This window comes from Azospirillum sp. A23, from assembly GCF_042938965.1.
In the GTDB taxonomy this organism is placed as follows: domain Bacteria; phylum Pseudomonadota; class Alphaproteobacteria; order Azospirillales; family Azospirillaceae; genus Azospirillum; species Azospirillum melinis.
On record NZ_CP170666.1, the window covers coordinates 1,185,536 to 1,241,758 of the forward strand.

The 56,223-nt window shown below is 64.5% G+C and carries 51 protein-coding genes and 2 pseudogenes (1 of these 53 running past the window's edge); 27 read left to right on the top strand and 26 right to left on the bottom strand.

Features of this window, described 5'->3' with window-relative positions; genetic code table 11:
* Nucleotides 1–31: 31 nt before the first annotated feature.
* Genes ABNQ40_RS14295 through ABNQ40_RS14310 form a run of 4 tightly spaced genes read left to right on the top strand, consistent with a single transcriptional unit; the run spans nt 32 to nt 3,761 of the window.
* Nucleotides 32–1,198, top strand: a complete 1,167-nt coding sequence (locus tag ABNQ40_RS14295) for a PLP-dependent aspartate aminotransferase family protein (RefSeq protein ID WP_109046824.1) — start codon at nt 32–34, stop codon at nt 1,196–1,198.
* Entirely contained in the window at nt 1,195–1,911 is a 717-nt protein-coding gene (locus ABNQ40_RS14300) for a TIGR04282 family arsenosugar biosynthesis glycosyltransferase (RefSeq protein WP_109046823.1), read from the top strand. The genes ABNQ40_RS14295 and ABNQ40_RS14300 overlap by 4 nt, the downstream gene beginning before the upstream one ends.
* Entirely contained in the window at nt 1,908–2,687 is a 780-nt protein-coding gene (locus tag ABNQ40_RS14305) for a glycosyltransferase family 2 protein (RefSeq protein WP_199235171.1), read from the top strand. The genes ABNQ40_RS14300 and ABNQ40_RS14305 overlap by 4 nt, the downstream gene beginning before the upstream one ends.
* A 6-nt stretch (nt 2,688–2,693) precedes the next feature.
* Nucleotides 2,694–3,761, top strand: a complete 1,068-nt coding sequence (locus ABNQ40_RS14310) for an NAD(P)-dependent oxidoreductase (RefSeq protein WP_109046822.1) — start codon at nt 2,694–2,696, stop codon at nt 3,759–3,761.
* Nucleotides 3,762–3,877: 116 nt separating this feature from the next.
* Here the strand turns inward: ABNQ40_RS14310 and ABNQ40_RS14315 are convergent, their stop codons facing one another.
* The 7 genes from ABNQ40_RS14315 to ABNQ40_RS14345 form a co-directional block, all read right to left on the bottom strand.
* Entirely contained in the window at nt 3,878–4,765 is an 888-nt protein-coding gene (locus ABNQ40_RS14315; RefSeq protein WP_109046821.1) for an MBL fold metallo-hydrolase, read from the bottom strand.
* Between the two features lie 265 nt (nt 4,766–5,030).
* The gene (locus ABNQ40_RS14320) at nt 5,031–6,419 is read right to left on the bottom strand and encodes an amidase (protein ID WP_247879413.1); all 1,389 of its coding nucleotides are present in this window, start codon (nt 6,417–6,419) and stop codon (nt 5,031–5,033) included.
* A 146-nt stretch (nt 6,420–6,565) separates the two neighbouring features.
* Nucleotides 6,566–7,900 carry an MFS transporter gene (locus tag ABNQ40_RS14325; protein WP_109046819.1) on the bottom strand — a complete coding sequence of 445 codons (1,335 nt, stop codon included), beginning with the start codon at nt 7,898–7,900 and terminating at the stop codon, nt 6,566–6,568.
* A 190-nt stretch (nt 7,901–8,090) separates the two neighbouring features.
* Complete coding sequence (locus ABNQ40_RS14330; RefSeq protein WP_109046818.1) at nt 8,091–9,122, bottom strand: ABC transporter permease; 1,032 nt, start codon at nt 9,120–9,122, stop codon at nt 8,091–8,093.
* Nucleotides 9,119–10,594: a sugar ABC transporter ATP-binding protein gene (locus tag ABNQ40_RS14335; protein WP_158285490.1), complete on the bottom strand. Its 1,476-nt coding sequence runs from the start codon at nt 10,592–10,594 to the stop codon at nt 9,119–9,121. Before ABNQ40_RS14335 ends, ABNQ40_RS14330 begins: the two co-directional genes overlap by 4 nt.
* A 98-nt stretch (nt 10,595–10,692) precedes the next feature.
* On the bottom strand, nt 10,693–11,793 hold the full coding sequence (gene torT / locus ABNQ40_RS14340) for a TMAO reductase system periplasmic protein TorT (RefSeq protein WP_158285489.1): 1,101 nt from the start codon (nt 11,791–11,793) through the stop codon (nt 10,693–10,695).
* Nucleotides 11,794–11,983: 190 nt separating this feature from the next.
* The gene (locus ABNQ40_RS14345; RefSeq protein WP_109046815.1) at nt 11,984–12,898 is read right to left on the bottom strand and encodes an alpha/beta fold hydrolase; all 915 of its coding nucleotides are present in this window, start codon (nt 12,896–12,898) and stop codon (nt 11,984–11,986) included.
* Between the two features lie 410 nt (nt 12,899–13,308).
* Between ABNQ40_RS14345 and ABNQ40_RS14350 the strand changes: the two genes are divergently transcribed.
* Together ABNQ40_RS14350 and ABNQ40_RS14355 are read left to right on the top strand one after the other, a co-directional pair.
* Nucleotides 13,309–14,703: an amidase family protein gene (locus ABNQ40_RS14350; protein WP_199235170.1), complete on the top strand. Its 1,395-nt coding sequence runs from the start codon at nt 13,309–13,311 to the stop codon at nt 14,701–14,703.
* Nucleotides 14,704–14,930: 227 nt separating this feature from the next.
* Entirely contained in the window at nt 14,931–15,926 is a 996-nt protein-coding gene (locus tag ABNQ40_RS14355; protein WP_109046814.1) for a helix-turn-helix domain-containing protein, read from the top strand.
* Nucleotides 15,927–16,159: 233 nt separating this feature from the next.
* Here the strand turns inward: ABNQ40_RS14355 and ABNQ40_RS14360 are convergent, their stop codons facing one another.
* Nucleotides 16,160–17,356 (bottom strand): tetratricopeptide repeat-containing glycosyltransferase family protein, encoded by a 1,197-nt coding sequence (locus ABNQ40_RS14360; RefSeq protein ID WP_109048589.1) that lies wholly within the window; start codon nt 17,354–17,356, stop codon nt 16,160–16,162.
* A 17-nt stretch (nt 17,357–17,373) separates the two neighbouring features.
* Nucleotides 17,374–19,179 carry a tetratricopeptide repeat-containing sulfotransferase family protein gene (locus ABNQ40_RS14365; RefSeq protein ID WP_109048590.1) on the bottom strand — a complete coding sequence of 602 codons (1,806 nt, stop codon included), beginning with the start codon at nt 19,177–19,179 and terminating at the stop codon, nt 17,374–17,376.
* Nucleotides 19,180–19,802: 623 nt separating this feature from the next.
* On the opposite strand from ABNQ40_RS14365, the gene ABNQ40_RS14370 reads away from it, so the two are divergent.
* Complete coding sequence (locus ABNQ40_RS14370) at nt 19,803–23,678, top strand: autotransporter domain-containing protein (RefSeq protein ID WP_391346981.1); 3,876 nt, start codon at nt 19,803–19,805, stop codon at nt 23,676–23,678.
* A gap of 97 nt (nt 23,679–23,775) precedes the next feature.
* Here the strand turns inward: ABNQ40_RS14370 and ABNQ40_RS14375 are convergent.
* A pseudogene (locus tag ABNQ40_RS14375) lies at nt 23,776–24,215 on the bottom strand (hypothetical protein).
* Nucleotides 24,216–24,574: 359 nt separating this feature from the next.
* Between ABNQ40_RS14375 and ABNQ40_RS14380 the strand changes: the two are divergent.
* Complete coding sequence (locus ABNQ40_RS14380; RefSeq protein ID WP_391346982.1) at nt 24,575–26,890, top strand: PAS domain-containing protein; 2,316 nt, start codon at nt 24,575–24,577, stop codon at nt 26,888–26,890.
* Between the two features lie 103 nt (nt 26,891–26,993).
* Here ABNQ40_RS14380 and ABNQ40_RS14385 read toward each other — a convergent pair whose 3' ends face one another.
* From ABNQ40_RS14385 to ABNQ40_RS14395, 3 genes are all read right to left on the bottom strand, one after another.
* On the bottom strand, nt 26,994–27,293 hold the full coding sequence (locus ABNQ40_RS14385) for a hypothetical protein (protein WP_391346983.1): 300 nt from the start codon (nt 27,291–27,293) through the stop codon (nt 26,994–26,996).
* 210 nt (nt 27,294–27,503) lie between these two features.
* Complete coding sequence (locus tag ABNQ40_RS14390) at nt 27,504–27,695, bottom strand: hypothetical protein (protein WP_109047135.1); 192 nt, start codon at nt 27,693–27,695, stop codon at nt 27,504–27,506.
* Between the two features lie 82 nt (nt 27,696–27,777).
* The gene (locus ABNQ40_RS14395) at nt 27,778–28,704 is read right to left on the bottom strand and encodes a hypothetical protein (RefSeq protein WP_391346986.1); all 927 of its coding nucleotides are present in this window, start codon (nt 28,702–28,704) and stop codon (nt 27,778–27,780) included.
* A gap of 343 nt (nt 28,705–29,047) precedes the next feature.
* Between ABNQ40_RS14395 and ABNQ40_RS14400 the strand changes: the two genes are divergently transcribed.
* Entirely contained in the window at nt 29,048–29,470 is a 423-nt protein-coding gene (locus ABNQ40_RS14400) for a hypothetical protein (protein ID WP_109047137.1), read from the top strand.
* Nucleotides 29,471–29,491: 21 nt separating this feature from the next.
* Here the strand turns inward: ABNQ40_RS14400 and nhaA are convergent, their stop codons facing one another.
* The 4 genes from nhaA to ABNQ40_RS14420 form a co-directional block, all read right to left on the bottom strand.
* On the bottom strand, nt 29,492–30,841 hold the full coding sequence (gene nhaA / locus ABNQ40_RS14405; protein WP_391346988.1) for a Na+/H+ antiporter NhaA: 1,350 nt from the start codon (nt 30,839–30,841) through the stop codon (nt 29,492–29,494).
* A gap of 118 nt (nt 30,842–30,959) precedes the next feature.
* Entirely contained in the window at nt 30,960–31,715 is a 756-nt protein-coding gene (locus tag ABNQ40_RS14410; protein ID WP_109047139.1) for a YsnF/AvaK domain-containing protein, read from the bottom strand.
* 60 nt (nt 31,716–31,775) lie between these two features.
* Nucleotides 31,776–32,168, bottom strand: a complete 393-nt coding sequence (locus ABNQ40_RS14415) for a DUF2382 domain-containing protein (RefSeq protein ID WP_109047140.1) — start codon at nt 32,166–32,168, stop codon at nt 31,776–31,778.
* A 79-nt stretch (nt 32,169–32,247) separates the two neighbouring features.
* Nucleotides 32,248–32,769 carry a hypothetical protein gene (locus tag ABNQ40_RS14420; RefSeq protein ID WP_109047141.1) on the bottom strand — a complete coding sequence of 174 codons (522 nt, stop codon included), beginning with the start codon at nt 32,767–32,769 and terminating at the stop codon, nt 32,248–32,250.
* A gap of 353 nt (nt 32,770–33,122) precedes the next feature.
* On the opposite strand from ABNQ40_RS14420, the gene ABNQ40_RS14425 reads away from it, so the two are divergent.
* From ABNQ40_RS14425 to ABNQ40_RS14445, 5 genes are all read left to right on the top strand, one after another.
* Nucleotides 33,123–34,316: a sensor histidine kinase gene (locus ABNQ40_RS14425; RefSeq protein WP_247879454.1), complete on the top strand. Its 1,194-nt coding sequence runs from the start codon at nt 33,123–33,125 to the stop codon at nt 34,314–34,316.
* A 43-nt stretch (nt 34,317–34,359) separates the two neighbouring features.
* Nucleotides 34,360–34,566 carry an exopolysaccharide biosynthesis protein gene (locus ABNQ40_RS14430; RefSeq protein WP_247879455.1) on the top strand — a complete coding sequence of 69 codons (207 nt, stop codon included), beginning with the start codon at nt 34,360–34,362 and terminating at the stop codon, nt 34,564–34,566.
* 29 nt (nt 34,567–34,595) lie between these two features.
* Nucleotides 34,596–35,192: an IS6 family transposase gene (locus ABNQ40_RS14435; protein ID WP_109047142.1), complete on the top strand. Its 597-nt coding sequence runs from the start codon at nt 34,596–34,598 to the stop codon at nt 35,190–35,192.
* 195 nt (nt 35,193–35,387) lie between these two features.
* On the top strand, nt 35,388–36,449 hold the full coding sequence (locus ABNQ40_RS14440) for an SDR family oxidoreductase (RefSeq protein WP_109047143.1): 1,062 nt from the start codon (nt 35,388–35,390) through the stop codon (nt 36,447–36,449).
* Nucleotides 36,450–36,505: 56 nt separating this feature from the next.
* Nucleotides 36,506–36,775, top strand: a complete 270-nt coding sequence (locus ABNQ40_RS14445) for a hypothetical protein (RefSeq protein ID WP_109047144.1) — start codon at nt 36,506–36,508, stop codon at nt 36,773–36,775.
* Between the two features lie 143 nt (nt 36,776–36,918).
* On the opposite strand, the gene ABNQ40_RS14450 is transcribed toward ABNQ40_RS14445, so the two are convergent.
* Together ABNQ40_RS14450 and ABNQ40_RS14455 are read right to left on the bottom strand one after the other, a co-directional pair.
* On the bottom strand, nt 36,919–37,203 hold the full coding sequence (locus ABNQ40_RS14450; protein ID WP_109047145.1) for a 4-oxalocrotonate tautomerase family protein: 285 nt from the start codon (nt 37,201–37,203) through the stop codon (nt 36,919–36,921).
* A gap of 41 nt (nt 37,204–37,244) precedes the next feature.
* Nucleotides 37,245–37,955 (bottom strand): SDR family NAD(P)-dependent oxidoreductase, encoded by a 711-nt coding sequence (locus ABNQ40_RS14455; protein ID WP_109047146.1) that lies wholly within the window; start codon nt 37,953–37,955, stop codon nt 37,245–37,247.
* Nucleotides 37,956–38,195: 240 nt separating this feature from the next.
* On the opposite strand from ABNQ40_RS14455, the gene gcvA reads away from it, so the two are divergent.
* The 9 genes from gcvA to ABNQ40_RS14500 all read left to right on the top strand — a co-directional run bounded on the left by gcvA (nt 38,196) and on the right by ABNQ40_RS14500 (nt 45,147).
* Entirely contained in the window at nt 38,196–39,122 is a 927-nt protein-coding gene (gene gcvA, locus ABNQ40_RS14460) for a transcriptional regulator GcvA (RefSeq protein WP_109047159.1), read from the top strand.
* A 436-nt stretch (nt 39,123–39,558) separates the two neighbouring features.
* A complete protein-coding gene (locus ABNQ40_RS14465; protein ID WP_109047147.1) occupies nt 39,559–40,059 on the top strand; it encodes a gamma-glutamylcyclotransferase family protein in 501 nt (166 codons plus the stop codon).
* Between the two features lie 116 nt (nt 40,060–40,175).
* A complete protein-coding gene (locus ABNQ40_RS14470; RefSeq protein WP_391346994.1) occupies nt 40,176–41,081 on the top strand; it encodes an ABC transporter substrate-binding protein in 906 nt (301 codons plus the stop codon).
* 20 nt (nt 41,082–41,101) lie between these two features.
* The gene (locus ABNQ40_RS14475) at nt 41,102–41,935 is read left to right on the top strand and encodes an amino acid ABC transporter permease (RefSeq protein ID WP_391346996.1); all 834 of its coding nucleotides are present in this window, start codon (nt 41,102–41,104) and stop codon (nt 41,933–41,935) included.
* A gap of 15 nt (nt 41,936–41,950) precedes the next feature.
* The gene (locus tag ABNQ40_RS14480) at nt 41,951–42,730 is read left to right on the top strand and encodes an amino acid ABC transporter ATP-binding protein (protein WP_109047150.1); all 780 of its coding nucleotides are present in this window, start codon (nt 41,951–41,953) and stop codon (nt 42,728–42,730) included.
* Nucleotides 42,731–42,741: 11 nt separating this feature from the next.
* Nucleotides 42,742–43,440 (top strand): GntR family transcriptional regulator, encoded by a 699-nt coding sequence (locus ABNQ40_RS14485; protein WP_146255374.1) that lies wholly within the window; start codon nt 42,742–42,744, stop codon nt 43,438–43,440.
* Nucleotides 43,437–43,739 (top strand): hypothetical protein, encoded by a 303-nt coding sequence (locus ABNQ40_RS14490; RefSeq protein WP_109047152.1) that lies wholly within the window; start codon nt 43,437–43,439, stop codon nt 43,737–43,739. Before ABNQ40_RS14485 ends, ABNQ40_RS14490 begins: the two co-directional genes overlap by 4 nt.
* Nucleotides 43,740–43,775: 36 nt before the next feature.
* Nucleotides 43,776–44,657 carry a DMT family transporter gene (locus ABNQ40_RS14495; RefSeq protein ID WP_109047153.1) on the top strand — a complete coding sequence of 294 codons (882 nt, stop codon included), beginning with the start codon at nt 43,776–43,778 and terminating at the stop codon, nt 44,655–44,657.
* 46 nt (nt 44,658–44,703) lie between these two features.
* The gene (locus ABNQ40_RS14500; RefSeq protein ID WP_109047154.1) at nt 44,704–45,147 is read left to right on the top strand and encodes a VOC family protein; all 444 of its coding nucleotides are present in this window, start codon (nt 44,704–44,706) and stop codon (nt 45,145–45,147) included.
* 6 nt (nt 45,148–45,153) lie between these two features.
* Here the strand turns inward: ABNQ40_RS14500 and ABNQ40_RS14505 are convergent, their stop codons facing one another.
* Entirely contained in the window at nt 45,154–45,801 is a 648-nt protein-coding gene (locus ABNQ40_RS14505) for a GntR family transcriptional regulator (RefSeq protein ID WP_158285508.1), read from the bottom strand.
* A gap of 273 nt (nt 45,802–46,074) precedes the next feature.
* On the opposite strand from ABNQ40_RS14505, the gene proC reads away from it, so the two are divergent.
* The 3 genes and pseudogenes from proC (at nt 46,075) to ABNQ40_RS14520 (ending at nt 49,235) form a co-directional block, all read left to right on the top strand.
* A complete protein-coding gene (gene proC, locus ABNQ40_RS14510; protein ID WP_109047156.1) occupies nt 46,075–46,914 on the top strand; it encodes a pyrroline-5-carboxylate reductase in 840 nt (279 codons plus the stop codon).
* Nucleotides 46,915–47,000: 86 nt separating this feature from the next.
* A pseudogene (locus ABNQ40_RS14515) lies at nt 47,001–47,966 on the top strand (IS5 family transposase); the annotation flags it as partial.
* 396 nt (nt 47,967–48,362) lie between these two features.
* A complete protein-coding gene (locus ABNQ40_RS14520) occupies nt 48,363–49,235 on the top strand; it encodes a DUF3841 domain-containing protein (protein ID WP_109047157.1) in 873 nt (290 codons plus the stop codon).
* A 190-nt stretch (nt 49,236–49,425) separates the two neighbouring features.
* Here ABNQ40_RS14520 and ABNQ40_RS14525 read toward each other — a convergent pair whose 3' ends face one another.
* The 6 genes from ABNQ40_RS14525 to ABNQ40_RS14550 form a co-directional block, all read right to left on the bottom strand.
* Complete coding sequence (locus ABNQ40_RS14525) at nt 49,426–50,400, bottom strand: branched-chain amino acid ABC transporter permease (protein ID WP_391347000.1); 975 nt, start codon at nt 50,398–50,400, stop codon at nt 49,426–49,428.
* 3 nt (nt 50,401–50,403) lie between these two features.
* Entirely contained in the window at nt 50,404–51,291 is an 888-nt protein-coding gene (locus ABNQ40_RS14530; RefSeq protein ID WP_391347002.1) for a branched-chain amino acid ABC transporter permease, read from the bottom strand.
* A 15-nt stretch (nt 51,292–51,306) separates the two neighbouring features.
* A complete protein-coding gene (locus ABNQ40_RS14535) occupies nt 51,307–52,029 on the bottom strand; it encodes an ABC transporter ATP-binding protein (protein ID WP_391347004.1) in 723 nt (240 codons plus the stop codon).
* A complete protein-coding gene (locus tag ABNQ40_RS14540) occupies nt 52,014–52,787 on the bottom strand; it encodes an ABC transporter ATP-binding protein (RefSeq protein WP_391347007.1) in 774 nt (257 codons plus the stop codon). The genes ABNQ40_RS14535 and ABNQ40_RS14540 overlap by 16 nt, the downstream gene beginning before the upstream one ends.
* Nucleotides 52,788–52,884: 97 nt before the next feature.
* Complete coding sequence (locus ABNQ40_RS14545) at nt 52,885–54,111, bottom strand: ABC transporter substrate-binding protein (RefSeq protein ID WP_109047160.1); 1,227 nt, start codon at nt 54,109–54,111, stop codon at nt 52,885–52,887.
* Nucleotides 54,112–54,151: 40 nt separating this feature from the next.
* Nucleotides 54,152–54,892: an enoyl-CoA hydratase/isomerase family protein gene (locus tag ABNQ40_RS14550; RefSeq protein WP_391347011.1), complete on the bottom strand. Its 741-nt coding sequence runs from the start codon at nt 54,890–54,892 to the stop codon at nt 54,152–54,154.
* Between the two features lie 193 nt (nt 54,893–55,085).
* On the opposite strand from ABNQ40_RS14550, the gene ABNQ40_RS14555 reads away from it, so the two are divergent.
* A protein-coding gene (locus tag ABNQ40_RS14555) for an AMP-binding protein (protein WP_109047162.1) crosses the window boundary here: on the top strand, nt 55,086–56,223 show its 5' portion. The gene runs 497 nt beyond the window's last position; 1,138 of the gene's 1,635 nt are visible here — the first part of the coding sequence; the start codon lies at nt 55,086–55,088; the stop codon falls past the right edge of the window.

Consider the following 56,223-nt stretch of genomic DNA (forward strand, 5'->3'; position numbering starts at 1 on the left):
GAGGCCCTCAATCTTGACGCCACGCACACCGATGCCACGCACGCTGACGGCGCGGGCCCTGGGCGCCGGCCGTTCTCTGGCCGCCTCGCTGACGCCGCCCATCGACGTGAGCGCCACCTACATGCGTGACGCGGACAACGGCTACAGCTCCGGCCATGTCTACGGGCGCAAGGACAACGCGTCGGTCCAGCAGGCGGAGCGTCAGATCGCCGACCTGGAACATGCCCGCGAGGCGCTGCTCTTCGGCTCGGGCATGGCGGCCGCCACCACCCTGTTCCTGGCGGCATCGCCCACCCACATCGTCGCTCCGCGGCACATGTATTGGGGGCTGCATGTCTGGCTCGCCGAGGCCCATCGCTACGGGCATGAGGTGACCTTCGCCGACATGGCCGACCTCGACGCCGTCGGCCGCGCCATCCGGCCGGGCCGCACCGGCATTGTCTGGATCGAAACGCCGAGCAACCCGCTCTGGACCGTCACCGACATCGCCGCCGTCGCTGAACTTGCGCACCGCGCGGGTGCGTTGGTCTGCGTCGATTCCACGGCGGTGACGCCGGTGTTGACCCGGCCGCTCGACTGCGGCGCCGACATCGTGATGCATTCCGCGACCAAATACCTCAACGGTCACTCCGATGTGGTCGCCGGCGCCCTCGCGGCCTCGGCCCCATCGGGTTTGTGGGACCGGATCGCGGCCATCCGCGACCAGCACGGCACGACGCCCGGTCCGTTCGACGCCTGGCTCTTGATGCGTGGCCTGCGGACGCTGGACCTGCGGGTGCGCGAGCAGAGCCGCAGCGCCGCAACCCTGGCCGGCCGGCTGGCCAGCCATCCGGCGCTGTCCGCCGTGCTCTATCCCGGCCTTGCCGACCATCCCGGCCACGCCATCGCCGCCCGCCAGATGTCCGGCGGCTTCGGCGGCATGCTGTCCATCCGCGTCAGGGGCGGGGCGGCAGCGGCGGTGAAGGTGGCGGCCAATGTCCATCTCTGGCGGCGGGCGACCTCCTTCGGCGGCATCGAAAGCCTCATCGAGCACCGGTCCTCGATCGAGGGCCAGGGGTCGCCCTGCCCCGACGATCTGCTGCGCCTGTCGGTCGGGCTCGAAGACCCGGACGACCTGTTCGGCGACCTGGAGCAGGCGCTCGCCCCCGGTCCACCGATCAGCAGCCCTCCCTCATTCCGGCGGAGACCCGACCCATGACGACCATAGCGGTGGGCATCATCTGCAAGACGCCCAGCCCCGGCAAGTCCAAGACCCGGCTGTCGCCGCCTTTGCCGCCGGAAGAGTGTGCCGAAATCTCCGGCTGCTTCATCGCCGATCTGGCCGCGACCATCGCCGGACTGTCGGAGGGGGGCGACGCGCCCGGCTATGCGGTCTATACCCCGGTCGGCTCCGAACAGGAGCTGCGGCAGTTGCTTCCCGACGGATTCGGGCTGGTCCCCCAGGGCGAGGGGGATCTCGGCCGGCGACTGGACCAGGGCATCACCGACCTTCTGGCGCAGGGCCATGCCGGCGCCATCCTCGTCAACTCCGACAGCCCGACGCTGCCGCGCCACATCCTCCGCGCCGCGGTCCAGGCGCTCAAGTCCGGCGACAACGCCGTCATCAGCCCGGCGCTCGACGGCGGCTACACACTCATCGGCCTGTCGCGGCCCCATCCCGGATTGTTCGCGGACATCCCCTGGAGCACCGACACGGTCTACAGTCTGACGCTTGAGCGGGCGCGCACGCTCGGCGTTCCTGTGATACCGCTCGATCCCTGGTACGACGTGGACGATGCCCGGTCCTACGCCATGCTGGAGGATGAACTCGACGGCCGGCCACCGCCTTTCTCCCCCCCGGGCCGGCCGGTGCAGGAGGCGCCACGCACCCGCGCGTTCGTGCGACGCCGCCAGACGGCGATGGCGTCATGAGCGGCGCGCAGCCGCTTGAAACAGTGGCCGTCGTCATCCCCTGCCTCGACGAGGAGGACTCCATCGCCGACGTGGTGCGGGAGGTGATGGCCGAGGGCGTCGGCGAGGTCATCGTCGTCGACAACGGGTCCACCGACCGGACCGCCGAGCGGGCCGCCGCGGCAGGCGCCCGTGTCGTGGCCCAGCCGGCGCGCGGCTACGGCCGCGCCTGCGCCGCCGGGCTGGCCGCCGTCCGGCCCGGAACGGAGATCGTCTGCTTCCTCGACGGCGACGGCAGCGACGTGCCCGGCTTCATCCCGCAGGTCGTCCGGCCGGTCGCCGACGGCGAGGCGGACTTCGTCATGGGCTCGCGCCTGTGCGGACGACGCGAGCGCGGCTCGATGACGCCGCAGCAGATCGTGGCGGGGCGGATCGCCGGGGCACTGCTGCGGATGACCTACCGGGTCCGTTTCACCGACATGTCGCCCTTGCGCGCGATGCGGGTCGACCGCCTGCGCGCGCTGGGCATGACCGAGGAAACCTACGGCTGGAACCTGGAGATGCAGATGCGGGCGGCGGCCGGCCTGCGTTGCCGGGAAATCCCGGTCGCTCACCGGTGCCGGCGCGGCGGCCGGTCGAAGGTGTCCGGCGACCTCGCCGCCAGCCTGTCCGCCGCTTGGAAGATCGCGACCACCTTCCTCCGCCTTGCGTGGCGGCAGCCCGCCGACGCCAAGCCTGCCGACGCCAAGCCCGCCGACGCCGAAGGCCGGTCGGCGCAGACCATGGTTCGGAGGTAAAAGAGCATGCGCGTTCTCCTCACCGGCGGGGCCGGTTTCATCGGCGGGCATGTGCTGGCCGAGCTTCTGCGCCGGGACCACGAGGTGCGCGTCCTGGACTCGCTGCGTCCCGACGTGCATCCCACCCCGTCGGCCTGGACGGCGCCGGCCGGCGTCGAGGCATTGATCGGCGACTTGCGGGACACCGCGATTCTCGACCAGGCCGTCGCCGGTGTCGACGCCGTCGTTCATCTCGCCGCCAAGGTCGGGCTGGGCGTGGCCATCGGCGACATGCCCGACTACGCCTCCTCCAACGAGGTCGGCACGGCCGAGCTTCTGGTGGCGATGGCCCGCGCCGGCGTATCCCGTCTGACGCTCGCCAGTTCGATGGTGGTCTATGGCGAGGGCTTCGGCCAGTGTGCCGAGCATGGACGGGTCCCGCCGGCGCCGCGGCTGGAAAGCGCGCTGGCGCAGCAGCGGTTCGAACCGCCCTGCCCGCTCTGCGGCCAGCCGCTCGAAAGCCTTTTCGTGGCCGAGGACACGCCGTTCGACCCGCGCAACGCCTATGCCACCAGCAAGGCGGCGCAGGAATTCTACGCCGCCAACTGGGCGCGGTCGACCGGCGGTACGGTCGCGATGATGCGCTATCACAACGTCTACGGGCCGGGCATGCCGCGCGACACCCCCTATGCCGGCGTTGCCTCGATCTTCACCTCCGCGCTGCGGCGCGGCGAGGCGCCACGTGTCTTCGAGGATGGCCGGCAGAGGCGGGACTTCGTGCATGTCCGCGATGTGGCCTCCGCCACCGTCGTCGCCTGCGAAGGACAGACGACCGGGGTCGCGGCCTACAATGTGGGATCCGGCACGCCACGCACGGTCGGCGACATGGCCAAGGCGCTGTCCAGGGCGCTGAACGGCCCGCCTCCTGTGGTGACGGGGCAGTACCGGTTGGGCGACGTGCGCCACATCACCGCCGATTCCTCGCGGCTGTGCAACCGCTTCGATTGGCGCCCGCGCATCGAGTTCGCCGAGGGCATGGCGGAACTCGCCCATCTCGATCCTGCTTCTCCCGGTGGTATGGTGCGCCTCCCATGAGCCGCACCATAGTGCCCGGCCTGATCCTGGCCAGCCGGCAAATCCAGACTTCGACCACACAGCATATCGGCGGCGGAACCTCGTTGAGCGCTTGGTCGGAAAGCTGAAGCGCTGCTCTAACGCATGGTGTAGGACCACGGCTCCGGCAAAAGATGGTAGCCCTCACGCCGCTGTACGACATGAGAAAACCCAGGGAAGTCGAGGTGGGAGCCGGCGACGAGGAGCTTCCTCGACGAAATCTCTTCAAAAAGCTCCTCTCTCGTCTTTGCAGCGAGCGCCTGATCACAATCGAATGTGAGCGTCACATCCGGTCTCGAAATCTGTATTTCGGGAATATGAATTGTGTCACCCCAAATTAGGAGTTCCTCCCCTTTGGATGAGATCATGAAGCCGGAATGCCCAGGTGTGTGCCCCGGCAAGAACCTGGACATGACACCTGGGAATACTTCCGTCTGACCTTCGAAAGCTTGAACGACGTCTTTATAAGGGGTGACTTGCTCGCGAGCGGTGTCGAAGAAGAAGCGCCGGTCCTGGTCGCTTGCCTTGGCCATCTCGACATCATCGAACCAGTGAGCCAACTCGTTCCGGTGGACCGCAAGTCTGGCATTCGCGAAGATGCGACGCCCGTCTGTCACGTCCGTCAAGCCCGCTGAATGATCTGGATGGATGTGCGTCAGAAGTATTGCATCGATTTCATCGCTCCTGATGCCGATGGCGCTGAGGTTTCGCTGAAGCTGTCCGGCGGTCGGGCCGAAATAAGGGCCGCAGCCGGTATCGATCAGAGCGATCTGTCCTTCCGAGTGAACAAGGTAGCAATTGATCGATGCCCGTCTGACCGGACGAAGCTTTTCCTCGAACAACAGCAGAGCTTCAGAAAGATCGATATTCCTCAAAGGTTCGATGCCTGCATCGGCATATCCGTCGGAAATCGCGGTTACGACGATATCACCGATTGCGCGATGATAGATTCCAGGAACCTGACCAAGCGGCTTTCGCGACATCATTTCCTCCTGCCATAATTTGAATCGCTCAGAACACGTTTTTGCTGTGCATGGCGGGATTCCAGGTTCGGCGATCCCGCCACCCCCGGATTGTTACGGAGCTTCAGGCTCCGATGCTTTCCGTTGACTGCCCATTTCGGTGGCGGAGCGTGCCGCAAACCTTCTGATGCTCCGCTCCGCCGGCAAAAACGCGGGGTTGCCGTGCCGCACCGACCAGCCCCAACACCAAGTTACAGAATGCGACCTTTCGGGCCTTTCCATCGCCCTGTCAGTGCTCTACGGGCCATCGACCGCCGGGTTGGATGAACCGGTCCCGATACATTGCTTCATAAGTTTGTGCGGCGCCGAGAACGGATCTATCGTCTCCTCTGGCCCCTATGATCTGAAGACCGATTGGAAGCCCTTGATGACTGAAACCGCAAGGCAGCGAGCAGGCAGGCTGTTGGCTTAAGTTGATCGGGAAACTGAAGGACGACCACTCGACCCAGTTCCGCTTGTCGCCGTCTGGCGTGTTCCTCCCTGCTTCGAAAGGCAGGATCGGCACGGTCGGCGAAACGATGAGATCATACTCGCAAAGCAAGGCGTCCATGGCACTGCCGAAACGGCTACGGCCGGCTTCAGCACTCATTCTCTGAGCGCCGCTATATTTCTGACCGACTTGCGCTGCGGCGACGAATCCCGGATCGAGTTCCGAAATTCGTCCGGGGTCGATTGTCGAGAGGCGGTTCGCCGCACCGACGCACCAATGCCGTGTATAGATTTCCAACAGATCGTCTTGATCGGGAAGACGCAATTCCTCGACGTGCGCGCCCTCCCTCCGCAGATCGGAAATGACGCCGTCTACGGCGTTCAGCACCTCGACATCCACATCTCCCACGCACGGTGTTCGCCAATAGCCAATCCGCTTTCCTTTCCAACCGTATTCGAAGACATCGAGATCGGGAAAAGGCATGGGAGGCTGGGTCCAGTCGCGCAAATCCTTGCCTGACATGATTTGCAGCATCACCGTGGCATCCGCGACCGTGCGTGTCATTGGCCCGACATGGGCAACGGTGCCAAATGAACTCGGAGGAAAAAATGCCACCCTACCGTAGGAAGGCTTATGCCCAACGATGCCGGTGAAGGATGCAGGGATTCGCACCGATCCCCCACCGTCTGTGCCGACGTGAAGCACACCTGCGCCGCATGCGGCCGCAACCGCGGCGCCACCAGACGAACCGCCCGGCGTCAGTTCTGGGTTCCAGGGGTTTCTGGTGACTCCAAACGCAGGACTGTCAGTGACAGCTTTCCATCCATATTCGGGAGTTGTGGTTTGCCCAATGAAGACCGCTCCCGCTTGCCGCAGCCTTTCAACTGCCGGAGCGTCGTTTTCGAACGGGGCGGGATCCGTAACACGACTGCCATAACGGACCGACCAACCCTCGACATGCAGAATATCTTTGACCGTCGTTGGCACGCCATCGATAAGCGAACGCGGCTCGCCTTTGCACCAACGACGCTCCGACGCTTCGGCAGCTCGCATTGCCCTGTCGAAATCGAGAAAGGTGAAAGCATTCAAATGGGCAATTTCCTCCGCGCGCTCCAGCGCTGAGCAGACGACCTCCACAGGGGACAGCTCACGCTTTCGATAAGCCACAGAAAGTGTTGCGACATCCATCGCGTATAATTCCCCAGTTCGGGAAGACGATAGATTTGGATTCGAGCACATGTGCCGCTCCCTCTACTTTTCCGGATGTCAGGATGTTCAGATTGGACAGGCCGAGGCTTACGGGACTGTAGATCTCGGCACCAATGAGAATGAGGTTACCGTTCGACCAGCTCTGTTACATGCATGTTGGAACCGCCAATTTCGGTACCATCGGCCCGCGCACTGGAGGTGCCGATTTCCGCGAGATCCACTCCTGCCGTTTCGCGGATAATCAATCCTGCGGCAATCGCTACGAACCCTAAGAAAATAACGTAGTAGTGATAGAGATTTTGTTGGCCTATGTCTGAAAGGTAAGCATTGAGATATGGGGCTGTTCCCCCAAAAATTGCCACAGAGACCGAGGACACGAAGCCAACGCCCTGCGCCCGCGCCTGGGTGGGGACCTGTTCCGACAATACCGCGGGGAATATTGATGCAATCAACCCCCACGCCCCCAGCGCTATTAGCTGGGCAAAGAACAGAGTGTGCGGTTCCGTCGTGACCATTGTAGCAATAGGGTAAGTAAGCGCGACGACTGCTACTCCCCATGCGATCATCACGGGCTTCCGCCCGAAGCGATCCGAAATCATCCCGCAGACCGGTAGCCAGAATATGCAGAGAGCCATAGCGAGCAAGCTGGCGCGATAGGCTCCGCCGGGATCCATGCCGTTGGAAATTGCAGTCGCGGGTGCGAACGTCACCCAGGTATAATAAGCAACGTTCGTCGTGCAATTGAGCATGACGAGGTTGCGGGCGATGCGAAACATGTCGCCTCGCGACAATTTCTTCTCGACAACCTTCTCCTGTTGCTCGAAGACGTGCGACTCTTCTACCGATTTCCGCATGAAGATGGCGTAGATGCCGAGAACGCCGCCGATGGCAAAGCCAATGCGCCAGCCGTAGCTGTTCATCGCGCCCGTATCCAGAAACGCGGTTAGGGCGGCCGCAACGAGCGTAGCGGCTATCACACCGACGATGACACCAGCATAGACGGAACTCGACCACAAGCCTCGATGTCTTCTGGGTGCGATTTCGGCCACGTAGGTATAGGATACGCCCGTTTCTCCACCGTGGGCCAAGCCTTGGAACATACGGAAGACCAGCAGGGCAAAGGACGCGAACAATCCACTGCTTTCGTAGGTTGGAATAAGCGCAATTCCAAGGCTGCTGAAAGCCAACAGCAGCATCGTAGCGACCAGAACTCCTTTGCGGCCCAATCGATCACCCAGCCGCCCGAAGACGAGGCCGCCGACTGGTCGCGCGAAAAAGCCGGCCGCGAAGACTGCGAGCGTGGATAGCATCGCTGATCGCGAATCGGTTTTGTCGAACAGGTTGTTGGCCAGGTATAAGGAAAAAGTCGCATACAAGGTCCAGTCGAACCACTCCAGCGCATTCCCGACAGAGATTGCGCTCAGCGACCTCCAGTTCGTTGCATTTTTTGTCTGTTTCATTGTTGTCTCCCATCCTCGTCCGCAAACCGATGCGATCGGTCCGCCTTGGGTCCGAGCGAATTCGAACGCCATCCACCATTGCCCGTTTGCGCTGGACAACCTCAGGTGGTTTCGAACAAATACGATAAAAAGTCAGTGATCATTCATACGCACCGACTTCGGCCGGCACGCATGAGGGTGACGATCTATCCTATCGTTTTCCTGAAATCAGGAGGCGCAGCTGTTCAGCAAGGACGGCCAGAACAAGAAGTCCACCCAGGATGATCATCTGATAGTAGGAGGAAATATTCTCCAGGTTCATGCCGTTGCTTAGCACGGCAATGAAGAGGGCGCCGAGGGCTGCACCGAAAAGCGTCCCCTCTCCTCCTCGAAGCGAAATTCCTCCAAGCACGCCCGCGGTGATCGATTGAAGGACGAAATTTCCGCCCAGGTTGGTATCGCCGGTCGATACGCGTGCGCTCAGGAGGATGCCGGCAAGCGAGGCCAGCATGCCGCTGGTCATGAAGACGAAAACGATATGGCGCCTGACATTGATGCCGGACAATCGCGCAGCGACAGGATTGCCGCCGACAGCGTAAATGTAGCGCCCCGCCCGCGTTCGCGTCATCGTGAGGTGCAGAGCAACGGCGAAGAGCACAGCGATGTAGACCGATGTGGAAATGCTGCGAAGATCGGGCGTTCCAAAGACCGCTATGAAATTCTCGGGAAGACCGGTGACCGGAGCACCTCCGGAAATTTGGTATCCTGCGCCAGCCGCTATTCCTGCAATGCCCAAAGTCACGATGAACGATGGAACATTCAGGTAGGCGACGGCGACACCGTTCACCATGCCGAGCGTCAGTCCGACCGACAAGCCGCTTGCGATCGAGATCGCGATGGCAAGCGGGAGATCGACCCCATTGGCCGCCAGAGCGATCATAAGCGTGGCCGAGACCACACTCGTGAGGCCGAGCAGGGCGGCAACCGCCAGGTCGAAACCTCCGCTGATCAGAACCAGACCCTGCCCGAGTGACACGATCATCAGGTATGAGGACTGATTCAGGATATTGATGAGGTTATTGCTGTTCGTGAACCGGGAATTCGCCACGGCAAAGAAAGCAAACACCACAAGAACAAGCGCGCTGATGATGCCGGTCGTTTTGAGGCGCGAAAGCATCCGGTCAGCAACGCGGCGCAGAGCAAACGGTTGCGCCGGCCGAGAAATTTGCTGCAAAGGCGTCATGCCGCCGCTCCTGTCTTTGTATCGCCTTCTTTCCGACCGACCGCGAAAAATGACGATAAGATCGCCGCTTCGCTGATCTCTTCCTGCTGGAACTCCGCGGTCTGTCGGCCGAAGGCCAGGACGTATGTCCGGTGCGTGAGGTGAAGGATTTCCGGGAGGTCCGACGATATGAGGAGGATGGCGGCCCCGGCCTCGCACAGCTGCTTGAGAATCCCGTAAAACTCGAGCCTGGCTCCCACATCCACACCGACCGTCGGCTCGTCGACGATGAGAACTTTCGTTTCACGCAAGAATGCCCTGGCGAAAACGACTTTCTGCTGATTGCCTCCGGAATATGCCGAAACGTTCCGATCGAGAAGTGGCGGGGTGAGGTTCAAGCGGTTCAGAACCCGCTGCACCGCGTCGTCTTCGGATTTCTTCCTCAGCCATTGCCCGAAAGCAAAAGACCGTAGGTTGAGGCACGAGAGTGTCGCATTCTCCCGAACCGATCTGTTGAGAACGAGTCCTTGCCTGCGTCTGTCGGGCGGCAGGTAGACGACCCCGGCATCGAGCATCGATTGAGGCGATGGGGATCGCAGAGACTTGCCAAAAAGCTTCACCTGGCCGGCCGCCAGCCGCTCTTCGCCGAACAGGCTGCGGCCGACCGCCGACTTGCCACAACCGACCAACCCGGCTATGCCGACAATCTCACCGGCGCGGACGCTGATCGACACATTCTGGAAACGCCCCGACGCGGCGCTTGCCCCTTCCAGTGCGATGGCTTCATCCGCCGGTTTGAAAGCGATTGTCGGGTAGACATTCAGCGTCTCACGGCCGGTCATGAGCTGGATGAGTTCATCTTCATCCGTTTCCGACACGAGCTTGGTGGCGATGCGGCGACCGTCACGCAATATGCTGATGCGGTCTCCGATTGCCTGGATCTCCGCCATGCGGTGGGTGATGTAGATGATGCCGACACCGAGGCGCTTGAGTTCCGCTACGATCGCGAACAGTCTTTGGGTTTCGACATCGGTGAAGGCGGTGGTCGGTTCATCGAGGATCAGAAGCCGGGGATCGTTCTGCAGCGCCTTGGCGATCTCGACCATCTGCTGTTCGGCGCGCGAAAGGCCGGCAACCAGGGCATGCGGATCGATTGCAATGCCGAGCCGAGCAAAAATCGCCGCGGCTTCCCTCGACATGGCGCCTTCATCGAGCAATGCCGACTGTCGCTTTTCCCGTCCAAGAAAGATATTGGCGCAAGCGGAAAGGGTCGGAATCAGACTCAATTCCTGAAAAACCACGCTGATTCCGGCATCACGCGCCGCGCGTGGCGATCCCGCCGGCAGGACCTTTCCATCGAAACGGACCGTGCCACCCTCAGGCGCGTAGTTTCCGAGGATGATGTTCACCAGCGTGGATTTTCCGGCGCCGTTTTCGCCGAAAAGGACGTGGACCTCGCCCGCTCGCACATCCAATGAAACGCCGTCGAGCACGCGTACGCCGGGAAAGCTCTTCTCTATGTCGCACGCTTCGAGGAGAGCATCGGGACAAGGGTCAGGGACGGGGGCCGATCGTTGAAATCCGCCCGCCATCATGGCCGCACCGAAAACACCGGCTTGAAGCCGTTTGGAGCGAAACCGGCCATTGCTGCGTCGGAAGCGGCGTTGTCTTTCGTCAGCTTCTGCGGAACAGGCCACACCTCGGTACCCGGCTCCAAAGTGCCGTCGACCGCCTTGACCGCCATATCAAGCCCGATCGACGCCATCAATGCGACATTGTCGCTGAGCGCCCACTCGATATCGCCTTTCTCGATGCCGTCTCTGACGGGTCCCGTCTGATAGGTCGATCCGATCTTGACCTTGCCCGAGAGGCCGGCCGCTTTCACAGCACCGCTTGCGGCGTCCGCGGCGACGGCGTTGCCGATGACCCAGTTCAGGTCCGGGAAGGCGTTCAGGGTATCTGCAACGAGATTGTATTGCGTATTCTTGTCGGTGTCGCCGTACTTGACCGCGACGATTTCAATCTTTGAATCGGCAATCCCGACTTTGAATCCTTCGAGCGTGCGCGCCGCCCAGTCTGCGCCGGCGGGGCCGGGAAGGAGCGCCACTTTGACAGGTGCGTCCCCAATGCTTTCCCTGAGATATTTCGCACTCGCGATTCCGACCTGGTAATAGTCCAAAGTCGAACGGCCCATGAGATTGTCGGCGGCGGCGATCCGAGGAATGATGTTGATGACGGGAATACCGCTCTTCTTCAGAGAGGACACCGCTGAGGATACGCCCTCTGCGCTGATCGGGGCCACCAGCACGGCGTCGGCTCCCTTGGCCGCGCAGTCGTTCAACTGGTTGACCTGTGCGCCCAGATTGCTGAACGAACCGGCGTTCAGGATGTCCACTTGCACCCCGAGACGTTTTGCTTCAGTGACGATTCCGTAATTGGCCGCAATCCAATAAGGGTCCTGCATCGTCGGAAAGCTGACGCACACATAGCCTTTCTTTTCGGCTTTTGCCGGGGGGTGCCAGACCGACTCTGACACCTTCTTGACGTCGCTCCTGTCGGGGATGAATATTTTGATCGGCTTCGAGAAGATGGCTGATGGATCTTCCGCGAAAGCGACACCGGCTGAGACGCCTTGATAGCATATCGCCGCCGCTCCAAGAAAAATCGCCGCCTGCAGCGTGTTTGAGGTCATTGTTCCCTGTCCAGTCGTTGAATGCCGGTTTCCCAGCATGTTCTTGTTGTGACGCTCCTTTCCGGCTGTATCCGCGTGGGCGAGCGAAGTCCCTTTGCCTCTTGCGGGCCAGGCGGCCCGCTGCTCATGCATCAACCCGAGGCAAAGATTGAGCATGCCGCCGATCAGAGCTTCCAGCGGGGGCCGCGCATCACTCCGCAGCCTGCCTGGCTTCGCCGCTCCAGTATTTCTGGATGAACGTCAGGGCTTCCTGGTTGACCTCTTCGGGATTCGTCGCGCTCAGGAAGTGATGTCCGCCCTCGATGGCCTTGAACGACACGCTTTTCGCACGGGGGAACAGCTTCGCTTCTCTCTGCGCATGCGAGACGGAATACACGACGTCTTCGGTTCCATGCAGCCACAGCACTGGGCTCACGACACCGTCAAGCCGCCCGCGCAGACCGTCCCTGTCGCGAAGGTTTATGGTACACATGCGCAGACGGCTGCGGCCGTCGTCGCCTTTGTAGTTTTCCTTCAGTCGAGACGTCCAGAAGGCACGCGTCTCCTGGTCGATGTTGACACCGAAGGCTGGATCGATGAGGTCGTTGCAATATTGATCCGATGGCGCCCACGTTGAACCCACGTCCGTCGCCAGGTCGGCGATCCAAGGATCGCAGAACGCCGGGGCGTCCCAGCATCCGAGTTCCCTGCTCGCGGCACTTTCGTAGTCCATCGACGTGCCCAGGGGGATGACGCCATCGATTTTCGATGGAGCAAGAAGCGCCATCCGCATGGCGATCCAACCGCCCTGCGACGTGCCCAGGACGAACGCAGACTTGATTCCAAGGCGATCAAGAACCTGGATATTTGCGATCGCACTGTCCCAGTAGGTGAATTGCTCGCTTGCCGTTCTCGTCGCTCCATGCCCATACGGTTCGAGTGCCAGGAGATTGACCTTGCCGGTCAGATTCGCGTCGGCGAATTGACGCCGGTACAGCTCCGATGAGGTCGTAAATGAATTGATCATTACCAACGTCGGAAGTTGGGAATCGTATTCTGCCGCGGTTCTGCAGCCGATCTTCGAACCACCCAGGTGTGGGACATCGATAGTCTGAAATTTTGTCATTATTGCCTCGTGGTCTTCGGTCTGGTTCAGATGATCTCTGAGATTAAATAACACCTATTGAGCCGCCGGCCCTTTCGAGGATTGCGGAGTATGGCAGCACAAATTGCGGTTCGTTGCGTCTCTTGTGCAGGATCAATGACGTCTGCAAACTGGTCGAGGATCGGACCTCACGCGACACCGCCCGGTCACGAGATCGTTATTATCTCGTCACTTCAATAAATTAGCGGAATTTAGGCATGCGGAATTCCGTTCAACTCAGTCAGCGGAAACATCTTTGGCGGGGATTTATGTGGCTTTACCGCAATCTTTGGGCGTCTTTTGGCTGCGGTTGACATTTAAGTTACGACCGTGATTGGGTCGCTTAGAGATCGATACTCTCGCCGGTTTCGCTGAAAGAGGGAGGAGTGAGGGTGCACGATTTCCTTTTTGGAAAGTCAGCCCTGGAGCTGGAAAAATTGCTGTTTACGGGAGCGGTGACACCGTTCCACCTGCTGCATGCAACGTTGCGCCGCATTGCATCGAGCGACCCGGCCATATTCACGCAACAGACTGTTGCGAGAGCAGAAATTGAAGCTACCGCGGCGTCGAAGCGCTACCTGGAGGGACGGCCGCTCAGCATATTGGACGGCGTTCCCGTGGCCTGGAAGGACCTCTTCGATGTTCAGGGAGAGGTTACTCGGGCAGGCTCCTTGGTGTTGGACAATGGCCCTGCCCTTCGTGACGCGGAACTGGTGCGTCGTATCGCGGCCTGTGGTGCGGTCACGGCCGGGAAACTGAACATGACAGAGTTCGCATTTTCAGGACTGGGATTGAACCCGCATTTCGGTACACCCAGGAATCCTTGGAGTTGTGGCGAGGATCGCATTCCCGGCGGATCATCGTCTGGCTCGGCGGTCGCGGTGGCGCTTGGACTGGTTCCCATCGCGATTGGGACAGACACGAGCGGTTCGGTCAGAATTCCCGCTGCGTTCAATGGCGTCGTCGGCTACAAGCCGTCAGGGGGGCGGTGGCCGTTGGAAGGGGCATTTCCATTGTCCCGCACGCTGGATACCGCGGGTGTGTTGACACGCACAGTCGCCGACGCGATCGCCGTCGATGCGGCCGCATGTGGACTTCCCCCATCCGAGGTTCTGCCCCATACCGACGGCCAAATCCGTTTGGTTGTGCCGACCAATGCGGTCTGGGAAAGCGTCGACGCCGATGTGGCCACAAACTTTAAGGAAGCCGTCCGCAGGCTGGAGGATTTCGGTGTCAGAATTGAGCACCGCCGCTTACCGGCCCTCGATGAGGTGCTTTCGGTAGCGTCACAGCATGGTGCTCTCGTGGGGAAGGAAGCCTTTGAGCTGCACAGAAGCCGGCTCGCTTCACCCGCCGCCGAGCGCATGGACCCTCGGGTGCGGACGCGGATGCTCCTCGGCAATCATATGAGCACGGCATCGGAGGCAATCGTCAGGCAAGCCCGGCTGGACTTGATTGATGCAATGGCGGACCTGTTCGACGGCACGACATTCGTCGGATACCCCACCGTTGCAATCGCTGCGCCTCTTCTTGGACCCTTGGAAATCGACGATCATCTATTCGCCACCACGAATATGCTTGTGTTGCGAAATACCCTCATCGGCAGCTTCCTCGACTGGTGCGGTATTTCCATCCCAAATGGATTCGACGATAACGGTATACCAACCGGTTTTCTTTTGTCTGGCGGACCCGGAAGTGATCATGCGCTGCTAGCCCTGGCCACCCGAATTGAGACCATAATCCGAGGAGGCCAGTCCTTCGACATCGCTCGCCGCAATTATGGCTGAGCGGACATTGTTAGAACAATATCGCACAATCTTCCCAATAATCTTCCTTGCTGCGTCCTGCTACTTAGGCCGATGATCGACTGGCGCGGCAAAGCCATCTGTCCTGAAGAGCGGAGACCGTGGGCATGTACGATTTGCTACTGGGGAATGTAAAATCACTGGAATCTTGTTTTGAGTAAACAGCAGGGTCCCACCGGTTTCCAGCGCGGTAACGTCAGGAGGAATGAATGTCCGCAGCAACTTCAGTGGCAGCTTCACGTCCGAGTTATTCGCTGAAATTTGGCATGATGCCGCAAGACGACCAGAATATCGGATTGGGCATCGGCAGTAAATATACCAAGGGAGGCAGCGAACTTATCAGAGCGTCATCAAAGACTGGTGATTTTAATTCGGTATGCGCTGAGATTTATCAACACAATCGCCTGAATTGCACTTCTTTCGTGCAACCAGTTACTGAGATCGTTGTCAATGTTTCCGGGAGCGCAAACTTTCGTAGGCGCGCCGACGGTGCTGAACAGAAATATCTTTCTCAGGTAGGCTCTGCAAGCATTTGCCCCGCTGGTGTGGAGGTACGGTATCTTCACATCGAGGCCGGCCCCCTCAAGTTGCTTCATTTTTACCTGCCGACGGATCTGTTCGGTGCCTTGCAAACCGACAGCTATGGGACGCATATCGCGTGCCTGTTGTACAAAGGCGGAATCAACGATCCTCTTATCCAGAGCATCGGCTTTGCGGTCGCAGAAGAGCTGATGCAGGAGGGCAGAAATGAAAGAGTAACTCAAATGCTCTTGGAGTCGTTCGGGGTCGGCTTGGCGGCCCGCCTTATGCAGCGTTACACGCGCGACGACCAGCGCGGTTTGTCGGAATCGTATTTCGATGCTTATTCAGGCAAGGGATTGGATCGAGGCCGCCTCAGCCGGGTGGTGGAATTTATCCAGGAAAACTTGGAAACTGACATTTCCCTAGACGATTTGGCCAGGATCGCCTGTCTCAGCGTATTTCACTTTTGCCGGGCCTTCAAGACAGCGACCGGTGCGTCGCCATTCCGATACATCTCCGAGGTTCGGATCGGCAAAGCGAAAACTCTCCTAAAAGATCCATATATGACCATTGACGATATAGCGCTATCGACTGGTTTCTCCTCCGGCGCAAACCTCGCGCGGGCATTCAAAAAATTTGTCGGTGTCTCTCCCACTCAATATAGATCAAAATCCTTCGAATAATACGCAAATCCAATTATTTAGCCCGGATCATGGTATTGTCACGGGAAATGATCCGATGCGCGCAACATCCCCAGTTCGACATTCGCTTACGCGACCGCGGTCGCGTAAGCGAATGTCGAACTGGGGGTGATCTGCACGCCGACTCAGTTTTTGTGACAGTGCCCCCAGCACCTATAAGGATGCGAGATAACGCTCCCCCCAGGGAATCGCACCGGGTTTGCCGGCAGCTGTATTCAGGCTGATCGCGTGGCGGCGACCTCCTGCACCGCTTCGTCCCAGCGGCCTGGGATGGTCTGCCGGTGAAGCGTGGCGGTCGGATACCAGGGGGTGTCGCGACGCCCCAGCAGCCAGCGCCAGTCGGGCGCGAAGGGGAGCAGGATCGACACCGGCACCCCCATCGCTCCGGCCAGATGCGCCACGGCGGTGTCGACGCTGACCAGACGGTCGAGCCCTTGAAGGATCGCCATGGTGTCATCGAAATCGTCGATCTCCGGCCCCAGATTGACCAAGGGAGCCTTGCCGAAATAATCGCCGATCTCGGCCAGCGGCGGGCCGAGCTGGAGCGAGACCAGCGCCACCTGCTCCAGACGGGACAGCGCCGCCAGCGCGCGCAGGGGCATGGAGCGGTTGTGGTCGTTGCCGTGGGTCGGGCGTCCGGCCCACACCAGCCCGACCCGCCGCATCCCCCGTGGCAGCAGCCCGTCCAGGCGCTTCCTCCACCGGGCTGCGGCGTCGGGGTCGGCGCGCAGGTAGGGCACCGGGGCGGGGATGGTCGCCAAGCCGGTGCCGAGCAGCCGCGGCAGGCCCGACAGCGGGCACCAGCACTCGAACTCCGGCAGGCCGTCCCACTCCTGGTGAAGCCGTTCGTCATCCAGCATCTGCCGCAGGATGGGGCGCATCTCAGGGCTGCAGGCGACCACGAGGCCGGGGCGAAGCCGCTCCGCCAGCGGGATGTAGCGGGCGAACTGGATGACGTCGCCGAAGCCCTGGTCGGCCACCAGCAGAAGCCGCCCGGCGCCGGGCTTGCCATCCCACTGCATGCGCGGCTCCGGCCGGCCGGCGGACAGCAGAGCCGGCGGCACCGGCGGCTCGACGTTCGGCAGGCGGAATCGCCATTCATACTCCTGCCATCCCTCCTCCAGCCGGCCGGACAGCAGCAGCGCCTCCGCCAGCTCGAAATGCGGCTCCGCCGACAGCGGAGCCAGCCGGACGGCCCGCCGTTCCCACAGGATCGCCTGCTCGATCTCCAGCCGGTCGTAGAGGAGGAGCCCGAGATTGTAGAGGGCGCCTAGGGAACCGGGGTCGAGGGCGACGGCGAGGCGGCCATGGCGGAGCGCCTCCTCCAGGCGGCCCTGCCGTCGCAGTTCCTCGCACAGGCTGCCGTGATCGGCGGACGCGGACGGTGGGGGGAGAGGGAAAGGGTTGCCCATGCTGTCCGTATTCCCCGTCAGATGTCGTATCCGAGGCTGTCGATCACCGGCTCCAGGATCGGGATGACCGGCTCCAGATGGCGCATGTAGCGGCGGTAACGGTAGAGCGAGCGGCCATAGAGCGCCTCGGCGACCTGCGCGTAGCTCGCCGTCCGGGCGGCGCGCGGATTCTTCTCGAAGTGCAGGCAGCGACGGTCGAAGCGCAGTCCGGCGAAGCCGAGCAGGCGGCGGACGTTTGGTTCGAACTCCTGGACCAGATCCTCGTAGCGCAGCGGCAGGTAGCGCAGAGTCATCTCCTGCCGGTAATGGGCGACCAGCCCGAAAACGCGCGCGCAATGACGGGCCGCCGTCTCCAGCCCGGCCGCGCAATTGAAGCCATGGGTCAGGTTGTGGGACATCATCGACAGGACGACGTCCAGCGGATGGCGCAGCACATGCACCACCGGCGCGGACGGCAGCATCAGGGCGACCAGTCCGAGATGAAGCTCGTTGAAGGGCATCTTGTCGGTGAAGATCCGGTGGCCGGGGCGGAGCGGCACCAGCTTGCGGGCCTGACGCAGATACTCGTCGCGCAGCCGCTCCAGCCCGTCACGCTGATCGCCCATCCACAGCTCCGACAGGGCTTCCGGATAGCCCAGCGGGCTGGCAAGCATCCGCGGCAGCAGTCCGGCCAGCCGGTCGAGAACCGGCAGTTCGTCGCCGGCGGCGACCGCCGGATGCGCCGACAGGATCTGCTCGACCAGCGTGGTCCCCGAGCGCGGGGCGCCCATGATGAAGAACGGCTGAGCCCCGGCCGCCGGCGTTTCCGGCCGTGGCAGCAGCCGCAGGCGGGGGGCGACGAAGAAGCCGGTCAGCCGTGCGATCAGGGCCGACGCCTCCTCGTCGGCATAGCGGCGGCCGCCTTGCCGGATCAGGGATTTGGCCGCGACCATCGCGGCGAATGCCTCGTCATGGCGGCCCAGCCGGTCGAGCAGGCGCGCCTTTTCCAGAAGCTCGCCGGCATCCGGGCCGGACGGGCGGGCGGCGGCGGCCTCCAGCACGGCGAGGCCGGCCTCGGGCGCTCCCCGCCGCGCCAGCAGCGCCGCCTCGAAGCTGTCCGCGGGGTGGCCGGGGTCGAGCCTCCTGGCGCGGGCGAGGAAGCGCATGGCGGCGTCCAGGTCATGACCGGCCTCCTCGGTCTGCGCCCGGCCCAGCCACGTCAGATGGATGGCGGGATCGAGCGCGATGGACCGGCGGTAGAGCGACCGCGCCTCGTCGATGCGGCCCTGCAGCTTCAGGTTCCAGGCGAGGTTCGCCAGGGTGACGGCGTCCGGCCCCACCAGCGCCAGCGCCTGGCGGTAGTGGAACTCGCCGGCATGGGGCTGGTGGCCCTCGGTCAGGGTCATCGCCAGCAGCGCGTGGGAGGTCGGGTTGGCGGGAGCCAGCCGGACGGCGTTGCGTGCCTGGACCTCCGCCTCGGGCAGACGCAAGGCGCGCAGGAGCAGCCGGGCCAGATCCAGCGTCGCGTTCACGTCGTCGGGAGCCAGGCGCCGGATGCGCTGAAGCACGGCGACTGCGGCCTCGACAGGTCCGGAGATCTGCAGCAGGCAGGCCAGAATGGTCAGAGCATCCACATGTCCGGGGGCCTCGTCCAGGATCTCCAGGCACAGCCGGCGTGCCGCGGCAAGGTCGCCGCGGTCGAAGGCGTCAGCCGCAAGTTCCGTCTGCGCTTCGATCCGGCGCAGCGCCGCAGCGGAAAGCGGCCCGGCCGCCGCCGGCTGGCAGCAGCGGGCCGTCCGCAACCCGCTGCCGCAGCCGCAACGGTCGTCAGGTGCAGGCGGCATGGTTCGGCATCCTGGTGCTGATGGAAAGGGTGTGCCGATCGCCCATCCGGCGAAACGCGGCCCGCTGCCGGCCCGGATTAGCCGGGCGAAGGCGGTGGGAAGATAAGGGTGGGTCAGCTCCGCTGCAAGCGATGGCGGGTTTAATGCGGTCGTTGCGCGCTTCCAAATCGCCCCCAAATTCAACCAGATGCGACAAAAACGGCGTTCAGACTTAGAATAACAAATCAACTTGGCACAAAAAAGTGATGATAATACACAATTTTAAACAACCCATGATTTATCCAATAAAACAAAAAATGCGTAGAAGAATTTTAATCCGGAAAATTTCATAGATGAAAATGGCGAATTTGACGGTAACTAAATATTATCATATTTCGTTCTTGCGATACTGCTATAAGTCTTTCTGAAATTAAATGAAGATTTATTTAGATCATATGTGACAATAGCAAATCCGTAGCTGGAAGATATTGATATAGAGCAAGAGACTCGCCTAGTGTTCGGACCGAAATCTTCCGAACCCGCAAGCCGTTCTGCTCGCCAGGTGAACAACGATGCCGTCGTCCCCGTCCGCCCTCGCGTCCATTCGCAACCGTCTTAGGGCGGGAAAACACCTGCAGATTGCGGTGGCGGCGCCGATCGCGCTCGGGGTATCCCTCGCCGGCTCCGCCGCGCAAGCCCAGAGCACCAGCGTGACGCTGTCCACACGCCAGACGACCCAACTCTCGCCGGGCTCGACCATCCGGGATATCCTCATCACCGGAACCGGCGCGGTGGACGACACCGGGGTTGCGCCGAGCTACCGCCTGCTGACCGGCGTCTACGTCATATCCGCCGCCGGTTGGAGCATGACGAACAACGGCACCATCAGCATCAGCGAAATCGGCCGCTTCTTCCAGGCCGACGGTGTCTATGGGCGGTTCGCCGGCACCCTGATCAACACCGGGCTGATCAACGCTCCGAATTCCTATGCCGGCTTCGAGGTCAACAATTCCGCAACCATCCGATCGACGGTCTACAACACCGGCACCATCATCGGAAATTTCTACGGGATCGACGTCAAGAACCCGATCAACCTCATCAACGGCTCGCCCACCGACGGATCGGCGCTGATCAAGAACAACTCCACCGAGTTTCCCGAATTCGCCGCCGTCTACGCCTCCAGCCTCTTCACCACCAACACGCTCGTCAATTACGGGACCATCGCGGGACCGGGCGACGCCATCGTCATGAGCGGCCCCACGACCTTGACCAATTCCGGCGCCATCGTCGCCGGAACCGGCTACGCCGCGATCAACCTGACCTTTCCCGGATCGACCAGCGTCGTCACCCTGAAGGACGGCAGTTCCATAACCGGCGACGTGAAGATCGCCAGCATCGGCACCACCCGCCCGCTTAATCTGGAGGGGAGCGGCACGATCACCGGAACGGTCTCCGGCTTCACGACGCTCACCATGAACGGCACGGACTGGACGCTGAACGGCGGCGGCACCGTCACCAACACCGCGCTCCAGAGCGGCATCCTGCGCCTTACCGGGACGCTGAACAGCACCGTCAGTGTTGGCAACGGCGGTACGCTCGTCAGCACCGGAACCGTGAGCGGCGCCCTGAACGCGGCGGACGGCGCGACCATCGTTCCGACCGCATCCGGCGCGCCGGGAACACTGACGGTCAACGGCGCCTATACCCAGGCGAGCGGCTCTACCCTGGCCATCCACACCACGCCCTCCACCGCCAGCCAGTTGGCGGTTAGCGGGGCGGCCAGCCTGGGCGGCACACTCGCGGTCGTTTCCAGCGGCGCCGGATACACGCTGCCCACGCAATACACCATCCTGACCGCCGGCAGCGTCGCCGGCGCCTTCAGTTCGGTCACCGAAAGCGACTCCACCCTCACACCGACCCTCACCTACGACAGCGCGACAAACAGAGTCCTTCTGACGCTGACCCAGGCGGTGTCTCCGCCACCGCCACCGCCGCCGCCGCCTCCGCCTCCGCCTCCGCCTCCGCCACCTTCTCCGCCACCTTCTCCGCCGCCGCCTCCTGTGGTGTCCCCGCCGGTGGTGGTGTCGCCACCCACTTCGCCCGAAGTGGTGTCACCGCCCGTGGTGGTGTCGCCGCCCGTGGTGGTGTCGCCGCCCGTGGTGGTGTCGCCGCCGCCCGTGGTGTCGCCGCCCCCGGTGACGGGGGTCATCGATACCAGCCGGACGAGCTTCACCAACGGCGACGGCGCGGTCCAGGCCACCAGCGTCACCTTCGACGGCGGCACTTTGAGGCCATCGTCGCCGCTCACCCTGACCCAATCCGTCGACGTCACCGGCAACAGCGGCGTCATCGCCCCCGGCGGCTCCTCCGTAGAGCTGAAGGGCGCCGTCACCGGCAGCGGGGCGCTCATCGTATCGGAGGCCGGCACCGTCACGGTGGCCAGCAGCGTGTCCAACAGCGGCGGCCTTGCCGTCCGGAACGGCGGCACCCTGCTCGTCGCCGGCAGCGGCATCGTCACCGGGCCGCTCACCGTCAACAGCGGCTCGGCCGTCGTCGGCGGCGTGGTCGCCTCCCCGGTCACGCTCACCGGGGGCGGCACCATGACCGTGGTCGGCGGCGGCGGCGTGGGCGGCACGGTGGCCGTGTCCGGCGGCACGTTGAGAGTGGCGCCGAACGGCATCGTCAACGGTGCCGTCACCGTCAGCGACGGCGGCAGCGCCACCGTCGACGGCGCCATCATGGCGCCGGTTACCGTGCAGAACGCCACCCTCGCGGTCGAAGGCACCGGCAGCACCGGCGCGGTCGCCCTCGCCGACGGCGGGACCGCCAGGATCGACGGCACCGCCCGCGGCACCGTCACCGTCGCCGATGGGGCGACGCTCGGCGGCAGCGGCGTCATCCTCGGCACCACGACCGTGGCCGGCACGCTCTCCCCCGGCAACTCGCCGGGCGTGCTGACGGTCGGCTCGGCCGTGACCCTGACCTCGACCGGCGTCTACCGGGCAGAGATCGACGGCCCCACCGCCGGCATCGGCGCCGGCCATCACGACCGGATCGTGGTCCAGGGCGCCGCCTTCACCGCCGCCGGCACGCTCGCACCGGTGCTGCGCGGCATCGGCGGCAGCGCCACCAACGGCTACACCCCGGCGCTCGGCGAGCGCTTCACCGTCGTCGCCGCGTCGGGCGGCGTGCTGGGCGGCTTCGACAGTCTGGCGCAACCCTCCGACGGGCTGGCCGCCGGCACCCGCTTCGACGCTCTCTACGGCGCCGACAGCGTCCAACTGGTGGTGACACCCACACGCTACGCGGCTGTCGGATTCACCAGCAACCAGCGGTCGGCCGCCGCTGCGGTCGATGCGGCGCGGCCTGCAGCCGGCCTGCGCCTGAGCGGATCGTCGGCTCCGCTGTTCAGCGGGCTTTACGGCCTGGACACCCGCGGGATCACCTCGGCGCTCGACCAACTCTCGGGCAAGCTGCACGCCGACATGCTGGCCGCCGACCGCGGCAACCGCCGTCTGTTCGGCCAAGCGGTGGCGGACCGTCTGGCAGCCTTGCGCGGCGACGGCGCGGCCTTCGGCGACCTGCGCCTGGGCGGCGGCAGCGGGAATGCCGTGGCCATCGGCGTAGCGGGGAGCGGTGGCTCGGAGGGCCGTGACTCGGGGCGCGGCAATTCGACCGCCACGGCGGCGGGCGGGGTGTGGGGGCAGCCGCTGGCTGCCTACGGCCGGGTCGGGGCGGACGGCAACGCCGCCGGGAGGACCGAACGCATCGGCGGCTTCCTTGTGGGGGCGGACCGCTCCTTCGATGGCGGCGTCACGGCGGGCATCGCATTGGGCTATCTGCGCAACCGGGTGTCCTCGCAGGACGGGCTGGGGAAAGGCAAGGCCGACAGTTACCAGGCGACGCTGTACGGCAGCTGGAACCTGATGGGCTATGACGGACCTTATGTCGAAGGGGCGCTCGGTTACGGTTACGCCCACTACGACACCCAGCGCGTCGTCTCTTTCAGCGGTTTCGCCCAAGGGGCGGCGGCCAAGGCCGGCGGGCACGACCTGTCAGCGGAATTGGCGACCGGGCACCGGATGGCGATCGCCGGCGATACCGCCTGGATCGAGCCGCGGGTTGGGCTGCGGGTCGACCGGCTCACCCGCCGGTCTTTCAACGAGGAAGGAGGAGCAGCGGCCCTGGACGTCGACGCCGCAGCGTGGACCAGCCTGCGCAGCACGGTCGGTGTGCGGGGCGGCACCCGCCTCGACCTGGGCGGCTGGACCCTTCGGCCGGAAGCGTCGCTGGCCTGGGGGCACGACTTCGCCGACATGACGGCGACCAGCAGCCACCGGCTGGCCGGGGCGGCCTTCACCGCGGATGCCAGCCGTCCTGGACGCGACGCGGCGCTGTTCGGCCTCGGGGCCAGCGTCGAACTGGACGATGGCGTGAGCGCCGGCCTGGTCGTGCAGGACGAGCTGCGCGCCCGCGCGAACACCGTCTCCGCCCGGGCCGGGCTGAGGTGGAAGCTGTGAGAGCGGCGGTTCCGTAACGGGGATCAGGCATCCGGGGCGTTGTGACTTTGGTGCACAATTCGGCGTGAGAGCGGAATCCACCCGCGGCCGGTGGGGATCAGGCACCCTTGCGGGAGGCGGGCATTCCCAAGCTGGTCATGATGTTCATGACTTTGCATCCAGAGGCGGCCTCGACCTGCTGGGCAGGCAGATTCCGGGCACGCAGGGTCCGCCCGATCAGCTGCTTGTAGCGCATCATCGCGACCTCGCCCAAGGAGCGGCGGCCGTAGCGGACGTCCCGCTGCCAGCCCTGCCGACCACGCGCGGCAATCCCACGGATGTGGCGGTCGCGTTGGCTGGGGGCGCCGGCAGCGGTCTCGCTCGCCGACCGCGGCGGCCCGAAGCCGGCGGCGTCCAGGCGGCGATCGCCTCCGGCGTCACCCAGATCGTCAGGTCACCGCGCCGGCGCAGCGCCGCATCGTAGGCCGACCAGTTCTCCACATGGTACCGGGCCTTCGGGATCTTGTGGCGGCGGGGCTCATTGGCCTTGTACGGCATCAGCGGCTCGATTTCAGCGGGCAACCTCTATAACCGCTCGCCCTCCTGACCACCACCAGATCGGGCTTTGTGCACCAACGTCTCCTTTGCAGTCTGTTCGGTGAGGTGGAACTTACAGACCGCTTCTTCTATTTTCACTGGAACCACGCCCGCATGACCACAGCCTGGAGAGACCCCCGTTGACAGCTCCCCATGGCCCGATGGCCGGCGGGCACCATCGATCCGCACATGAGTCCGGCCCGGCGTTCCTGACGGAAGGCGGCTCCTGCGGCGCCCTTCTCCTGGAGCATGATTGGGCTGATACACCCCTGGGCCCGCCGGAGAATTGGCCATCGCCGCTGAAGGCAACGGTCGCGATCATGCTCGGCTCCAACCAGCCGATGTTCGTCGTCTGGGGTCCCGGACGCACCCTTATCTACAACACGCCTTACGCCCGGCTTCTGGCGGACAAACATCCACGCGCCATGGGGGGCGATTTCCTCGACGTCTGGAGCGAGATACGCAGCGATCTCGAGGGCATCGTCGCCCAGGCCTATCGCGGCGAGCCGGTCCAGATGGACGACATCACGCTCATCATCGAGCGCCGCGGCTATCCGGAGGAAACCCACTTCTCCTTTTTCTACTCGCCATTGCGGGACGAGGCGGGATCGGTCGCCGGCCTGTTCTGCGCCTGCACCGAAATCACCGCCCAGGTGATGATGCGGCGCCAGCTCATGGAGAGCGAGGCCCGCGCCCGCGCCGATGCCCAGCGTGTGCAGCTTGCCCTGGATGCCGGGGCCATCATCGGCACCTGGTTCTGGCATCTGCCGACGGATCGTTTCACGGCAGACGAGCAGTTCGCCCGATCGTTCGGGCTCGATCCCGAACGATGCCGTACAGGGCTGGGCAGCGAACAGGTGGTCGGAACTGTGCATCCCGACGACAAACCGGGACTGATGGCGGCAGTCGACGAAGTGATCCGACGCGGCGGACCCTATGCCCACCAGTACCGGGTGCGTCGCCAGGATGGACGCTACCATTGGATCGAAGCGAACGGACGGGTCGAGCATGCCCCCGATGGGACGCCTCTGAACTTCCCGGGCGTCCTCATCGATGTGGAGAGCCGCAGGGCCGCGGAAACGGCGCTGCGCGAGAGCGAGGAGCGTTTCCGGGCAGCCGTCCGGGCCGTCAACGGCATCCTGTGGACCAACAACGCCCAGGGGGAGATGAAAGGGGAACAGCTCGGCTGGTCGACGCTGACGGGGCAGTCCTATGACGAATACCAGGGCTACGGATGGTCCAGGGCCGTCCATCCCGAGGATGCCCAGGCGACCATCGAGGCCTGGGAAGCCGCGGTGGCGGGACGGCGGACCTTCCTGTTCGAGCATCGGGTGCGGCGCCGTGACGGCATCTGGCGCCGTTTCAGCATCCAGGCCATCCCGCTGATCGGCCCAAGCGGGGCAATCCGCGAATGGGTCGGGGTCCACATCGACATAACCGAACAGCGTGAAGCCGAAGCCGTCCTGGAGCGGTCGCGGGAAGAACTGGAGCGCCTTGTCCAGGAACGCACCGCCCAGCTGGTGCAGGCGCAGAAGATGGAGGTCGTCGGCCAGCTCAGCGGCGGTATGGCCCATGACTTCAACAACCTGCTCCAGGGCATCGGCAGTTGTCTCGCCGTGCTGGGACGGCATGTTCCGGAAGGGTCTCCGCGCCGGCTGTTCGCCGCCGCGGAGGAAGCCATCACGCGCGGTGCCCAGCTGACGCATTCGCTGCTCGCCTTCGCCCGGCGCCAGATGCTCGCGCCGAGGCCGACAATCCTGCGTCCCCTGTTCGAGGGCATGCGGCCCTTGCTGGAACGCACGCTGGACGGCCTGATCCGCTTCGACATCGATGTTCCACCAGGCACGGCGCCGGTGATGGTCGATCCGGCGCAGCTGGAATCGGCAATCCTCAATCTGGCGATCAATGCGAGGGATGCGATGCCCCGAGGTGGGGTTCTGACCTTGCGTGCCGACAACATCGCCATCGGGCGGCAGGGCGAAGCGGGACGCCCGGCGGAGCTGGCGCCCGGCGACTATGTCGCGATCAGCCTGACCGATACCGGCATCGGCATGGACGAGGCGACCTTGGCCAGGGTCTTCGAACCCTTCTTCACCACCAAGGGGGTCGGTGGGGGCTCGGGCCTGGGCCTATCGATGGTCTATGGCATGGTTGCCCAATCCGGCGGCGGCGTGGCGATCGCCAGCAAGGTCGGCAAGGGGACCTCGGTGACCATCTTCATCCCGCGTGCGTCGGAGGCGCGGGCTTCGACCCAGGAGCCGCCGTCAAAGACGATTCCGGGGGACGGTGCCGTGGTGCTGCTGGTCGATGATGACCCGCTGGTCCGGGCCGGTGCGGCGGCCGTCCTGGAGATGCTCGGTTACCAGGTGATTGCCGCCACGGGTGGATTGGAGGCATTGCAGGTTCTTCAGGAACGGACGCCGGTCGATGTCATGATCACCGACTATGCCATGCCGGGCATGAGCGGCGTCGCCCTGATCCAGGAGACCCGGCGTCTTGCGCCGTCGCTGCCCGTTCTGCTCATCACCGGCTATGCCGACAGACCGGAAGGAATCGAGCACTGCGCGGTTCTCCACAAACCCTTCAAACCACAGGCTCTGGCGGAGCAGATCGCGACCCTTCTGAGGGTGAGTTGACCGGCACCCAAGGGGGGAGGCCGGTCCATGCTGCATCCCATGATCGTGACGGCCGCTCCCTCGGCGCCTTGAACACACCTCCGTCGCGGGTCCGAGCCCCCCCTCACCGACGCTCCAGCGTGCCCTGGCGGCGGCCATCGCCATCCCGGATGACCAGTTCATTCTTATTGAAGCCGGGCACGACATTGCCGCTCCGGCGTCCATTGCTGTCACGCAGCACATGGCTGCCGCCAACCTCCTCCTCGATCCGCCCGATGGGCCGGCCCTCACGGCTGCGCACGACACCGGCGCCGTCGACGTAATTGCCCGGATCGAAGAGAATCGTCGGGTTGCGTTCGTCGGCGGAAGCCGCAGACGCGCCACCCACGAGCGTCAGGAGCAAAAGGACAGCGGCGGCTTTCATTTCGAAAAGGTCCTTGTCAGCCCGGTTGGCGTCAGCCCGGCTGGGCAACGATCCTCCCGTATGTGGTGATCGTCAGGGATGGGCTGTGAGGTTCCGGCATCTCCTTCTTTGCCGGCCTCCCGGCGGCCGCCTCCTGTGGGCTCCGTCATCGCATCCCGATGGGGCCTTGCGACCGAAGGGGAATGCCGGGGACGAGCCGCGGCATGGCGATCACGGACGGGTTCGCAGCATTATCCAGCGCATCATTGCACTGGCCGGATAGGTCAAGGCGAAGCAGAGCGTCGACCAGGCGATCTGCACGGCCAGGGGGGAGCTGCCTGGCTTCACCCGGACCTCCGCCTCGAGCAGACCGACGATGCCGACGAGCAAGTACGCGCAAGCGCAAAACCAGATAAGCGACATGATCCCTCCGCAAGGAGACACCATGTCGCTTCATCATTAACGAAACGCCAACGTCAAACCCGCCGTTCCGACTCCGATGGCGTCAATCGGCAATTGCCGAATGCTCCGGCCGCTGGGTGCCCAGGCGACCGCCGACCGCGGCGGCCACCGCGCCCAGCAGCAGGGCGATGGTGCCCCAGATGCCGGCGGCGGACAGGGTGTTGCTGGTTGCCTCCGCCGCGTTGGTCGCCGTCTCGGCGGCCTGCTGCTTGGCGGCGCCGAACTGCTGCTCGACCTGCTGAAGCCGCTGACGCGCCTGATCCTCGGGGACCCCGGCCTGTTGCGCAATGATGGAAACAGCCTGCTGACGCGCCTGGTCCGCCTGCGGCCCGCCGGTCGCCATCGTGGTCAGGGCGCTGAGCAGCTGGGTGCGGGCATCGTCGCCGCTGCGCTGTTGATCGGCCGGGCGCAACAGATCCTCGGCCCGCCCCCGCAACTCCTCGGCGGACAGTCCCGATGCGCGAACGACCTCCGGAACAGCCTGTTGCATTGTCTGCGCCACGCCCGAGGTTGCGCTGCCCAGCGCACTGAACGCCCCCCTTGTGATGCCACCCAGCGTGGTGGTCACGAGATAGGCGCTGATCAGCAGCGCGAAAGCCCAGGTCAGCAGACCATGGATCAGGCCATCGCCACGGACCGCCACCCCGGCAAGCCGGGCCGCCACATAGCCGCCGATGCCAAGCGCCACCATGTAGCTGATCGTCCACCACAGTCCCGCGCCGATCCCGAAGGAACTCGCCTGCGGCAAGCCTTCACGGCCCGCGGCGGGATCGATGGCCGTCATTCCGATGCCGAGCCCGAGCATGCTCAGCAGCAGCTGGATCGCCAGGGCAAGCACGACGCCCGCAAAGACGCCCGCCCACGATACGCGGCGATGAACACCCGGCCTCACCTCCACGTCCGAACCGGTCAGAATTGTGCGGTGCGGTGCCGCGTCGGGCGCCGTGTAGACGCCTTGCTTCGTGATCATGGTCGTGGTCCTTGAGCCTGGAGGGGACGCAGAGATCTGGCGTCTCCGGCGGCCAGGGTGACAAATGGCCGGATGGAGAAGCATGAGGCGTCGGACACTCTTCAACCAATCAACATCAGATGTGTGATGATGGTTCCCTGTGTTTATGGCAAGTGGACATTGTCATCACATGCGTTTTCATGATAAACGCATCCACGTAATTTATTTATTTTGAATCACTATTGTGAGATTTGTTCATAAATAAAATATGGTAATGGCGAATTTCTATAATCATGATAGGCCGATGATATAAGATCGGAATGGCACATATAATGGATAGCAACTCTTTTATGGGGAGGCTGACATGCCATTGCGCGCCGAATACACCCTGCACCAGTCCAACTTGGGCGATTTCCTCTCTGCGCCAGTTTGGATGGAAAAGAATGGAACGCCGCTCAGCGTCCTCTCGGCCCTGGCCCGACTTGACCTCGATCCCTGGGCCGAAGGATCTCGCCTGGCGGTGTTGTCAAAGGATGCGGCGAGGTCACGGCTTGCCGCCATCCTTCGTCAGCTTCCTGAGAAACAGCCTGGGACAACGGACACCGACAGGATCGCGGACCGTCTCGTGGCGCTTTTGCCTAAAAAGGGAGCTGCCGCGATCGCCACTGCCATGCCGACCAACGACGCCGCCGGTCGGATGCGCGGTGCAACCGGCGGCAACCGTTGGATCATCCTTGCATTGGCGGCGCTCCTTGCCGCCCTGGTGACGAACGGGCTCTGGTTCTGAGGCAGGCGACCCAAGAAGCCGTCACGGTCGCTTGTCCGCCAACTCAGTCTGTTGCGTCTGTCTCCTTGCGGCGGAGGTCAGCCAGGTCAGTGCCAGGAGGCCGCATCCTGCCGAGACGATGGAGGCGGCCAGGATGCCGAGCTTGGCGGCAGCGATCAGGGATGGGTCGAACGCCAGCTCGGCAATGAACAGCGCCATCGTAAAGCCGATGCCCGTCAGCAGCGAACCGGCAGCGAGAATGCCCCAGGACAGCTCCGCCGGGAGAATGGCCAGGCGCAGCGTCACGGCCACAACGCTGAAGGTCACCACCCCGACAGGCTTGCCAAAGACGAAAGCCAGCAGAATTGCCAGGGTCAGGGGGGCGTCGATCCCTTCGGCCGTCAGCGGCAGGCCGGCATTCGCCAAGGCGAAGAGCGGCATGATCAGGAAGGCGATCCAGGGATGCAGCAGGATCTCCAGGCGTTCGATCGGAGACAGCGCCTCGCGGGTCGCGACGCCGGCCCGGCGCAGGTCGTGGCGGTCGGCCGTGTCGCCGCTCCAATGCTCTCCCGGCGGGTAGGCGGTAACGCGCCCCAGGATGCTGCGCAGGCGGTGGTCGCTCACCCAGCTGCGCGCCGGCGTCATCAGGCCGAGAAGGACACCGGCCAGCGTCGGATGGACGCCCGAAATGTCCAGGGCCAGCCAGATCGCTCCGCCCAGCGCGAAATAGGCCGTGAGGTTGCGGACGCCTGCGCGGGCGATCCCTGCCACGACGCCAACCCCCAGCCCGGCCAGTCCGAGGGCCGCCGGATCGAGGGCGCTGCCATAGCCGATCGCGATCACCAGGATCGCGCCGATGTCGTCGAAGATCGCCAGCGACAGCAGGAACAGCCGAAGGCTGTGGGGAATGCGCGTCCCGAGGATTGCCAGGCAGCCGATCACGAAGGCGGTATCGGTCGCCGTGACCGCCCCCCAGCCATGAACGCTGTCCCCGTCGCCCACCACCAGGAGGAAAAGGGCGGCGGGCACGATCATTCCACCCAATGCCGCGGCGATCGAAAGCGCGGCCATCCGCGGGTTGCGGAGTTCGCCCAGCACCATCTCCCGCTTCAGCTCAAGCGCGGCGACGAAGAAGAACAGCGTCATCAATCCGTCGTTGATCCAGTGCTTCAACGACCGGGAGAACTCGATGTCACCCAGATGAAGTCCGGCTTGGGTATCCCAGATGGCCAGGAACGGTGTGGACCAGGGGGAGTTGGACAGAAGCAGGGTCAGGGCGGTGCACAGCAACAGGGCGCCGCCGGCAGCCGCCTCGATCCGCAGGAACCGTGTGAGGGGTTTGGTGATGCGATCCACCGGCTCCTTCGGCAGCCGGCCGGCGTCCTCGCTCATGTCGTTCGATCTTGCATCGGGGGTGCCGGATGCCGGACGGCCACCCCGGCTTGTGTCCGGGATGGCCGTCGGAGGCGGGCGGTTGACATCCGCCTTGCCACGCATTGCGCGCTTCAGATCAGCGCTTGTTGCCGGGCTTGGCGCCGGACTTGTTGCCGCCCGCCTTGCCGCCGACCGGCTCCACCTTGACGTCGGTGCGGCGGGCGACGGCCTCCACGGTCTTTTCCTGTTCGGACGCCGTCTTGGACAGCACGACCTCCCCGACGACGCGGGCCTCCTTGGTGATCTCCGGCGTTTCGGAGGTCGCCGTCAGTTCGATGGTCTTCTCACCGAAGGCGGCCTTCTCCTCGTCGGCGCTCAGGGACCGGTCGACCTTGCGGTGTTCCACATCCACCGTTTCGTCGCGCAGCGTCACGGTTTCCCGGACCGGCGTCTCGGTAACCTCCGACGTGGCCTTCACCCCGCCCTTGGCGACCCGGCGCTTGCCGATCTCGACCTCCTCCTTCACCGACTGGAGGGTCTCCTGCTCGACGCTGCCGCCGTTGCCCGCCTTCTGGGCCGGCTTACCCGCCGCCGGGGGCTCGGGCAGGTCAACGGACCCGTTTTCATCGAGGATGGCTTCCGCCGCGTCGGCATCCTGGTCGGCGATGTCGGCCGCCACCAGGGTGTGGCCCTGGCGGATGGCTGCACCGTACTGCTCGGCCAGTTCCTTGTCGAAGCCGTGTCCCAGCAGGCCCTGGGCGGCTTTGTCGGCGCTGTCGGCGCCGCCGAAGGTTTCGATGTCCGCTTCCTGGCAGCCCGCCGCGATCAGGGCCTGATAGGCCTTCTTGGCGGAACCGCTTTCCTTGTAAAGTCCAACGATGATGGTGCTCATGATAGTCTCCAGTAGGATTTAAAGTATTTCAGGCTCTTGGGGTAAATCAGGCCGCTCAGGTCAGAGGGTGTCCGAAGACGGGTCCTGCTCGATAACGACCTCCTGACGGCGCACGGTGACGTGGTCGGTCATCGTCCGGCTCGTGGTGCGGCGAGTGATCCGGACCTCTTCCACCAGCTTCAGGCGGACTTCCAAGGTCGCCACCTCCTCGATCACCGAGATGACGGTGGTGTCGCCATCCTGGCGGTCCGGGATCGGGCCCTCGACGAAGCGTCCGATGGGAACCCGCTCGACCTCCAGCGTTTCCACCGACAGATCGACCTCTACAGGCTGCTCGTGCTGGTGGCTGAGGGTGCGGGCATGGACGGTCCCGGTGACTTGACTGTGCTTGCGCACGCTCACCCGCTCTTCGACGGCGAGAAGCGTCTGCGGCCCGTTTTCCGAACTGGTCAACGGCGGTCCTCCTGCGGTTCTGGTGCCGCGGTGCCGCGGGACCAGGAAGCTGGAAAGAGGTGGCTGTACTCCAGCGCTGTCAGAGACCGGGCCGCGCCGGGTTGTACCTGGCGTCTTTCGCAAAGCGGGATGCAGCCTGGGAGATGCGGACATTGACCTCGAAGAAGGCCAGCCAGCCGCCGAGCAGGTAGCGGCTGCCCGCCATCATGACATCCTGCGGGCCGTGGGCCCGGAGCATGCTGCTCATCATCTCGTTCTGGCGGTCGACCGCCTGGTTCATGACGGTGACGGCCTCCGAGAAGACCCCCCCAAACCCCGCTGCCGGAGCATTGCCGGAGTCCGTCGCCCGTCCGGCATCCGGACGGCCACCCATGCTGCCGCTGCCGGACAGCTTCGGCGGCCAGGGCCTCGGCTGCTGGCCAAGACCGCGGAAGGCCTGCGCTGCCGCCGCACCGGCTTTCGGCGCTTGCTCTTCACTGGCGCTGCGGATGCTGGGGCGGATGTTGGGCCTCTTGGATGCCTCGGCACTTGCCGCGGCCTCGTCGCTGGCGCTGTGAATGGTGGGGCGGGTGGTGGGAGTCGGGTGCGTGCCGTCGTCCATATCGTCTCCATGACTGTTCGGGATGGTGGTCGGGTGCTGGCAGGGAGCGCCGGGCTCGACCTGAATGACTTAGGAAAATATTATGCTGCGCTGCAAAAATTCAATCGGCGCAGAAATATAATTATGAGAACTCCACTATAAATCGCAAGATAAAAGGAGAAGATATTTAAAGACATGTGATAGTTATTTTTCAGATTCGCGATTTCGAGGAAGTAATTTTTCTGGACAATTAATATGTTCGCCCTGTCCGATCAGGCATCCGGCGATGTGCCGGCGCCACTTTTGCGCATAATGAGTTTGTGGTCTGCACCTGTATCTTTTCAAAAGAAGCGACCAAACGCAGGGAGCATTGCATGCCCGGTAATCCCCGCGACCAGAAGGACGCAGAGAAGATGGTCAATGCGGAGGAGGCGCGTGGCGGTCCCTTCGTGGTGGCCGCGGAATCGACCCTGATGCCGATGCTGATCGCCGATCCGACCCTGCCGGATGTGCCGGTCGTCTTCGTCAACGCCGCGTTCATCAAGCTGAGCGGCTATACGCGGGAGGAGGTTCTGGGCAGGAGCTATCACCTCCTGTCCGGCGCCGACACCGACCCGGAGGTGGCGCGTGCGATCGATCTGACCGTGCGTGCCGGGGAGGCCATCGTGCGCGGGGTGCAGCTTTACCGGAAGGACGGAAAGCTGCTGTGGGTGCTCCAGCACGTCGCCCCCGTCTTCGAGGAGGGGCGCATCCGCTACCACTTCGCCTCCTTTGTCGACATCACCGAGCGCAAGGCGGCGGAAGACCAATTGCGGCAGCTCAACGAGGAACTCGACCGCCGTGTCTCGTCGCGGACCGAGCGGCTGGACGAGCTCAACCGCCAGCTCGCCAGTGAAGTCGAGCGCCGCATCGAAGTGGAACGGGTGCTGCGCAACACACTGCACGACAAGGATTTGCTGCTGCGCGACAAGGACGACCTGATGCGGGAGGTGAACCACCGTGTCAAAAACACCCTCCAGATGGCCTCGTCCTTCCTGCGCATCCAGCTGCGCGTTGCCCGGAGCCAGGAACCGGCCGTGCAGGAGGCGCTGCACAGCGCCGTGGAAAGGCTGGACCGCATGGCCGAGATCCACGAGAAGCTCTACCGGGCGCAAGGGCTGCAGGAGATCGAGTTCGGCGGGTATCTGGGGATGCTGTGCCGTGACCTGCTGGCGTCCTTCGGGGCCGCACCCAACCCGAACATCGTGCTGGACGTCGACGCCGACGAGGCCTTTCTGAAGCCGGATCAGGCCATCCCGCTGGCCCTCATCGCCAACGAAGCGATGATCAACGCGCTGAAATACGCCTTCCCCAATGGACGCCCCGGCCGCATTGCCGTCTCGTTCCGCCACACCTCGCGCAGCCTTCTATGCATGACCATCGGTGACGACGGCGTCGGCATGCCCGACGAACGGCGGACCGGCTCGCTCGGCCTCACCCTGATGGAGTTGCTGGCCAAGCAGATCGAAGGCGGCGTGACCGTCAGCTCCGGCCCCGGCACCACCGTCACGGTGTCGATCCCGGCATGACCGCCCGATGGCGACGGGTCCAAACGGCCAGAGCAAGGGGGCCATGACGCGGCATATCCCGACATCCGAGGTTCTTCGTGGCTTGCTGGACGAGGCTCCGGCCGATTGCGTCACGCTCGGCTGGCTGCTGGAAAAACTCCACAAGCGCTCCTTCGGCATCGTTCTGCTGCTGGCGCTGATTGGGCTGACGCCGGGAACGTCACCGGTCGTCGGGCTGCTGCTGACGGCATTGTCACACCAACGATGGTAGCCCGGCGGCAGTGACGGTATTCTCACCGAATGTCACCGCTCTCGTTTGCCCGCCATCAGTTCCCGCCCGCGATCATCCAGCATGCGATCTGGCTGTATCTGCGGTTCACTTTGAGCTACCGGGACGTCGAGGAACTGCTGGCTGAACGCGGCATCGATGTGTCTTATGAAACCGTGCGCCGCTGGGTCGTGAAGTTCGGGCCGGCCATTGCTGGCAACTTGCGGCACCTGCGGCCGAAACCCAGCCCGCGCTGGCATCTGGACGAGATGGTGATCAGGGTCAGCGGCCGGCTCATGTACTTGTGGCGGGCCGTCGATGACGAAGGCGAGGTGTTGGACAAGCTCCGGTTTTACAGGGCCGCTTTCCGCGAAATCGGTCTGACCGCCCACCATGAACAAGGGTGGCGGACGAACAACCGGGCCGAAGTCTCGCACCAGCCGGTGCAGCGACGAGAGCGGAACATGCAGCGGTTCAAATCAACACGTTCCGCCCAGCTCTTCGTCTGTCTGCATGCCGCCGTCTACAACTGCTTCAACCTTCAGCGCCACATGGTCTCCCGCCGTACCCTGCGCACCTTCCGGGCGCAGGCCATGGCCGCTTGGCAATTCGCGACCGCGGTCACGTAAGCGAATGTCGAACTGGGAGTGATCTGCACACCGGCTCAGTTCCCGTGACAGTGCCACTTGAACCAGTCGGCACTGACCAAAAGGGCCGTCCTCTCCGACAGTCGGCGTCCATTCGATGTCAAGCGGGTAGGCCGTCCCTTGACGGTACGAGCTGCCCGTCTAACTGAGGTGCGGGCAACAACGAAAGCAGCTGCAATGACGGGAACCGCATTGGTGGTGGGATCGAGCGGCATCGTCGGCAGTGCGACGGCCGCTTTGTTGGTCGACGAGGGCTGGACGGTGCACGGTTTGGCGCGGCGCCCGACCGCACAGCCCGGCGTACGGTCTGTCGCCGCCGATCTTCAGGATGCACCGGCCACCGCGGGCGCTCTGGAAGGTCTGAAGCCGGATGTGGTCTTCATCACCACATGGCTGCGCCAGGAAAGCGAGGCGGAGAATATCCGGGTCAACGCGGCGATGGTCCGCAACCTTCTCGATGGGATCCGACCGGCGGGCAGCGTTCGCCACGTCGCGCTGGTGACGGGCTTGAAGCACTATCTCGGTCCTTTCGAAGCCTATGGCAAAGGTATGCTGCCTTTGACGCCGTTTCGCGAAAGCCAGGGGCGGCTAGACGTGCCGAACTTCTACTATGCGCAGGAGGACGAACTCTTCGCCGCGGCCAAGCGCGACGGTTTTTCCTGGAGCGTGCACCGGCCCCATACCGTCATCGGCAAGGCGGTCGGCAACGCGATGAACATGGGAACGACGCTCGCCACCTACGCGATCCTCTGCCGCGAGGCGGGGCGGCCCTTCCGGTTTCCGGGATCGGCGGCGCAGTGGAAGGGCCTTACCGACGTGACCGACGCGCGCCAGCTCGCCCATCATCTGCTTTGGGCGGCAACCACGCCCCAAGCGGCGAACGAGGACTTTAATGTCGTCAACGGCGACATCTTCCGCTGGAACTGGATGTGGGGCCGTATCGCGGAATGGTTCGGGCTGGAGCCGGCACCCTTCGACGGCACTGTCCAGCCGCTGGAGCAGGTCATGAAGGATGACGCGCCCCAGTGGCGCCGTATTGCCGAGCAAGAACGACTGGCGGAACCCGATCTCTGCCGTCTAGCCTCGCCCTGGCACACGGATGCCGACCTCGGGCGGCCGATCGAGGTCGTCACCGACATGAGCAAGAGCCGGCGTCTCGGCTTCACCCGCTACCAGCCGAGCGATGACGCTTTCTTCGACCTCTTCGAAAGGCTGCGTGCCGACCGTCTGATCCCTTAACAAGCGAGGTGTTGTCAGGTTGGCGTGAGCCGCTCCCACGTGGCAGGTTGGCGAACATGAGCACAGCGTCCAATCCCTATCGCGGTTTCCACTTTCCGGCCGAGATCATCAGCGAAGCGGGTACCGTCAAGTCCACGGTGGCGGGGCGGCAGATGAAGCGCTTCAAATCGCCCCGACAGGTGCAGCGCTTTCTGCCTATCCATGACCCGATCGCCAACCTCTTCCACCTCCGCCACGATCACCGCCCCGCCTCCGACTACCGCGCCGCCCGCGCCCAGGCCTTCGCCACCTGGGCCGAAGTCGCCGGTGCGCAGCTGGCCGCTTGATCCCCCGATCTCTGGGCATCCGTGGCCGAGCTGCGCCAGCCATGAGGTCGGTGCCAACGAGTTGACGGTGCCGTCCAAAGACCGCCTATCGCGCGCTCCTCCATCAACCTGGCGCCGACCGAATTATGATCGTGAGCCGCAGTTCACCCCAAAGGGGAAGGGCTTTTTCGCGGTTGACCGCCGGGTGGCGGTTCAAGAGTCTTGCCCGCCGTTTGGCGCCGGTATTCCTCAACCGGTAGCCCGCCCATGCCCCAGTTCTCCATGGGAACCTCGTCGATCACGACGAAGGTCGCCGCGTGCGGCTTGTTCAGCACCTCGAACAACAGGTCGCTGACACCCTTGATCAGGGTCGCCTTCTGCTCCGGCGTCGCGCCGGTTGCGCCGGGGCTCGTGCCCTCGCGGGTGATCTGGATGTTCACGTACGGCATCGGGTGCGTCCTTTCCGTTTGATGGCGTTACCGCCAGGGCCTTACCAGCGACCGGCATGCTGCCCGCCGTCGACGTGCAGCGTTTCACCGGTGACGAAGTTGGCGGAGTCGAGGTAGAGCACCGCGTCCACGATGTCCTGAATGTCGCCCAGGCGGCCCACCGGGTGCAGAGCCGCCAGGAATTCGTGCGTTTCCGGGGCGTGCATCGGCGTCTTGATAATGCCCGGCGACACCGCGTTCACGCGGATGCCCTTGCCGGCGTATTCAATGGCTAGCGAGCGGACAACCGCGTCCAAGCCGCCCTTGGTCAGGGATGCCAGCGCCGCGGGCACGCTGGCCAGCGGCTGTTCCACCAACGTGGTGGTGATGTTGACGATGTGCCCGCTGCCCTGGTTCAGCATCTGCGCCGCAGCCAACTGGGACACATGGAAGAAGCCGGTCAGGTTGGTGGCGACGACCCCCGCGTAGTCGGCTGCGGTGTATTCGGTGAAGGGCTTGGCGACGAAGATGCCGGCGTTGTTGACCAACGTGTCGATGCGCCCGAAGCGTTCGCGGGCGGTGTCCACCAGGCGCTTGGCGGTGTCCGGGTCGGCGACGTCGCCGCCGACGGTCACGATGTTCGGATCGTCGCTGGCCTTGATGGAGCGGGAATTGGCGACGACGGCGAAACCGCGCTGGCGGAAGCCCGCCACCAGACCCGCACCGATGCCCTGAGACGCGCCGGTGATCAGCGCAACCCTCTGCGTGCTCATGATGGATCCTTTGGGTTCGAACAAGGGGCGTGTGTGGATGACCCGCCACTCGCGGGTCGTTTCACGCCCCTTGGCGTGGATTGAAACGATGAGAAATTCTGTTGTGAGGCGGGAACCGAAGGGCCGTTGAAACTTGCGACCACGTTGTCTTTCCGTCCCGCTTTCGCATTGAAAAATGCCGCAGGACGCGTAGAACGGCAAACGAGCTTTCCTCATCGAATCGACAAGGTGGGTTTGTCGATGTCACGACCGCTGCTGCCCCTCAGCGGGTTCCGCGCCTTCGAGGCCGCCGCCCGCCACCTCAGTTTCGCCCGGGCCGCGGAAGAATTGCGCGTCACCCCGGCGGCGATCAGCCATCAGGTGCGGACGCTGGAGGATTATCTCGGCGTGCCGCTGTTCCGACGCAGCGGCCGACGCGTGCTGCTGACGGAGGCGGGGCAGATCCTGCTGCCGGATCTGCGGCGCAGCTTCGACCTGATGGAGGCCGCTATGGGGCAGGTCAAGCGGCTGGCCGCGGGCGGCGTCCTGACGGTCAGCATGTCGCCGTCCTTCGCGGCCAAATGGCTGATGCCGCGCATCGAGCATTTTCGGACGCGCCACCCCGACATCGACCTGCGCATCGACGCGGACGTGCGGCTGGTGGATTTTTCCGCCAACGAGGTGGACATCGTCATCCGCTATGGTCCCGGCTCCTACCCCGGCCTGAAAAGCGTACTGCTGTTCGAGGAGGAACTGTTTCCGGTGTGCAGCCCCCGGCTGCTGTCCGGCGCCGTCCCGTTGCGGAGCATTACCGACCTGCGGCAACATACGTTGCTGCACGACGAGACGATCAATTTCGCAGGGCCGATCCCGTCATGGCGGGTCTGGCTGCAAACGGTCGGGCTGGAGCAGGCCATCGACCTCAGCCGGGGACTGCGCTTCAATTCCTCGGTGACGGCGACCCAGGCGGCCGTCGATGGGCATGGAGTGCTGCTGGGGCGCAGTCTGATCGTTGCAGACGATCTCTCGGCCGGGCGGCTGGTCCGCCCCTTTGCGGAGTCCTGCCCGGCGGGGTTCGGCTATTACCTCGTGTATCCGCCTCAGGTCGCGTCGCGAGCGAACGTCCACGCTTTCGTCGACTGGATCATTGAGGAAGCGGCCGGGGAGGGAACCGGCGGAGAGGGGTGACGGGGTGCCGTCACTCTCCTTTGATGACCTTCAAGGGGCACTGTACGAAACTGGTGACGATCGTCGAAGAGCCACGATGCCCGCCCGCTGCGGATAACCGGTCCGCCTACGCCAGCCATCGGAGGGCGCTGCGGCGGACCGGTTCCCCACAGCCGCTCCTACACCACCTCGCGGGACACGACCCGTAACCGGTTGCCGCCGGTCTACATCGACGCATCGGAGCTCTCCACCCGGCTCGCTCGAGCTTTACTTACATGGCGAAAACCCTGTCCCGGACGCAACAATCTGGCCAGCAACAGCAATCAACAGCGTGCTCGTCCGCATCACCAGATTCGCGGTTGCTGTCGTATATTTTAACGTATATGATCACATATACGTTCTGTGGGGCGCATTCGACTGACCTGCGGAACCGCGAAATGCACAGCGAGGGTTTGAGATGTATTATTTCGGATACTGCACGTGGCTGAATCCGCCGGAACTGCACCGGTACTTCCCGGAGGCGAAGGTGGTCACCAAGGGCTACGTCGCGAACCACAAGCTTGAGTTCCATGCGGCAGCCGGCCGCGCGGATCGCGGATGGTGTCATCTGTCCAATACCGGCCGGGCCTGGGGCAACAACGTGCTGGGCATCGTCGTCGAACACCCGGACCATCATTTCGAAGAAGATTATGACGACTTCGAACGCTGCTTCGTCAGCGTCCGCGGCGACGACGGCAAGGTCTACGACTGCTGGACGTACCGCATGTCGGCGCCGGGTTCGGCAATGCGTCCGCCCAACTTCTACTGGAGCCATATCCCCGAAGGCATGAAGCACTGGGGCTTCCCGGACGAGTATGTCCGCTCCGTGCTGGCAATGTACGAAGAGGCGGCAGCCTGCCCGCGCGCCGACCGTCCGAACCCGTCCGCCGTTCCGGGCCGCTCGGCAGAGACGCGCTGATGAAACGCGCCCGTCCGCCGAACGGCCGCCCGCAGAATGCGGTCCGGCGGACGGGCGACATCGCCGCTGACAAAAGACACCAAACAAAGAACGACAGGAACAGAGGAGAAACTGCGATGCGTCTGCCCCCTTCGGCCACTTCCAGTCGGGCCATGCCGGCTTCAATCGCGGCGGTGGCCGCCTGCCTGTTCTCGATGTTCCTGCATGCCCCTGCCCACGCCCAGATCGTCGGCGAGGCCGCGGCTCTCGTGCCGAAGCCGATCCGCGACGCCGGCACCCTGCGTATCGGGTCGCAGCAGACCTTCCCGCCTGTCGAATTCCGCCAGGACGGCAAAACCGAGCCGACAGGCGTCAGCGTCGATCTGCTGAACGAGGTGGGCAAGCGTCTCGGCCTCACCATCACCTTCGTGCATGGCGAATACGCCGCACTGATCCCCGGCCTGGAAGCCGGCCGCTTCGATGTCGCCTCGGGCGGCATCAGCGACACCGAGGAGCGCGAGCAGAAGGTCGATTTCGTCAACTACCTGATGTCTGGCGGCAGCATCCTGGTTCGCGCCGGGGACGCGGAAAAGCTCAGGAGCCTCGCGGACTTCTGCGGGAAGTCGGTGGCCACCTTGCTGGGCAGCCGCGTCATCATGGCGGCGGTGGAAAAGGCGTCGGAGACCTGCGTCGCCGGCGGCAAGCCGCCGATCGCCGCCAACCAGCTGCCCGCCGCACCCGATGCCCGCATGCAGCTCGACCTTGGGCGGGTCGACGGCTATCTCGGCGATTTCCCGGCGCTCGTCTACATGAAGGCGCAGGTGCCGGGCAAATACGCCATCGCCGGCGGCAACTATATCCTGACCCCATACATCACCTCCTGGGGCTTCCAGAAGACTTCGCCGCTGAAGGAAGCCGTGCAGAAGGCCGCGCAGAGCATGCTGACCGACGGCACCTATCGGACCATCCTGTCCAAGTGGGAGATGGAGGGCGCCGCCCTGCCGGAGATCACCGTCAACCTGCCCGCCAGCAAGAGGAAATGACCGTGGCCGCCAGTTGCGCAATGGCCGAACCACGGGCCGTCCGCGTGAGGCACCGCCTGCGCTGGGGAGCCTGGCTCCTCAGCGCCATCGTCCTGCTGGTGACGGGTATGCTCCTCGTCGCGGCGATCCGCGCGAAGATCATGAACCTGGAGGTGTTCCTCACCTACCTCACCAGCGAACAGGTGCTCCTCGGCGCCCGCAACGCCCTCATCCTCGGAACTCTTGCGCTGGCGCTGGCCAGCGTGATCGGCCTCGTCGTTGCCCTGATGCGGGTCAGCGGCAACCCCATCCTGGCCGGCCTGTCGGCGACCTACGTCTATTTCTTCCGCGGCACGCCGATGCTGATCCAACTGCTGTTCTGGTTCAACGCGCTGCCCACCATGTTCCAGCGCCTCTACCTGACGATCCCATTCACCGACATCGTCCTGCTCGACGCGCCGACCACCACGGTGGTGACGCCGTTCGTCGCGGCACTTGCCGGGCTCGGCCTTGCCGAAGGCGCCTATATGGCCGAGATCATCCGCGCCGGCATCCTGGCGGTGGACAAGGGCCAGCGCGCCGCCGCCCGCGCCATCGGCATGACCGAAGCGCAGGTGCTGCGCCACGTCGTCATTCCGCAGGCGGCCCGCATCATCATCCCAGCCGGCGGCAATCAGTACATCATGCTGCTGAAATCGACGTCGCTGGCATCCGCCATCGGCTTCCTGGAGTTGCTGCGCATCGCCACCGACATCTACTCGTCCAACTTCATGGTCATCGAACTGCTGGCAGTCGCCGCCTTCTGGTACTTGGTGATGACGGCCTTTGCCACCGCCATCCAGACTTTGCTCGAAAAGACCTTCCCCCAGCGGTAGCTCTCAGAGGACGACATGGACACCTCCTTCAAGGCTGCGGCCGTGGTGCTCGACTCCGTCTCGAAATCATACGGACCGGTCGAGATTCTGAAGAACGTCTCGGTCTCCATCGCGCCGGGGGAGGTGGTCACCCTCCTCGGCCCGTCGGGAGCCGGAAAATCCACCCTTCTGCGCTGCATCAATCACCTGGAGACGATCAGCACCGGCCGCATCTATGTGCATGGCAAGCTCATCGGCTATCGCGAGGTCGGCGACACCCTGCACGAGCTGTCCGATCGCGAAATCAGCGCCCAACGCCGCTCCATCGGCATGGTGTTCCAGAGCTTCAACCTGTTCCGTCACATGACGGTGCTGCAGAACGTCATGAGCGGACCGGTCCATGTGCTGCGCACGCCAAAGGTGGAGGCGGAGGCGCTGGCCCGCGACCTGCTGGCGAAGGTCGGCCTGCCCGACAAGGCCGACCGCTACCCGTCCGAGCTGTCAGGCGGCCAGCAGCAGCGCGTCGCCATCGCCCGCACCCTGGCGCTGGCCCCCAGCGTCATGCTGTTCGACGAGCCAACCAGCGCGCTTGATCCCGAACTGTCGCAGGAGGTGGTCGCAACCATCCGCAGTCTGGCGGAGCAGGGCTACACCATGCTCATCGCCACACACGAGATGGCCATCGCCCGCGATTTCGCAGACCGCGTGATCTTCATGGTGCATGGTGAGGTGGTCGAGGATGTGCCGGCGCGCAGCTTCTTCACCACGCCCCGCCACGAACGCAGCCGGCAGTTCGTCGCCCGGCATGCCGGTTGAAGGACATCGTCATGCCAGACACCACCGACCGCGAAAACACCGAAGGCGCTCCGGATCGGGGTCCCGTGCGCAAGCGCGCCGGCACCGAACTGCTGGCGGCCGATGTCCATGCCCGGCTGCGCACCCGGATCCTAACCTTCGAGATCAAGCCGGGCACGCGTCTGGTTGAGGACGAGATCTCGGCCAACCTGGAGGTGGGCCGCACACCGGTGCGCGAGGCGTTGCTGCGCCTGCAGGGCGAGGGGCTGGTCAGCCGGGAGAAGGGATGGGTGGTGGAGAGCACCGACGTCGCCAGCATCGACCGGGTGTTCGAAAGCCGGGTCGCCATCGAAGGCTACGCGACACGCCTTGCCGCACTGCGCACCGCTCCCGCCGACCTCCGCGAGCTGATGGCCCTGGTGGAGGAGATGGATGGCTTCGAAGCGATGAGCCGCGCCACCCTCAACCAGCTCAACCGCCGCTTCCACCAGCGCATCGTTGCACTGTCCGGAAATCCTTTTTTCGTGGAGATGCATGAACGCACCCAGTTCCATTACTGGAACATGCGCCTCCCTGTCCTCTTCACGCGAGAGCAGGCGATGATGACGAACGAACAGCACCGGCTGATCCTCAGTGCCCTGTCCTGCGGTGACGCCAGCGCAGCGGAACGCCATGCGCGCGAGCATGTCGCGACGACGCATCGGATCGTCCGCGATGCGCTGGACGGATGACGATCACACTTGAAACCACCGGCACCCACCTCTACCCGGGTGCCCGCGGGACGGTGCGGGACGGGCGTCCGCCGTCGCAGCAGGAGCGGCAGCCGACCTCCTGCCTGATCCTGTTCACCGACGGTACGGCTGCGGCCGGAACGCTTAGCGCCCGCGATGCCGACGAATGGCTGCTTGCGGTGGACGCCCATCGGACCGGGCGCGGCACGGCCATCCCATCCAGATGCTGGATCGTCGTGTTCGACCGGACCGTGACGCCGCAGTCCCTGCGTGTGCGGTCAAAGTGCCCGCCTGCTTGACCCCACCCTCTTCTTTAGCCTTAGGAAGCCAGTTCCATGTTGCAGTCCCAGCACCGTTCGCTTGCCTGTGGAATCGGCCTGATCGTCGGATCGATGCTGCTGTTCAGCCTGTCGGACGTGCTGGCGAAGCGGCTGGCGGAGAGCGTCCACCCCGTCGAGATCGCGTGGCTGCGCTGCCTGGGTGCGGTGATTCTGCTGCTGCCGGTCGTGGTTGCGCGGCCGGGACTGCTGCGCAGCGTGCGCCCGCATGTCCAGGTAACCCGCGGCCTTTGTCTGCTGGCGTCGACGACCTTGCTGATCGCGGCGCTGCGCCATCTCGGGCTGGCCGAGGCGACGATGCTGGTGTTCATGTCCCCGTTCATCCTGACCGGGCTGTCGGCGCTGCTGTTCGGCGACCGGGTGTCGGCGGCTCATTGGGTAGCGGTCGGCATTGGGTTGGCCGGGGTGGCGGTGGTGGTGCGGCCGGGGCTGGACGGGGTGACCGCAGCGGTCGCGCTGCCCATCCTGTCCTCGCTGTTCTGGGCAATCGGGATGCTGTGCACGCGCCGCATCGGCGATGGGGATTCGCCCGTGACCACGCTGCTCTGGTCGGTAACCGTCGGCCTCGCCGCGGCGAGCATCCCCTTACCCTTCCACGCCACCATACTGGACGGCGCGCAGGCCCTTGCCGCAGCCGGCATGGCGGCGACTTGGACGGCCGCGCATTTCTGCGTCGTGCTGGCCTACCGCAGCCATCCGGCTTGGCAACTGGCGCCCTTCTCCTATTCGCAGGTCGTGTGGTCGGTGATACTCGGCTATGCCGTGTTCGCGGAACTGCCCGACGCCCCCGCCTTCCTCGGTTCCGCCCTGATCCTGTCCGGCGGCCTGCTGGCGGCGCTGCGCCGCCCGGCGCCCCCGCTGCGGCAGCACGGGGCGTAATTCCCCGCCAATCGACGTCATTCACACAAAAGGAGCCAAGACCGGCATGTCGCCCCTCTTCAACACGCTGCATCACGTTTGCATCGTCGTCCGCGATCTCGACAAAGCGGTCGCCTACTATGAATCGCTGGGTGTCGGCCCCTGGAACGATTACCCGAAAGGCGGACCTTATCTGGAGTTCGAGGTGCCCAACGAAGCCGCATCCAAGGCGATGCGCTACAAATGCGCCGATCTCGCCAACATGCAGATCCAGCTTTGCGATCCGGGCGAACTGGACTCGCCGCAACGCCGCTTCTTGGAGGAGCATGGCGAAGGCGTGTACCACCTAGGTTTCGAGGTGCCAGATCGCGATGCCGCCGAGGCGGAGGGCCGCACGAAAGGCTTGGGCGTCATCGCCCGCGGTCGCCGCGCCGACGGCACCGGCTTCTGCTATTTCGACACCCGCCGGGATGCCGGCGTGGTGCTGGAAATCCGCAAGTCGACCCGCTGACCGGCTTTAAAAGCCGTCCAGCGTGTCCCTGACGATGTCGTAGGTGGTCCGGACATGCTGCCGCGCAGCCTCCTCGGCCGCGTCTTCGCGGTGTTCGGCCATTGCACCCAGGATCAGCCTGTGCTGGTCGTTGGCGACCTGCGTCTGCTCCTTCGTAAAGATGATGGGCAGGCGCATGTTCCAATAGTGGAACAGGGTCTTTTCATGCATATCCACGAAGAACTGGTTGCCCGACAACTCGATGATGCGGCGATGGAAGCTGCGGTTCAACTGGTTCAACTGCGCGCGGGGCATCTGTTCGAAACGGTCCATTTCCTCAACCAACTTGCTGAGTTCCTGGACATGCCCATCCGTCACCCGCACGGCGGCGAGCCGGGTGGCATAGCCTTCGATGGCGATGCGGCTTTCGAAGATGGCCTGCATGTGGGAAGGGTCGGTGCTCTCCACCACCCATCCCTTCTCCCGGCTGACCAGCCCCTCGCCCTGGAGGCGCAGCAGCGCCTCGCGCACCGGCGTCCGGCCCACCTCCAGGCTGGCCGAAATCTCGTCCTCCACCAGACGCGTGCCGGGCTTGATCTCGAAGGTCAGGATTTTGGTGCGGAGACGCGCGTGGACATCGGCTGCAAGAAATTCCGTGCCGTTACGCTTGCTCATAAACTCCGTTCCCTCCCGATCCGACGGCCGGTCGGGCCGATGCCGCCCCGACGGATTCAGGAGGGCAACAGCCGCAATACCCTGCGTTGTCCATCCTTGAAGCATAAAGACCCCATGCTTGGCAAACCCTCCGGCTGCGGCATTCCCTCCGACGAGGCGTTGCTCACCCCGGCAGGAAGCACCGCCGGGACGCGACAGATGGTTCGAAATGGCGAGCATGGCCGGAAGCCGGTCCCGCCCGCTGCCATCCACTGAGATTGAGAGCACGCAATCATGCACACGAGTCCCGCATACGGCGACACAATCCTCCTCCTCGGTGCCGGCCGCATGGGAAGCGCCCTGCTTCGCGGCTGGCTGGCGCACGGCATCCCGGCCGCGTCCATCACGGTGATAGACCCGCAACCGGACAAGGCGCTGGAAGGTCTGGCAGTCGACACCGGCTTCCAGCTCAATCCCGCGGAACCCGGCTTGGCGGACGTCCTTATCGTCGCGGTAAAGCCGCAGCTGGCCGCCGCAGCGGCGCAGGACATGCGGGCCCGGCTGGGGGAACACAGCCTGGTGGTATCGATCATGGCCGGCAAGACACTGGCCGATCTGCGCCAGCTGTTTCCGGCTGCCGGCGGTTTCGTCCGCGCCATGCCGAACCTTGCAGCCGCAGTGGGGCGTGGCGCCACCGTCCTGATCGCCGACCCATCCTGCCGCGTCGAGCAGGCTGCGCAGGCGGCCCGATTGCTAGCCGCGGTCGGTGAACTGGAGTGGCTGGCCGACGAGACTCTGATGGACGTGGCGACCGCGGTGTCCGGCTCCGGCCCGGCCTATGTGTTCTATCTGGTAGAATGCTTGACCCGGGCGGGCATCGAGGCCGGCCTGCCGCCGGAAACGGCGGAGCGTCTGGCGCGCGCCACCATCGATGGCGCCGGTGAATTGCTTCGGCAGACCAGCCTCCCGGCGGCGGAACTCCGCAGCAACGTCACCTCACCGGGCGGGACCACGCAGGCCGGCCTGTCGGTGCTGATGCGTGACGGCCGGATGGAAGCGATTGTCTCTGCGACCGTTGCCGCTGCTGCTGCCCGCGCGCGCGACCTCGGCGGCGTTTCCCTGCCAGCCGGTTGAACCGACCTTGGCGCATAAATCGGTGGAAGATTGGCAACATCACGATAGCGGGGTAGGAAAGCGGCCCCGCTGAAACTGAGAACCCGATGCCCTACAAGGCCAACGAGAACCGCCGTCACAAGATCCCGAAGGCCTGCTATCGGGTTGAGAACGGGGCGGCCTACAACGCGGGACTGCGCCGACGCGGTGACCTGACGATCTGGGTGACACCGGAGGCGATCGCGTCATGGACACCGCCCAAATCCGGTCGGCGCGGCCGGCCAGCGCGCTACTCCGACATCGCCGTCGAGGCCGGGATGATGCTGCGCCTGGCGTTCGGCCGGCCGTGGCGGCAGACCGAAGGCCTGCTGGGCTCGCTGATGCGTCTGCTCGGCCTGACGCTCCCGGTTCCCGATCACACGATCTTCTCTCGGCGCAGCGCCGATATGGCGGTCGCGGCGGCGCTGTCCAGCACGGACGGGCCGGTCAGCGTAGTGATCGATTCGACCGGGCTGAGGGTGTTCGGGAAAGGCGAGTGGCACCTGGAAAAGCATGGAGGCCAAGCGCGCCGAAGCTGGAGGAAGCTGCACTTGGCGGTCGATCCCGATTCCGGTAAAATCCTCGCCTCAGCCCTGACGACTACGGAGGACGGCGATGCTTCCCTGGTCGGCCCGCTGCTCGACCAGATCAAGCGCCCGATCGGCACGGTGCTGGCGGACGGCGTCTATGACGGCGAGCCGGTCTACCGGGCCGTGGCCGCACACAGCCCGGACGCGGAGGTCATCATCCCGCCGCGCTCCACCGCCGTGCCGAGCACCAGGGCCGAAAGCGCCCCCAGCCAACGCGACCGCCACATCCAGAGGATTGCCGAGCGTGGTCGGCTCGGCTGGCCGCGGGACGTCCGCTACGGCCGCTGCTCCCTGGGCGAGGTCGCGATGATGCGCTACAAGCAGCTGATCGGGCCCAATTGTGCGCCAAAGCCGTTCTCCACTACCTCGGTGCCGGCACTCATAGGCCTGAGGGTGACCACCGGCTCGTTGGCCTCCCGCTCGGCCCCGGCGGCGACGAAGATTGGAAGAGCCTCATCCCTGAGTGCGCGGATGGGCTGCGGCCTGCTCGGCCAGAAGATGCAGCCGGAGGACATCGTCCGGTCGCCGCCGGAGCGTCAGCGCCAGGTAGCTGCGGCCGGGAAAGGTCCGCCGCAGCCGCATGTGCTGCTGCTCACAGCGTTCGTCCACTTGGTCGCGCACGAAGATGGCAAACAGGCCTTCAGCCCAATCGGTGATATCTCCCCAGCTAAGCTCACAAGTCCCCTTCCCTGCCCTCGCCTTGCCGAGGCTTCCGAGGTCGAGCTCCACCAGCACCGACGCGGTGCCAGCCAGCGAAGATTTGTGTGCAAAAGGTTCGCGCACCGTAGTCTCACGACGGCGCACGGCCCCGACAGGAACCGCGTATCCTAGGAGGATCAGTTGCTAAAACCTATTACCCGCTCGCGTGTTCTCGCGGCGCTGCGGGCCGAACCGGGGACGCCCATCCGGATATGGTCGGTACAGCACCGTGACGCGCTGAGCGTGGCACGGCAGACCGGCTGGCTGTCCGGTAATCACCGGTTTGCCTTTGCCCGACATACTGACGCCATGGCCCAAGTCGAAGACCCTGGCCATCCAAGCCCCTATGACTGGATGCATGAGCGAATGGCGGAGCTGATGCCCACTTTCTCAGGTGATTATCCCGTCTGGGGGTGGCTGAAGAGGCCGTCCACGCGGCCGTCAATATGGGGGGAAGCGGCGGGTGAGGCGACGGTCCTGGTCAGCGCCATTGTTCCTTGCCATCGCATCCTCCTCTCTGATTTCGACGACTGGCACGCTGTGTTGAACGACTGGTACCTCAGTCGAACGGAAGCGGAAGATAACGAGGTGGAAGCGGCCGGCGGCGCAACGCCGGCACAGCGGCGGGAGAGTTGGCTGCGGGTTTTCGAGACCGGCTCCCTGCGGTCAGCGGAGGAGATGCAATGGCGCGGCCCAGGCCTCTTCGTGCAGGCCTGCATCGACCGCGTTCATCTCAGCGAAATTGTCCACGTGTATGAACAGGTCCAGCCGTCACGGTCCCATGAACGTGAAGTAAACAGTCCTACGACTGATTGCATCGGCGCAGAGTTCGAAAGCATCGAGTACAATGCCGGAGCGATGAGCATAGGCGATGAGCGAGCCCGCGTGCTGTCGGCAGCGGAAGACAGGAGTTTGAAGGCTCTGTTGCAAAGTTTGCCGGCAGGCGGCCAAATGGCTGGACGTTGGAGGGAGCCAAGCCGTGTCGGAGTTCAAGGGACGCCACTTCGAGGGTGAGATCGTGCTCTGGCGCTTGCGCCCCACGCTCAGCCTGCGCGATCCGGCGGAGATCCTGCTGCCGCGTAGTGCGTGCCATCCAACTCACGGTGTCTTTTTGCAATCATCCACCCTGTGGCACGGAAGCTGACACACCCCTCCCGACCACCAACGCCCCGGCTTCTTTGCGCCAACGTCGCCCACCACCCGTTCATTTTGCCCTACTTTTGAGCCAGTGCATCAATTCGCCAACGATGCCGCGGCGGAAGACCAGCACGCAGACGACGAAGATGCAGCCGATCACCACCGGCACCGGCAGGCTGGTCGCGGCGAGATAGCTTTCCAGCGTCACCACCAGCCCGGCACCCACCACCGGCCCGAACAAAGTGCCCATGCCGCCCAAGAGCGTCATCAGCACCACCTCGCCCGACATCTGCCACGTCACGTCGGTCAGGCTGGCGAGCTGGAACACCAAAGCCTTGGTGCCGCCGGCAAGCCCTGCCAGCGAGGCCGACAGCACGAAGGCGACCAGCTTGTAGCGGTCGGTGCGGTAGCCGAGTGAGACGGCGCGCGGCTCGTTCTCGCGGATCGCCTTCAGCACCTGCCCGAAGGGCGAATGCACAGTGCGCCAGATCAGGGCGAAGCCGGCGACGAAGATCGCCAGCACCGTGTAGTACATGGTCAGCGGCTGGCCGAGGTCGAACAGCCCGAACAGGGTGCCGCGCGGCACGCCCTGGATGCCGTCCTCGCCGTGGGTGAAGGGCAGCTGCAAGGCCAGGAAGAACACCATCTGGCTCAGCGCCAGCGTGATCATGGCGAAATAGATGCCCTGGCGGCGGATGGCGATCAGGCCGAAGACCAGCCCCATCAGACCGGCGACCGCGGTGGCGGCGATCAGCCCGAACTCCGGCGCCCAGCCCCAGACCTTCACCGTGTGAGCGGCGATGTAGGCCGCCCCGCCGAAGAAGGCGGCATGGCCGAAGCTCAAGAGGCCGGCGAAGCCGATCAGCAGGTTGAAGGCGCAGGCGAACAGCGCGAAGCACAGCACCTTCATCAGGAAGACGGGGTAGAGCACGAAGGGTGCGGCGACGGCGATCAGCAGCAGGACGGCGGCGATCACCGCCGTTCCGGCGCCGCGGGCAGGGCCGCGCAGGGCGACATGGGTGGAATTGCTGGCGACGCTCATGGATCAGCGCTCCCGTCCGAAGAGGCCCGCGGGCTTGATGAGAAGAACGATCGCCATCACGACGAACACGACGATGTTGGAGGCCTCGGGGTAGAAGACCTTGGTCAGCCCCTCCAGCAACCCCAGACCCAGGCCGGTGACGATGGCGCCCAGGATCGAGCCCATGCCACCGATCACCACCACCGCGAACACCACGATGATCAGGTTGGTGCCCATCAGCGGCGACACCTGATAGATCGGCGCCGCCAGAACCCCGGCCAGACCGGCCAGCGCCACGCCGAAGCCGTAGGTCAGCGACACCATCACCGGCACGTTGATGCCGAAGGCCTGCACCAGCGTCGGGTTCTCCGTCGCCGCCCGCAGATAGGCGCCAAGCTTCGTCCGCTCAATGGCGAACCAGGTGCCGAAACAGACGGTGAGGGAGGCGACCACCACCCAGGCGCGGTAGTTGGGCAGGAACATGAAGCCCAGATTCTGCCCGCCCTTCAGCGCGTCCGGGATCGGATAGGGCTGGCCCGACACACCGTACTGGTGGCGGAACGCCCCCTCCAGGATCAGCGCCAGACCGAAGGTCAGCAGCAGGCCATAGAGGTGGTCGAGCTTGTAGAGCCGCGACAGCATCGACTTTTCCAGCGCGATGCCCAGCAGCCCGACGACCAGCGGCGCCAGCACCAGCGCCCCCCAATAGCCGACGCCCAGATAGGTCAGCAGCAGCCACGCCATGAAGGCGCCGACCATGTAGAGCGCGCCATGGGCGAAGTTGATGACGTTCAACATGCCGAAGATCACCGCCAGCCCAAGGCTGAGCAGCGCATAGAAGGAACCATTGATCAGTCCGAGCAGAAGCTGCCCGAACAGCACTTGGGGCGGAACGCCGAAGAGTTGGACCATGAATGGCTCTCCCGCTCACACGCCGAGATAGGTGTGCAGCTTGTCCATGTTGGCGTGGAGCTGGTCGTTGGGGATCATGTCGACCACATGGCCTTCCTCCATCACGTAATGGCGGTCGGCGATGGTGGCGGCGAAGCGGAAGTTCTGCTCCACCAGCACGATGGTGAAGCCGCACTGTTTCAGGGCGCGCACCGCGACGCCGATCTGCTCGATGATGACCGGGGCGAGACCCTCGGTCGGCTCGTCCAGCAGGATCAGGGTGGCGCCGGTGCGCAGGATGCGGGCGATGGCCAGCATCTGCTGCTCGCCGCCCGACAGGCGCGTGCCCTGCGTCGAGCCGCGGCCCTTCAGGTTGGGGAACAGGTCGTGGATCTGCGGGACGGTCATCCCGCCTTCCTTGACCACCGGCGGCAACGTCAGGTTCTCGTCCACGCTGAGCGAGGAGAAGATGCCACGCTCCTCCGGCACATAGCCGATGCCGAACCGCGGGATTTTGTGCTGGGCCATGCCGATCAGCTCGGTGCCCTGGAAGCGGATCGAGCCGGTGCGCTTGCCCATGATGCCCATGATGGCGCGCATGGTCGAGGTCTTGCCGGCGCCGTTGCGGCCCAGCAGCGTCACCACCTCGCCCTGCCTCACCTCCAGGCTGACGCCGTGCAGCACGTGGCTCTCGCCATAGAAGCCGTGCAGGTCGGCGATCTCCAGCATCGCTGTTTTGGTGTTCATCCCGTCAGGCATGTCCGGTCCCCCCCCGTGCCCATATATGCCTCCATCACCTGCGGGTTCTTCGAGACGACCTCGTAGGGTCCCTCCGCCAAGATCTCGCCGCGGCGCAGAACGGTGATGGTGTCCGACAGGTGGGCGACGACCGACAAATTGTGCTCCACCATCAGCACGGTGCGGTCGGCGGCGACGCGCTTGATCAGCGCCGCGGTGCCCTCGATGTCCTCATGGCCCATGCCGGCCAGCGGCTCGTCGAGCAGCATCACCTCCGGGTCGAGCGCCAGGGTGGTGGCGATCTCCAGCGCGCGCTTGCGGCCATAGGGCAGCTCGGCGGCGGTGTGGCCGGCCCAGGGGGTGAGGTTGACCGCCTCGATCAGTTCCAGCGCCCGGTCGTGCAGGTCGTGGAGCGACGATTCGGACTTCCAGAAATGGAAGCTGGTGCCGAGCGGCCGTTGCAGCGCGACGCGGACATTCTCCAGCACGCTCAGATGCGGGAAGACGGCCGAGATCTGGAAGGAGCGGACCAGCCCCTTGCATGCGATGTCGGCCGGCTTGGTGCGGGTGATGTCGCGGCCCTTGTAGAGGATCTGGCCGCGGGTGGGCGTCAGGAACTTGGTCAGCAGGTTGAACACCGTGCTCTTGCCGGCGCCGTTCGGGCCGATCAGCGCGTGGATGGTGCCGCGGCGAACCTGGAGGTTCACTTCCCGAACCGCCAAGAACCCCTTGAACTCCTTCGTCAGGTTGCGCGCTTCCAAGATGATGTCGTCGGTCATCGGCGGTGCGATTCCTTGCCGTTCGTCGGTCGTGCAGCCCCGGCCGTCGATTCCATGCGGAATCACCGGCCGGAGCGTCCCTCTCCGTCTCCGCTCGTCAGCCCTTCACAAGAGGGCACTTGCTTTCGGACAGCGGCAGGAAGGCGTCGTTGCCGGGGATGGTGCTGAGAATCCTGTAATAATCCCAACGTCCCTTGGACTCTTGCGGGCTCTTGACCTCGACGAGGTGCATGTCGTGGACCATGCGGCCATCGGCGCGGACCTTGCCGTTGCGGGCGAACATGTCCTCGATGGGCATGGTCTTCAGCTGGTTGACCACGGTCAGGCCCTTGTCGGTGCCGCTGGCGTCGATGGCCTTCAGGTAGTTCAACACCGCCGAATAGACGCCGGCCTGCACCATGGTCGGCATCCTGCCCTCATGGCGCTGGCCGAAGCGCTTGGCGAATTCCCGCGTCCGCTCGTCGGTGTCCCAGTACCAGCCGGTGGTGATGATCATTCCCTTGGTCACGTCGAGGCCGAGGCTGTCGATGTCGGTCAGGAAGACCAGCATGCCGACCATCTTCTGGCCGCCCTGGGTCAGGCCGAACTCGTTGGCCTGCTTCACCGCATTGACGAAGTCGCCGCCGGCGTTGGCGAGCGCCACCACCTGCGCGCCCGACGCTTGCGCCTGAAGCAGGAAGGAGGAGAAATCCGGCGTTGCCACCGGCGCCCGGACGGTGCCCAGGATCTCGCCGCCGGCCTTCTTCACCGCGTTCGCCGTATTGGTTTCCAGGCTGCGGCCGAAGGTGTAGTCGGCGGTGATGAAGAACCATGACTTGTTGCCCTGCTGGGTCAGGGCGCGGCCGGCGCCATTGGCGAGCGCGTAGGTGTCATAGGTCCAGTGGACACCGGTCGGAGAACATTTCTCGTTGGTCAGTTCGGTGCTGCCCGCGGTGGAGTTCAGGTGAACCCGTCCGGTCTCGCGCGTCACCTCCTGCACCGCGAGGGCCGCGGCGGAGTTGCCGACATCGACGATCACGTCGACCTGCTCGCGGTCGATCCATTGGCGGGAGACGCTGGCGGCTATGTCGGCCTTGTTCTGGTGGTCCGCGAAGACAAGCTGGACCGGCGCGCCCTTGACCTTGCCGCCGAAATCCTCCACCGCCATCTGCGCGGCGACCACCGAACCGCGTCCGGCAAGGTCGGCATAGATGCCGGTCATATCGTCGAGCACGGCGATCTTCACCACATTGTCGGAGATCTGCGCCTGCGCCGTGCCGGCCAATGCGCCGGTCAAGGCGAAGGCGGCGATGCCCGCAAGCAGAGCGGTCTTGAGCGTCTTCATGCGTTTGTCCTCCCGGTTCCGGTTGATTTGAAGAATTGTCTCAGCCCCTGGCTGCCGCCGCGTCACGCAGCAGGCGACCGAGCAGGAACTGGTCGCTGTCCCCATGGGCCAGCCGCATCTGGTCGGTCTGGGCGTCGATGGCTCGTTTGGTCATGCGCAGGGCCAGCGGCGGAACCGCCGCCGCGTCGCGCGCCATCCGCAGGCTTTCGTCAACCGCGGCGCCATCCTCCGCGACGAGGTCGGCCAGGCCCCAATCGAGCGCCAGCGCCGGATCGACCCGCAGGTCGGTGAACAGCAGCCGCTTGGCCCGCGCCGGACCGACCAGCGAAACCAAACGCGGCAAGCCGCCCCAGGCGAGGTTGAAGCCGAGCCGGGCCTCCGGCAGCCGTAGATGCGCCCCCCGCCCGAAGACACGCAGATCCAGCGCCAGCGCCAGCACGCCGCCGCCGCCGACCGCCGGCCCCTCGACGGCGGCGATGGTGAGCTGTGGAAGCGCCGCCCAGGCATCGCACAGGGCGCGTCCGCGCTCGACCGCGGCGTGCTGTTCCAGCACATCCGCGCCGGTAGGCCAGAGCAGCGGATCGGACAGGTCGATGCCGCCGGAAAACACCGTGGCGGTGCCGGTCAGCACCACCGCCCGCGAGGTGGTGTCGGCACGCAGGCGGTGGGCGACGTCGGTCAACTCCTCCATCGCCGATGCGCTCAGGGCGTTGGCCTGCCCGCCGCGGTCGTAGCGGACCAGTGCCACCCCGTCCGCATGCTCGATTGAAACAACACTCATCCCGTTTGCTCCTCCCCACCGGGGCTTCGCCGGCGCCGCCAGCGGTTATCGTTGATGTCTCCTGCCTAACATTCTACTGAGTATGTTGCAATCTTTTGATTGGCGGTGCAAACATATGGAAGGCAGCAGCCATCACGGGCGCGAGGCCCGTGGTCCGGACAGGGTTTGAAAAGAACAGGGAGGGTTTTCGGCGATGCACGGCGATGATTGGGCGCGGATCCCCACGGCGGAGGAGTGCGTGCTGCGCAATCTTCTGGAAGGTCAGGCCGCGCGGCAGCCCGACGCGGTGTTCGTCGCCTTCTGGCAGGGCGAAAGCTGGAGCTACCGCGAGACGCTGGAGCGTGTCCGCCGCCGCGCCGCGGCCCTGCGGGCGCAGGGCGTCCGCCAGGGCGACCATGTGCTGTGCTGGATGGGAAACGGGCCGGATCTGCTGACCGCGTGGTTCGCCATCAACTATCTCGGCGCGGTCTATGTACCGCTCAACACCGCAAGCCGCGGGCGCCCGCTGGAGCATATGCTGGACAATGCCGGCGCCTCGATCCTCATCGCCCATGCCGCCCTGATCGGCCGTCTGGCGGACATCGATCGCGGGCCCCTGGTCAGGATCCTGACCGTCGGCACGGCGGATTTGGACCCGCCGGAACTACCCGGCGTCACCATCGCGCCGCTGGTCGATGCCCCGGCCGACGCCGATCTTACCCTCGCGCTCGACCGGCCGATCCAGCCTTGGGACCCCCACGCGATCATGTATTCGTCGGGCACGACCGGCGCGGCCAAGGGTGTCGTGACCTCCTATGTGCAGATCTACACGATGGGGCCGGACGCCTTCGACAGCATCACGGCGGACGACCGCTGCATGATCTGCGGGCCGATTTTCCATTGCGGCAGCACGCTTTACGTTTATTGCATGCTGGGCAAGGGCGGGTCCCTGGCAATGGTTCCGGAGTTCCGGACGCCGGACTTCTGGGAGTCGATCCGCGACACCGGCAGCACGGTGGTCCTGCTTCTGGGCATCATGGCGAATTTCCTGCTGAAGGCGCCGCCGGATCCGCGGGACCGCGACCATACTCTGAAGAAGGTTTTCATCGTCCCGTTCGGCGAGGACGCGCCCCGGTTCGGCGCGCGCTTCGGTGTCGAACTCCACACCGTCTACAACATGACCGAGATCGCCAGCCCGCTGACTGCCGGGCCGCGGACCGCCGGACCGGACGGGATGGTGCCGGGCCTGTGCGGCCGCGCCAGACCCTGCTTCGAGCTGCGGGTGGTCGACGGCAACGATGCCGAGCTGCCGCCGGGCACGGTCGGCGAGCTGATCATCCGCTCGCACCGGC

Bases quoted from the DNA above. Each gene is read 5' to 3' on its own strand.
- ABNQ40_RS14540 (WP_391347007.1), bottom strand. From the start codon at position 52,787: ATGACCGACGACATCATCTTGGAAGCGCGCAACCTGACGAAGGAGTTC.
- ABNQ40_RS14490 (WP_109047152.1), top strand. From the start codon at position 43,437: ATGACGATCACACTTGAAACCACCGGCACCCACCTCTACCCGGGTGCC.
- proC (WP_109047156.1), top strand. From the start codon at position 46,075: ATGCACACGAGTCCCGCATACGGCGACACAATCCTCCTCCTCGGTGCC.
- ABNQ40_RS14295 (WP_109046824.1), top strand. From the start codon at position 32: ATGCCACGCACGCTGACGGCGCGGGCCCTGGGCGCCGGCCGTTCTCTG.
- gcvA (WP_109047159.1), top strand. From the start codon at position 38,196: ATGTCACGACCGCTGCTGCCCCTCAGCGGGTTCCGCGCCTTCGAGGCC.
- ABNQ40_RS14390 (WP_109047135.1), bottom strand. From the start codon at position 27,695: ATGTCGCTTATCTGGTTTTGCGCTTGCGCGTACTTGCTCGTCGGCATC.
- ABNQ40_RS14385 (WP_391346983.1), bottom strand. From the start codon at position 27,293: ATGAAAGCCGCCGCTGTCCTTTTGCTCCTGACGCTCGTGGGTGGCGCG.
- ABNQ40_RS14410 (WP_109047139.1), bottom strand. From the start codon at position 31,715: ATGAGCACCATCATCGTTGGACTTTACAAGGAAAGCGGTTCCGCCAAG.
- ABNQ40_RS14470 (WP_391346994.1), top strand. From the start codon at position 40,176: ATGCGTCTGCCCCCTTCGGCCACTTCCAGTCGGGCCATGCCGGCTTCA.
- ABNQ40_RS14545 (WP_109047160.1), bottom strand. From the start codon at position 54,111: ATGAAGACGCTCAAGACCGCTCTGCTTGCGGGCATCGCCGCCTTCGCC.
- torT (WP_158285489.1), bottom strand. From the start codon at position 11,793: ATGACCTCAAACACGCTGCAGGCGGCGATTTTTCTTGGAGCGGCGGCG.
- ABNQ40_RS14465 (WP_109047147.1), top strand. From the start codon at position 39,559: ATGTATTATTTCGGATACTGCACGTGGCTGAATCCGCCGGAACTGCAC.
- ABNQ40_RS14400 (WP_109047137.1), top strand. From the start codon at position 29,048: ATGCCATTGCGCGCCGAATACACCCTGCACCAGTCCAACTTGGGCGAT.
- ABNQ40_RS14445 (WP_109047144.1), top strand. From the start codon at position 36,506: ATGAGCACAGCGTCCAATCCCTATCGCGGTTTCCACTTTCCGGCCGAG.
- ABNQ40_RS14315 (WP_109046821.1), bottom strand. From the start codon at position 4,765: ATGATGTCGCGAAAGCCGCTTGGTCAGGTTCCTGGAATCTATCATCGC.
- ABNQ40_RS14500 (WP_109047154.1), top strand. From the start codon at position 44,704: ATGTCGCCCCTCTTCAACACGCTGCATCACGTTTGCATCGTCGTCCGC.
- ABNQ40_RS14430 (WP_247879455.1), top strand. From the start codon at position 34,360: ATGACGCGGCATATCCCGACATCCGAGGTTCTTCGTGGCTTGCTGGAC.
- ABNQ40_RS14480 (WP_109047150.1), top strand. From the start codon at position 41,951: ATGGACACCTCCTTCAAGGCTGCGGCCGTGGTGCTCGACTCCGTCTCG.
- ABNQ40_RS14325 (WP_109046819.1), bottom strand. From the start codon at position 7,900: ATGAAACAGACAAAAAATGCAACGAACTGGAGGTCGCTGAGCGCAATC.
- ABNQ40_RS14355 (WP_109046814.1), top strand. From the start codon at position 14,931: ATGTCCGCAGCAACTTCAGTGGCAGCTTCACGTCCGAGTTATTCGCTG.
- ABNQ40_RS14435 (WP_109047142.1), top strand. From the start codon at position 34,596: ATGTCACCGCTCTCGTTTGCCCGCCATCAGTTCCCGCCCGCGATCATC.
- ABNQ40_RS14550 (WP_391347011.1), bottom strand. From the start codon at position 54,892: ATGAGTGTTGTTTCAATCGAGCATGCGGACGGGGTGGCACTGGTCCGC.
- ABNQ40_RS14300 (WP_109046823.1), top strand. From the start codon at position 1,195: ATGACGACCATAGCGGTGGGCATCATCTGCAAGACGCCCAGCCCCGGC.
- ABNQ40_RS14495 (WP_109047153.1), top strand. From the start codon at position 43,776: ATGTTGCAGTCCCAGCACCGTTCGCTTGCCTGTGGAATCGGCCTGATC.
- ABNQ40_RS14330 (WP_109046818.1), bottom strand. From the start codon at position 9,122: ATGACGCCTTTGCAGCAAATTTCTCGGCCGGCGCAACCGTTTGCTCTG.
- ABNQ40_RS14530 (WP_391347002.1), bottom strand. From the start codon at position 51,291: ATGGTCCAACTCTTCGGCGTTCCGCCCCAAGTGCTGTTCGGGCAGCTT.
- ABNQ40_RS14360 (WP_109048589.1), bottom strand. From the start codon at position 17,356: ATGGGCAACCCTTTCCCTCTCCCCCCACCGTCCGCGTCCGCCGATCAC.
- ABNQ40_RS14535 (WP_391347004.1), bottom strand. From the start codon at position 52,029: ATGCCTGACGGGATGAACACCAAAACAGCGATGCTGGAGATCGCCGAC.
- ABNQ40_RS14440 (WP_109047143.1), top strand. From the start codon at position 35,388: ATGACGGGAACCGCATTGGTGGTGGGATCGAGCGGCATCGTCGGCAGT.
- ABNQ40_RS14525 (WP_391347000.1), bottom strand. From the start codon at position 50,400: ATGAGCGTCGCCAGCAATTCCACCCATGTCGCCCTGCGCGGCCCTGCC.
- ABNQ40_RS14395 (WP_391346986.1), bottom strand. From the start codon at position 28,704: ATGATCACGAAGCAAGGCGTCTACACGGCGCCCGACGCGGCACCGCAC.
- ABNQ40_RS14420 (WP_109047141.1), bottom strand. From the start codon at position 32,769: ATGGACGACGGCACGCACCCGACTCCCACCACCCGCCCCACCATTCAC.
- ABNQ40_RS14305 (WP_199235171.1), top strand. From the start codon at position 1,908: ATGAGCGGCGCGCAGCCGCTTGAAACAGTGGCCGTCGTCATCCCCTGC.
- ABNQ40_RS14320 (WP_247879413.1), bottom strand. From the start codon at position 6,419: ATGGATGTCGCAACACTTTCTGTGGCTTATCGAAAGCGTGAGCTGTCC.
- ABNQ40_RS14380 (WP_391346982.1), top strand. From the start codon at position 24,575: ATGCTCGGCTCCAACCAGCCGATGTTCGTCGTCTGGGGTCCCGGACGC.
- ABNQ40_RS14505 (WP_158285508.1), bottom strand. From the start codon at position 45,801: ATGAGCAAGCGTAACGGCACGGAATTTCTTGCAGCCGATGTCCACGCG.
- ABNQ40_RS14485 (WP_146255374.1), top strand. From the start codon at position 42,742: ATGCCAGACACCACCGACCGCGAAAACACCGAAGGCGCTCCGGATCGG.
- ABNQ40_RS14455 (WP_109047146.1), bottom strand. From the start codon at position 37,955: ATGAGCACGCAGAGGGTTGCGCTGATCACCGGCGCGTCTCAGGGCATC.
- ABNQ40_RS14310 (WP_109046822.1), top strand. From the start codon at position 2,694: ATGCGCGTTCTCCTCACCGGCGGGGCCGGTTTCATCGGCGGGCATGTG.
- nhaA (WP_391346988.1), bottom strand. From the start codon at position 30,841: ATGAGCGAGGACGCCGGCCGGCTGCCGAAGGAGCCGGTGGATCGCATC.
- ABNQ40_RS14365 (WP_109048590.1), bottom strand. From the start codon at position 19,179: ATGCCGCCTGCACCTGACGACCGTTGCGGCTGCGGCAGCGGGTTGCGG.
- ABNQ40_RS14345 (WP_109046815.1), bottom strand. From the start codon at position 12,898: ATGACAAAATTTCAGACTATCGATGTCCCACACCTGGGTGGTTCGAAG.
- ABNQ40_RS14450 (WP_109047145.1), bottom strand. From the start codon at position 37,203: ATGCCGTACGTGAACATCCAGATCACCCGCGAGGGCACGAGCCCCGGC.
- ABNQ40_RS14475 (WP_391346996.1), top strand. From the start codon at position 41,102: ATGGCCGAACCACGGGCCGTCCGCGTGAGGCACCGCCTGCGCTGGGGA.
- ABNQ40_RS14425 (WP_247879454.1), top strand. From the start codon at position 33,123: ATGCCCGGTAATCCCCGCGACCAGAAGGACGCAGAGAAGATGGTCAAT.